This is a genomic window from Ferrovibrio sp., assembly GCF_017994015.1.
Lineage (GTDB): Bacteria > Pseudomonadota > Alphaproteobacteria > Ferrovibrionales > Ferrovibrionaceae > Ferrovibrio.
Map to the genome: position 1 here is coordinate 221,750 of NZ_JAGOLP010000001.1, position 51,972 is coordinate 273,721.

Annotated in this window: 67 protein-coding genes and 1 tRNA gene (2 of these 68 only partly in view); 40 read left to right on the top strand and 28 right to left on the bottom strand. The window is 64.9% G+C overall.

All coding sequences use genetic code 11. The features are described 5' to 3' along the window. From obgE to rplU, 3 genes are all read right to left on the bottom strand, one after another. Positions 1–76, bottom strand: the 5' end (the start) of a protein-coding gene (obgE, locus tag KBB36_RS01150; protein WP_290975679.1) for a GTPase ObgE. It extends 965 nt beyond the left edge of the window; the window shows 76 of its 1,041 coding nt (coding positions 1–76); it begins with the start codon at positions 74–76; the stop codon falls past the left edge of the window. Between the two features lie 86 nt (positions 77–162). Beyond that, positions 163–435 carry a 50S ribosomal protein L27 gene (gene rpmA, locus KBB36_RS01155; protein ID WP_290975681.1) on the bottom strand — a complete coding sequence of 91 codons (273 nt, stop codon included), beginning with the start codon at positions 433–435 and terminating at the stop codon, positions 163–165. Between the two features lie 26 nt (positions 436–461). Further along, positions 462–773: a 50S ribosomal protein L21 gene (gene rplU / locus KBB36_RS01160; RefSeq protein WP_290975683.1), complete on the bottom strand. Its 312-nt coding sequence runs from the start codon at positions 771–773 to the stop codon at positions 462–464. A 204-nt stretch (positions 774–977) separates the two neighbouring features. Between rplU and KBB36_RS01165 the strand changes: the two genes are divergently transcribed. Then, positions 978–1,886 carry a diacylglycerol kinase family protein gene (locus KBB36_RS01165; RefSeq protein WP_290975686.1) on the top strand — a complete coding sequence of 303 codons (909 nt, stop codon included), beginning with the start codon at positions 978–980 and terminating at the stop codon, positions 1,884–1,886. A 5-nt stretch (positions 1,887–1,891) separates the two neighbouring features. Here KBB36_RS01165 and KBB36_RS01170 read toward each other — a convergent pair whose 3' ends face one another. Beyond that, complete coding sequence (locus KBB36_RS01170; RefSeq protein ID WP_290975689.1) at positions 1,892–2,320, bottom strand: tellurite resistance TerB family protein; 429 nt, start codon at positions 2,318–2,320, stop codon at positions 1,892–1,894. 149 nt (positions 2,321–2,469) lie between these two features. On the opposite strand from KBB36_RS01170, the gene KBB36_RS01175 reads away from it, so the two are divergent. Beyond that, entirely contained in the window at positions 2,470–3,477 is a 1,008-nt protein-coding gene (locus tag KBB36_RS01175) for an alpha/beta fold hydrolase (protein WP_290975692.1), read from the top strand. Here KBB36_RS01175 and KBB36_RS01180 read toward each other — a convergent pair. Then, positions 3,449–6,235, bottom strand: coding sequence for an ATP-dependent DNA helicase (locus KBB36_RS01180; RefSeq protein WP_290975695.1), 2,787 nt, complete (start codon positions 6,233–6,235; stop codon positions 3,449–3,451). The two genes, KBB36_RS01175 and KBB36_RS01180, sit on opposite strands and share 29 nt — an antisense overlap. A gap of 25 nt (positions 6,236–6,260) precedes the next feature. Further along, positions 6,261–6,899 (bottom strand): helix-turn-helix transcriptional regulator, encoded by a 639-nt coding sequence (locus KBB36_RS01185; RefSeq protein WP_290975697.1) that lies wholly within the window; start codon positions 6,897–6,899, stop codon positions 6,261–6,263. Positions 6,900–7,060: 161 nt separating this feature from the next. Here KBB36_RS01185 and KBB36_RS01190 point away from each other — a divergent pair, with 161 nt between their 5' ends. From KBB36_RS01190 to KBB36_RS01270, 17 genes are all read left to right on the top strand, one after another. Then, the gene (locus tag KBB36_RS01190) at positions 7,061–7,882 is read left to right on the top strand and encodes a hypothetical protein (RefSeq protein ID WP_290975700.1); all 822 of its coding nucleotides are present in this window, start codon (positions 7,061–7,063) and stop codon (positions 7,880–7,882) included. 2 nt (positions 7,883–7,884) lie between these two features. Beyond that, the gene (locus KBB36_RS01195; RefSeq protein WP_290975703.1) at positions 7,885–9,423 is read left to right on the top strand and encodes a portal protein; all 1,539 of its coding nucleotides are present in this window, start codon (positions 7,885–7,887) and stop codon (positions 9,421–9,423) included. A 26-nt stretch (positions 9,424–9,449) separates the two neighbouring features. Further along, a complete protein-coding gene (locus KBB36_RS01200) occupies positions 9,450–10,184 on the top strand; it encodes a hypothetical protein (RefSeq protein WP_290975705.1) in 735 nt (244 codons plus the stop codon). Positions 10,185–10,370: 186 nt separating this feature from the next. Continuing rightward, a complete protein-coding gene (locus KBB36_RS01205) occupies positions 10,371–11,189 on the top strand; it encodes a phage capsid protein (RefSeq protein WP_290975707.1) in 819 nt (272 codons plus the stop codon). Positions 11,190–11,222: 33 nt separating this feature from the next. Then, on the top strand, positions 11,223–11,492 hold the full coding sequence (locus KBB36_RS01210; RefSeq protein ID WP_290975710.1) for a hypothetical protein: 270 nt from the start codon (positions 11,223–11,225) through the stop codon (positions 11,490–11,492). Between the two features lie 145 nt (positions 11,493–11,637). Then, positions 11,638–12,207, top strand: a complete 570-nt coding sequence (locus tag KBB36_RS01215; RefSeq protein ID WP_290975713.1) for a hypothetical protein — start codon at positions 11,638–11,640, stop codon at positions 12,205–12,207. Continuing rightward, complete coding sequence (locus KBB36_RS01220; protein ID WP_290975716.1) at positions 12,207–14,120, top strand: hypothetical protein; 1,914 nt, start codon at positions 12,207–12,209, stop codon at positions 14,118–14,120. The genes KBB36_RS01215 and KBB36_RS01220 overlap by 1 nt, the downstream gene beginning before the upstream one ends. After that, positions 14,120–14,533 (top strand): hypothetical protein, encoded by a 414-nt coding sequence (locus KBB36_RS01225; protein ID WP_290975720.1) that lies wholly within the window; start codon positions 14,120–14,122, stop codon positions 14,531–14,533. Before KBB36_RS01220 ends, KBB36_RS01225 begins: the two co-directional genes overlap by 1 nt. A gap of 8 nt (positions 14,534–14,541) precedes the next feature. After that, on the top strand, positions 14,542–15,252 hold the full coding sequence (locus KBB36_RS01230; protein ID WP_290975721.1) for a hypothetical protein: 711 nt from the start codon (positions 14,542–14,544) through the stop codon (positions 15,250–15,252). Between the two features lie 10 nt (positions 15,253–15,262). Continuing rightward, entirely contained in the window at positions 15,263–16,474 is a 1,212-nt protein-coding gene (locus KBB36_RS01235; protein ID WP_290975724.1) for a LamG-like jellyroll fold domain-containing protein, read from the top strand. 11 nt (positions 16,475–16,485) lie between these two features. Next, on the top strand, positions 16,486–16,782 hold the full coding sequence (locus tag KBB36_RS01240; protein ID WP_290975727.1) for a hypothetical protein: 297 nt from the start codon (positions 16,486–16,488) through the stop codon (positions 16,780–16,782). A 5-nt stretch (positions 16,783–16,787) separates the two neighbouring features. Then, positions 16,788–17,150 carry a hypothetical protein gene (locus KBB36_RS01245; RefSeq protein ID WP_290975730.1) on the top strand — a complete coding sequence of 121 codons (363 nt, stop codon included), beginning with the start codon at positions 16,788–16,790 and terminating at the stop codon, positions 17,148–17,150. Continuing rightward, a complete protein-coding gene (terL, locus tag KBB36_RS01250; protein ID WP_290975733.1) occupies positions 17,137–18,681 on the top strand; it encodes a phage terminase large subunit in 1,545 nt (514 codons plus the stop codon). Before KBB36_RS01245 ends, terL begins: the two co-directional genes overlap by 14 nt. Positions 18,682–18,696: 15 nt before the next feature. Continuing rightward, positions 18,697–19,008 (top strand): hypothetical protein, encoded by a 312-nt coding sequence (locus tag KBB36_RS01255; RefSeq protein WP_290975735.1) that lies wholly within the window; start codon positions 18,697–18,699, stop codon positions 19,006–19,008. Positions 19,009–19,037: 29 nt separating this feature from the next. Then, the gene (locus KBB36_RS01260; RefSeq protein ID WP_290975738.1) at positions 19,038–19,379 is read left to right on the top strand and encodes a DUF952 domain-containing protein; all 342 of its coding nucleotides are present in this window, start codon (positions 19,038–19,040) and stop codon (positions 19,377–19,379) included. Between the two features lie 7 nt (positions 19,380–19,386). Continuing rightward, positions 19,387–19,998 (top strand): 2'-5' RNA ligase family protein, encoded by a 612-nt coding sequence (locus KBB36_RS01265; protein WP_290975741.1) that lies wholly within the window; start codon positions 19,387–19,389, stop codon positions 19,996–19,998. Beyond that, positions 19,995–21,056: a quinone-dependent dihydroorotate dehydrogenase gene (locus tag KBB36_RS01270; RefSeq protein WP_290975743.1), complete on the top strand. Its 1,062-nt coding sequence runs from the start codon at positions 19,995–19,997 to the stop codon at positions 21,054–21,056. The genes KBB36_RS01265 and KBB36_RS01270 overlap by 4 nt, the downstream gene beginning before the upstream one ends. Here KBB36_RS01270 and KBB36_RS01275 read toward each other — a convergent pair. The 3 genes from KBB36_RS01275 to KBB36_RS01285 are packed head-to-tail and all read right to left on the bottom strand — an operon-like array spanning position 21,025 to position 22,609. Beyond that, entirely contained in the window at positions 21,025–21,480 is a 456-nt protein-coding gene (locus KBB36_RS01275) for a toxin-antitoxin system HicB family antitoxin (protein ID WP_290975745.1), read from the bottom strand. The genes KBB36_RS01270 and KBB36_RS01275 overlap by 32 nt on opposite strands. Further along, positions 21,449–21,697: a hypothetical protein gene (locus KBB36_RS01280; RefSeq protein ID WP_290975747.1), complete on the bottom strand. Its 249-nt coding sequence runs from the start codon at positions 21,695–21,697 to the stop codon at positions 21,449–21,451. The genes KBB36_RS01275 and KBB36_RS01280 overlap by 32 nt, the downstream gene beginning before the upstream one ends. A 60-nt stretch (positions 21,698–21,757) precedes the next feature. Beyond that, complete coding sequence (locus KBB36_RS01285; RefSeq protein ID WP_290975749.1) at positions 21,758–22,609, bottom strand: fumarylacetoacetate hydrolase family protein; 852 nt, start codon at positions 22,607–22,609, stop codon at positions 21,758–21,760. A gap of 117 nt (positions 22,610–22,726) precedes the next feature. Here KBB36_RS01285 and KBB36_RS01290 point away from each other — a divergent pair, with 117 nt between their 5' ends. From KBB36_RS01290 to KBB36_RS01300, 3 genes are all read left to right on the top strand, one after another. Beyond that, positions 22,727–24,571: an ABC transporter ATP-binding protein/permease gene (locus KBB36_RS01290; RefSeq protein ID WP_290975750.1), complete on the top strand. Its 1,845-nt coding sequence runs from the start codon at positions 22,727–22,729 to the stop codon at positions 24,569–24,571. Between the two features lie 86 nt (positions 24,572–24,657). Further along, the gene (locus KBB36_RS01295) at positions 24,658–25,377 is read left to right on the top strand and encodes a phosphatidylserine decarboxylase (protein ID WP_290975751.1); all 720 of its coding nucleotides are present in this window, start codon (positions 24,658–24,660) and stop codon (positions 25,375–25,377) included. A gap of 58 nt (positions 25,378–25,435) precedes the next feature. After that, a complete protein-coding gene (locus KBB36_RS01300; RefSeq protein ID WP_290975753.1) occupies positions 25,436–26,302 on the top strand; it encodes a phosphatidylcholine/phosphatidylserine synthase in 867 nt (288 codons plus the stop codon). Between the two features lie 296 nt (positions 26,303–26,598). Here the strand turns inward: KBB36_RS01300 and KBB36_RS01305 are convergent, their stop codons facing one another. Next, the gene (locus KBB36_RS01305) at positions 26,599–26,973 is read right to left on the bottom strand and encodes a hypothetical protein (RefSeq protein WP_290975756.1); all 375 of its coding nucleotides are present in this window, start codon (positions 26,971–26,973) and stop codon (positions 26,599–26,601) included. Positions 26,974–27,069: 96 nt separating this feature from the next. On the opposite strand from KBB36_RS01305, the gene KBB36_RS01310 reads away from it, so the two are divergent. The 4 genes from KBB36_RS01310 (at position 27,070) to KBB36_RS01325 (ending at position 28,230) form a co-directional block, all read left to right on the top strand. Next, positions 27,070–27,372, top strand: coding sequence for a hypothetical protein (locus tag KBB36_RS01310; protein WP_290975758.1), 303 nt, complete (start codon positions 27,070–27,072; stop codon positions 27,370–27,372). Positions 27,373–27,484: 112 nt separating this feature from the next. Beyond that, positions 27,485–27,637, top strand: coding sequence for a hypothetical protein (locus KBB36_RS01315; protein ID WP_290975760.1), 153 nt, complete (start codon positions 27,485–27,487; stop codon positions 27,635–27,637). 60 nt (positions 27,638–27,697) lie between these two features. Further along, positions 27,698–27,961: a type II toxin-antitoxin system Phd/YefM family antitoxin gene (locus KBB36_RS01320; protein WP_290975762.1), complete on the top strand. Its 264-nt coding sequence runs from the start codon at positions 27,698–27,700 to the stop codon at positions 27,959–27,961. Next, complete coding sequence (locus KBB36_RS01325) at positions 27,961–28,230, top strand: Txe/YoeB family addiction module toxin (protein WP_290975764.1); 270 nt, start codon at positions 27,961–27,963, stop codon at positions 28,228–28,230. Before KBB36_RS01320 ends, KBB36_RS01325 begins: the two co-directional genes overlap by 1 nt. A gap of 3 nt (positions 28,231–28,233) precedes the next feature. On the opposite strand, the gene KBB36_RS01330 is transcribed toward KBB36_RS01325, so the two are convergent. The 3 genes from KBB36_RS01330 to fabA are packed head-to-tail and all read right to left on the bottom strand — an operon-like array spanning position 28,234 to position 30,846. Further along, on the bottom strand, positions 28,234–29,049 hold the full coding sequence (locus KBB36_RS01330) for an SDR family oxidoreductase (protein ID WP_290975766.1): 816 nt from the start codon (positions 29,047–29,049) through the stop codon (positions 28,234–28,236). Between the two features lie 34 nt (positions 29,050–29,083). Then, a complete protein-coding gene (fabB, locus tag KBB36_RS01335) occupies positions 29,084–30,316 on the bottom strand; it encodes a beta-ketoacyl-ACP synthase I (RefSeq protein WP_290975768.1) in 1,233 nt (410 codons plus the stop codon). 2 nt (positions 30,317–30,318) lie between these two features. After that, complete coding sequence (fabA, locus tag KBB36_RS01340; RefSeq protein ID WP_290975770.1) at positions 30,319–30,846, bottom strand: bifunctional 3-hydroxydecanoyl-ACP dehydratase/trans-2-decenoyl-ACP isomerase; 528 nt, start codon at positions 30,844–30,846, stop codon at positions 30,319–30,321. 244 nt (positions 30,847–31,090) lie between these two features. Between fabA and irrA the strand changes: the two genes are divergently transcribed. The 5 genes from irrA (at position 31,091) to KBB36_RS01365 (ending at position 34,900) form a co-directional block, all read left to right on the top strand. Next, on the top strand, positions 31,091–31,507 hold the full coding sequence (irrA, locus tag KBB36_RS01345; protein WP_290975772.1) for an iron response transcriptional regulator IrrA: 417 nt from the start codon (positions 31,091–31,093) through the stop codon (positions 31,505–31,507). A gap of 221 nt (positions 31,508–31,728) precedes the next feature. Further along, positions 31,729–32,148 carry a rubrerythrin family protein gene (locus KBB36_RS01350; RefSeq protein WP_290975774.1) on the top strand — a complete coding sequence of 140 codons (420 nt, stop codon included), beginning with the start codon at positions 31,729–31,731 and terminating at the stop codon, positions 32,146–32,148. A gap of 139 nt (positions 32,149–32,287) precedes the next feature. Next, on the top strand, positions 32,288–33,652 hold the full coding sequence (locus KBB36_RS01355) for a heterodisulfide reductase-related iron-sulfur binding cluster (RefSeq protein WP_290975776.1): 1,365 nt from the start codon (positions 32,288–32,290) through the stop codon (positions 33,650–33,652). A 15-nt stretch (positions 33,653–33,667) separates the two neighbouring features. Then, positions 33,668–34,258 (top strand): DUF3501 family protein, encoded by a 591-nt coding sequence (locus KBB36_RS01360; protein ID WP_290975779.1) that lies wholly within the window; start codon positions 33,668–33,670, stop codon positions 34,256–34,258. A gap of 51 nt (positions 34,259–34,309) precedes the next feature. Then, a complete protein-coding gene (locus tag KBB36_RS01365) occupies positions 34,310–34,900 on the top strand; it encodes a pyridoxamine 5'-phosphate oxidase family protein (protein ID WP_290975781.1) in 591 nt (196 codons plus the stop codon). Here KBB36_RS01365 and KBB36_RS01370 read toward each other — a convergent pair. The 3 genes from KBB36_RS01370 to KBB36_RS01380 all read right to left on the bottom strand — a co-directional run bounded on the left by KBB36_RS01370 (position 34,894) and on the right by KBB36_RS01380 (position 36,762). After that, positions 34,894–35,382: a group III truncated hemoglobin gene (locus KBB36_RS01370; RefSeq protein WP_290975784.1), complete on the bottom strand. Its 489-nt coding sequence runs from the start codon at positions 35,380–35,382 to the stop codon at positions 34,894–34,896. The genes KBB36_RS01365 and KBB36_RS01370 overlap by 7 nt on opposite strands. A 66-nt stretch (positions 35,383–35,448) precedes the next feature. Further along, positions 35,449–36,042, bottom strand: coding sequence for an SH3 domain-containing protein (locus KBB36_RS01375; RefSeq protein WP_290975787.1), 594 nt, complete (start codon positions 36,040–36,042; stop codon positions 35,449–35,451). Positions 36,043–36,111: 69 nt separating this feature from the next. Beyond that, positions 36,112–36,762, bottom strand: coding sequence for a precorrin-8X methylmutase (locus KBB36_RS01380; RefSeq protein ID WP_290975790.1), 651 nt, complete (start codon positions 36,760–36,762; stop codon positions 36,112–36,114). Positions 36,763–36,862: 100 nt separating this feature from the next. On the opposite strand from KBB36_RS01380, the gene KBB36_RS01385 reads away from it, so the two are divergent. Then, a complete protein-coding gene (locus tag KBB36_RS01385) occupies positions 36,863–37,459 on the top strand; it encodes a HupE/UreJ family protein (RefSeq protein ID WP_290975792.1) in 597 nt (198 codons plus the stop codon). 36 nt (positions 37,460–37,495) lie between these two features. Here the strand turns inward: KBB36_RS01385 and KBB36_RS01390 are convergent, their stop codons facing one another. The 3 genes from KBB36_RS01390 to KBB36_RS01400 form a co-directional block, all read right to left on the bottom strand. Then, positions 37,496–37,990 carry a hypothetical protein gene (locus tag KBB36_RS01390; RefSeq protein ID WP_290975796.1) on the bottom strand — a complete coding sequence of 165 codons (495 nt, stop codon included), beginning with the start codon at positions 37,988–37,990 and terminating at the stop codon, positions 37,496–37,498. Further along, the gene (locus tag KBB36_RS01395; protein ID WP_290975799.1) at positions 37,990–38,502 is read right to left on the bottom strand and encodes a response regulator; all 513 of its coding nucleotides are present in this window, start codon (positions 38,500–38,502) and stop codon (positions 37,990–37,992) included. Before KBB36_RS01395 ends, KBB36_RS01390 begins: the two co-directional genes overlap by 1 nt. 217 nt (positions 38,503–38,719) lie before the next feature. Further along, a complete protein-coding gene (locus KBB36_RS01400) occupies positions 38,720–40,201 on the bottom strand; it encodes a penicillin-binding protein activator (RefSeq protein WP_290975802.1) in 1,482 nt (493 codons plus the stop codon). 38 nt (positions 40,202–40,239) lie between these two features. On the opposite strand from KBB36_RS01400, the gene rsmI reads away from it, so the two are divergent. The 6 genes from rsmI to KBB36_RS01430 all read left to right on the top strand — a co-directional run bounded on the left by rsmI (position 40,240) and on the right by KBB36_RS01430 (position 44,913). Continuing rightward, positions 40,240–41,187: a 16S rRNA (cytidine(1402)-2'-O)-methyltransferase gene (rsmI, locus tag KBB36_RS01405; RefSeq protein ID WP_290975805.1), complete on the top strand. Its 948-nt coding sequence runs from the start codon at positions 40,240–40,242 to the stop codon at positions 41,185–41,187. Then, positions 41,174–41,542, top strand: a complete 369-nt coding sequence (locus KBB36_RS01410; protein WP_290975809.1) for a YraN family protein — start codon at positions 41,174–41,176, stop codon at positions 41,540–41,542. Before rsmI ends, KBB36_RS01410 begins: the two co-directional genes overlap by 14 nt. A gap of 21 nt (positions 41,543–41,563) precedes the next feature. Beyond that, positions 41,564–42,196, top strand: coding sequence for a BON domain-containing protein (locus KBB36_RS01415; RefSeq protein ID WP_290975812.1), 633 nt, complete (start codon positions 41,564–41,566; stop codon positions 42,194–42,196). A 5-nt stretch (positions 42,197–42,201) separates the two neighbouring features. Next, positions 42,202–43,029 (top strand): SirB1 family protein, encoded by an 828-nt coding sequence (locus KBB36_RS01420; RefSeq protein ID WP_290975814.1) that lies wholly within the window; start codon positions 42,202–42,204, stop codon positions 43,027–43,029. 39 nt (positions 43,030–43,068) lie between these two features. Then, on the top strand, positions 43,069–44,025 hold the full coding sequence (gene gshB / locus KBB36_RS01425; RefSeq protein WP_290975817.1) for a glutathione synthase: 957 nt from the start codon (positions 43,069–43,071) through the stop codon (positions 44,023–44,025). Positions 44,026–44,121: 96 nt separating this feature from the next. Next, on the top strand, positions 44,122–44,913 hold the full coding sequence (locus KBB36_RS01430; RefSeq protein ID WP_290975818.1) for an aspartate/glutamate racemase family protein: 792 nt from the start codon (positions 44,122–44,124) through the stop codon (positions 44,911–44,913). Here the strand turns inward: KBB36_RS01430 and KBB36_RS01435 are convergent, their stop codons facing one another. The 9 genes from KBB36_RS01435 to KBB36_RS01475 all read right to left on the bottom strand — a co-directional run bounded on the left by KBB36_RS01435 (position 44,914) and on the right by KBB36_RS01475 (position 51,392). Beyond that, on the bottom strand, positions 44,914–45,801 hold the full coding sequence (locus KBB36_RS01435) for an RNA polymerase sigma-70 factor (protein WP_290975821.1): 888 nt from the start codon (positions 45,799–45,801) through the stop codon (positions 44,914–44,916). Then, positions 45,798–46,334 (bottom strand): hypothetical protein, encoded by a 537-nt coding sequence (locus KBB36_RS01440; RefSeq protein ID WP_290975824.1) that lies wholly within the window; start codon positions 46,332–46,334, stop codon positions 45,798–45,800. Before KBB36_RS01440 ends, KBB36_RS01435 begins: the two co-directional genes overlap by 4 nt. Before the next feature lie 188 nt (positions 46,335–46,522). Next, entirely contained in the window at positions 46,523–47,434 is a 912-nt protein-coding gene (locus tag KBB36_RS01445) for a DMT family transporter (RefSeq protein WP_290975827.1), read from the bottom strand. 43 nt (positions 47,435–47,477) lie between these two features. Further along, complete coding sequence (locus KBB36_RS01450; RefSeq protein WP_290975830.1) at positions 47,478–47,855, bottom strand: PaaI family thioesterase; 378 nt, start codon at positions 47,853–47,855, stop codon at positions 47,478–47,480. A 95-nt stretch (positions 47,856–47,950) separates the two neighbouring features. Further along, complete coding sequence (locus KBB36_RS01455; RefSeq protein ID WP_290975833.1) at positions 47,951–48,826, bottom strand: alpha/beta fold hydrolase; 876 nt, start codon at positions 48,824–48,826, stop codon at positions 47,951–47,953. Positions 48,827–48,866: 40 nt separating this feature from the next. Next, the gene (gcvA, locus tag KBB36_RS01460; RefSeq protein WP_290975836.1) at positions 48,867–49,805 is read right to left on the bottom strand and encodes a transcriptional regulator GcvA; all 939 of its coding nucleotides are present in this window, start codon (positions 49,803–49,805) and stop codon (positions 48,867–48,869) included. Positions 49,806–49,873: 68 nt separating this feature from the next. Beyond that, a complete protein-coding gene (folD, locus tag KBB36_RS01465; RefSeq protein WP_290975839.1) occupies positions 49,874–50,749 on the bottom strand; it encodes a bifunctional methylenetetrahydrofolate dehydrogenase/methenyltetrahydrofolate cyclohydrolase FolD in 876 nt (291 codons plus the stop codon). Further along, the gene (locus tag KBB36_RS01470; protein WP_290975841.1) at positions 50,746–51,096 is read right to left on the bottom strand and encodes a DUF167 family protein; all 351 of its coding nucleotides are present in this window, start codon (positions 51,094–51,096) and stop codon (positions 50,746–50,748) included. Before KBB36_RS01470 ends, folD begins: the two co-directional genes overlap by 4 nt. Before the next feature lie 5 nt (positions 51,097–51,101). Then, complete coding sequence (locus tag KBB36_RS01475; protein ID WP_290975843.1) at positions 51,102–51,392, bottom strand: YggT family protein; 291 nt, start codon at positions 51,390–51,392, stop codon at positions 51,102–51,104. 213 nt (positions 51,393–51,605) lie between these two features. On the opposite strand from KBB36_RS01475, the gene KBB36_RS01480 reads away from it, so the two are divergent. Further along, positions 51,606–51,681 (top strand) — tRNA-Ala (locus KBB36_RS01480). Positions 51,682–51,939: 258 nt separating this feature from the next. Beyond that, positions 51,940–51,972: the 5' portion of a hypothetical protein gene (locus KBB36_RS01485; RefSeq protein ID WP_290975846.1), read on the top strand. It continues 381 nt past the right edge of the window; 33 of the gene's 414 nt are visible here — the first part of the coding sequence; its start codon is at positions 51,940–51,942; the stop codon falls past the right edge of the window.

The window sequence follows — 51,972 nt, forward strand, 5'->3', positions numbered from 1 at the left end:
CACGCCGGAAGCTGACCGAGCCGGGACCGCCCTGGCCGCTCTCCACGTAGACTTTGGCTTGATCGAGAAACTTCATGTCGCTGGACTCGCTGGAAACGAAAAAGGGGAATGGCTTGCGCCATTCCCCTCAAATCGCTTCAATTTCGGGAAGGCGCGTTTCGATCACGCCTCCGCCGGGGCACCCTGGGGGAGTACCGAAACGTAGTCACGGCCCTTCTTGCCGTCATGGAACTTCACCTGGCCATCGGCCAGGGCAAAAATGGTGTGGTCCTTGCCAAGGCCAACATTCTTGCCCGGATGCACCTTGGTGCCGCGCTGGCGCAGGATGATGTTGCCGGCGAGCACAGCCTGGCCGCCAAACTTCTTGACGCCGAGACGCTTGCTCTGCGAGTCGCGACCGTTGCGGGAGGAACCGCCAGCTTTTTTGTGAGCCATAGTCTTCTCCTAAATCCTGAACCGCGTTAGGCCGCGATGTTGGTGATCTTGACCGACAGGTAATCCTGGCGGTGGCCATTCTTGCGGCGCGAATTCTGCCGGCGGCGCTTCTTGAAGATGATCAGCTTCTCGCCACGGGTGCGGCCGATCACCTCGGCGGTGACCTTGGCGCCTTCCACCAGCGGCTTGCCGATCTTGGTGGCGCCATCGCCGCCCACGGCCAGCACCTGGTCGAATTCGATGGTGGCACCGGCCTCACCGGCGACCAGCTCGACTTCGAGCACGTCGCCCGCCGCCACCTTATACTGTTTCCCGCCGGTCTTGATCACTGCGAACATCTTGCCAAATCCATGTGAAAAGGCGACGCGCTGAGCCCAGCCGCCACCTGAAATTCCAAGGTGGCGCACTATAGCCGCCGCAAACCCCCTGTCAACCCCGGATTCGGCACAGGCACAACTTAGTCTCCAACGCCATTCCGGGGCCGCAAATTGTAACCAAATTTTCGCTAAACCCTTGTGGTGCAATCTGCTAAGTCGGGCGGCATGACCCCATCCCGTCCCCGCCGCCGGCTGCTGATCATCTACAACCCCACGGCCGGGCGGCGTAAACGGGCGCGGCTGGAAGCCTATCTCGACCTGCTGGAAGAGGCCGGCTGCGCGGTGGAATACCGCCCGACCAGCAAACGCGGCGATGCCGAAGCCTTTGCCGCCGATGCGCTGGCCGAACGCTATGACGCCGTGGTTGCGGCGGGCGGCGACGGCACCATTGCCGAAGTGGCAAACGGCCTGCCGATTGAAGGCGCCGCACCCTTAGGCATCTTTCCGCTGGGCACCGCCAATGTGCTGGCGGCCGAGATCGGCCTGCCATTGCGGCCGGCCGCTGTGGTGCAGGCCGTGCTGCATGGTCCGGCCCGACCGATTTACCCCGGCTTTGTGAATGACCGGCTCTTCACCATCATGGCCGGCATCGGCTTTGATGCCCATGTGGTGGCCAGCCTGCCGCCCGGCCTGAAACGCGCCATGGGCAAGGGCGCCTATGTGCTGCAATCCTTGCGCCGGCTGCTGGATTGGCATGGGCCGCGCTACAGGCTCTGTATTGATGGTGTGTGGCATGAGGCCGCTTCGGCGGTGATCGCCAAGGGGCATTATTATGGCGGGCGTTTCATCTGCTGCCCCGATGCGCGGCTGGAGGCGGCGGATTTCCAGATTTGCCTGTTTCGGCTGGGCGGCCGCTGGGGCGTGGCGCGCGCCTTGCTGGCCTTGCCGCTTGGCCTGCTGCACAAATTGCCGGAAATCCAGTTGCTGCGCGGCCGCGAGGTGGTGATCGAGGCTACCGGGGGGCCGGAACCGGCCCAGGCCGAACCGGTGCAGGCTGATGGCGACATGGCCGGGCAATTGCCGGCGCGGTTATATGTTGCAACACGGCCGCTATCCCTGATCAGCCCGCGATAGCGGCCTCAGCGCGTAAGTGCGACTGGCAGAGGACGATAGCGCGCCCGCGCACCGCGCTCGATGGCAGCGGCGTGCAGGCGCTCAACACCCAGTTCATGACGCAGCATTTCCAGCCAGCGCAATTCGGTCTGCTCGGCATTGCCATCCACCGCCACAATATCGCAGGCCAGCGCATAGGCGGTTTCCACCAGATCCTTGGGCAAAGCTTCCTTGACCAGACCAAGCGCGGCGGCGATGCCATCCTCGTCATCCAGCAGGGCGACGCAATCGCCGGTTGCCACCCGCATTGCATCCTGGCCATACCCACGAAACACCGGCAGGCTGCGCACCGCAAAAGAAATGGTTTCCAGTTCGGAATCCTTGATCCGGCCATCGGCCACGGCGGCAATCACCATGGCGTAAATCATTGCGGCTTGGGGCGAAATCGTGGTCATTGGCTCTCCTTGCGAGGCCGGAACTATGCAAGCCATGCCGGCTGCGGGCAAGACCCAGGCCGCTACTGCAGCGCCAGACCACCTGCGCTTGCATGCCGGCGTGATGGCCGACACTTTCTTGTTAAACGCCAAGGATCAGAATGCCTGCCATGGAAAAACCAGCCACCAGCTCTTTCCGGGGCCTTTCGCCGCATCTGTTCGGGCGCGCCGCGCTGGCCGGCCTGGTGCTGTTTGCCACGATCAGCGCCTTGTTCGCCGCGCTGATCGCTTTTGGCACCAGCGCGCCGCCGCCGCCGCTGGCCAGCATTCTTGAGCCGGCGATTGCCCAGGCCCGCGCCCAGCAGGGTGCCTTGCCGCCGCTGTTGCAGTTCACCACCCGGGATGGCAGCAAACTGGCCTTTCGCCGCTATGCCGGCCGCGAGGATGCAGCGCTGATCCTGATCCACGGCTCCACCGGCAGCGCCGAAGGCATGCATGCCATGGCGCAGGTGCTGAACACCGGTGGCGGGCCAACCATCTATGCCCTGGATATGCGCGGCCATGGCCAGAGCGGCCGGCTGGGCGATATCGATTTCATCGGCCAGATGGAGCAGGATTTGGCCGACCTGCTGCAAATCCTGCCGCCCCAGGCCAAACTAGGCCTGATCGGCTTCTCGGCCGGCGGCGGCTTTGCCCTGCGCGTGGCCGGCAGCGAACTGGGCCAGCGTTTTGAGCGCATCCTGTTGCTGGCGCCAATGCTGCACCCGCAATCGCCAACCTATCGCCAGAATGGTGGCGGCTGGGCCACCGCGCATCTGCCGCGCCTGATCGCCCTGGCCGTGCTGGATAATGCCGGCCTGCCGTTTTTCCAGCATCTGCCGGTGCTGGCCTTTGCGCGTCAGGACAGCGCCGGCCGGCCCTACACCTATTCCTTCCGGCTCTGGGCCAATTTCAAGGCGCATGAGGATTATACCGCCGATTACCGGCGCCAGGCCCGTGCTCCGATTGTGCTGATTGGCGAAAAGGACGAATTGTTCAATGCCGCCGCCTATGAACCCGAATTGAAAACCATCCGACCAGATGCTCAAGTGCGCATCGTGCCGGGCGTGAACCATATCGGCCTCAGCCTCAGCCCGGCCGGCATTGCCGCTATCCAGGCTGAATTGCGGGATTTCTGACCGCACCCTGCATGGCTTGCAGGAAGGCGGCGGTTTCGCGCACGGCATCGGCGATGCCGAGCCGGCGCACTTCCACACTGCTCGGGAAGGCCGAGAGCAGTCGGCTGGGCAATTGCGCATCCAGCACCACAAACACGCCGTAATCATCGGCGCGGCGCAACAGCCGGCCAAAAGCCTGTTTCAACTTCAGCCGGGTGAGCAGGTCGTCATAGGCCTGGTTGCCGAAAGCCGCCCGACGCGCCTTGTGCAGCAGATCCGGGCGCGGCCAGGGCACGCGGTCGAACGCCACCAGCCGGAGCGCGGCGCCGGGCACATCGACGCCATCGCGCATCGCATCGGTGCCGAGCAGGCAGGAATGTTCCTCGGCGCGGAAAATATCGACCAGCGTGGCATTGTCCAGTGGATCAACATGCTGGGCATAAAGCGCCAGGCCGTGTTCGGCGAGTGGCTTGATGATGCGTTTCTGCACGGCGCGCAGGCGGAAGATGGCGGTGAACAGGCCCAGGCCACCGCCGCCTGAGGCGAGGAAAAGTTCACGATAAGCCGCCGCCACCTGGTTCATGTCGTCGCGCCGCACATCGGTGACAACAAAAACCCGCGTGCGGGCGGCATAATCAAACGGCGACGGAAAACTGGCGCGCCGCGCCGGCTGCGGCAGGTGGCGCGCGCCGGAGCGGATTTCGGCGCTGAGCCAGCTCTGCTCCGGCGCCGCATCGCTCAAACCGGGATTGAGATCGCGCAACGTGGCCGAGGTGATCGCCACACCATGCGCCGGTTTCAGCACCGCCTCGGCAAAGGGCCGCATCGGATCGAGCCAGTGGCGATAAAGCCCCAGATCAATATCGCGGCCATCCTCTCGGTCCAGCGCGAACCAGTCGACGAATTCCGGCCCGGTGCCGGTTTCCAGGCTTTTCAGCATCGCTGCCCAGGCTTCCAGGGTCAGCTTGCGGCGGCCGAGGCCGCGCAAGGCACCTTCCAGCCGGCCACGGGTGGCGCTATCCAGCTCGGCGGTTTCATCCTCCAACTTGGCCGCCAGCGCCTTGGTCAGCGCCGCCATCGGCTGGATCATGTGGCCGAGCGCGCCGGCATAGCTGGCGGCGGCTTCAAGCAAGGTCGGGGCTGGCTCACGGGTGGGGCATTCCAGGCCATAGGGGCTGTCCGGCACCGGGCTGCGCGCCAGGATCTGCAATCTGGCCTGCAACAGAAAACGCTCGCCGGCACCAAGCGGCGCGCCTTCCTGCAAACGCTGCACCCAGCCTTCGCCGGGCAGGGCGCGGGCGCCTTCGGTGAGCGCATCCAGTGCCGCGCGCGCTGCATCATCGCCATTGACCAGATCGCCGATGCGGTTGCCGATGCCGCGTGCGCGGCTGCGCCGGGCGCCTTCCGGGCCACGCAGCCAGCGGCGCAATTCCATGCCTTCCTGGCCGCTGAGATGCGCCGCAAAGGCGCCATCGGCGGCCTCAAACAGATGATGGCCTTCGTCGAACACATAACGCAGCGGCCGGGTGGCATCGTCATCCGAGCCGATGGCGGCCTGAATCATCACCAGCGCATGATTGGCAATCACCATATCGGCGCGGCGGGCGCGGCGCAGGCTGCGTTCGATGAAACATTTGCGATAATGCGGACAGGCGGCATGGATACATTCGCCACGCTGATCGGTCAGGCCCAGCGTGCGGCCGCGACCATGCAGGTCGATCAGCCAAGCGGGGAAATCGCCGCCGGCAATATCGCCGTCGCGCGTGGCCTGCACCCAGCGCGCCACCAGGCCGAGCGCGATGATATCCGCCGGCCTTGCCGCTGCCGACTGGCTCGCATCATCCAGATTGAGCAGGCAGAGATAATTTTCGCGGCCCTTGCGCAGCACCACCTTGGCCGCCTTGTCGCCGGCATTGGGATAGAGCCGGTCAAGTTCGCGGTCGAGCTGGCGTTGCAGGTTTTTGGTATAGGTGGAGAGCCATACCGTGCCGCCATTCTTCTCGGCCCAGACCGAGGCCGGGGCGATATAGCCCAACGTCTTGCCGATGCCGGTGCCGGCTTCGCTCAGCACCATCTCGGGCATGCCCAGTTCAGCGCGCGGCGCAAAGGCCTGGGCGGTGGTGGCGGCATAATCGGCCTGGGCCTCGCGCAATTCGGCCATCTCGCCGAGCAGCCGGCGCAGCCTTTCGCGCGCCTCAGCCGGCGAGACACTCTGGGTATCGGGCGGCGGCGGCGGGGCAAAATCCGACCATTCCGGCAATTCGCTCCATACATCCAGGCCGAGCCGCGTCGGCACCGGCTCGGGCGCCAGGGCTTCCATCACATAGCCGGCCCAGGGCCAGGCGGCGCGCTGCATGGTGGCGGCAATCCGCATGGCGCGGCGCTGCCGGTTGGGATCGAGCCGGCCCAGTTCGGCCAGCAGGCTTTGTGCCGCCAGGCGCAAGGCCGGGGCCAGCGCCATTGCATCGGCCGGCACAGCATGGCCCAGCGCGTCAAGCAGGCCGCGCGCGGTGGGCAGGCAGAAGCGCGCCGGCCGCACAAAGGCAAACAAATCCAGCAGATCAAGCGCCGGAAACGGATTGAGGCCAAGCCGCGCCGCCGTGGCGCGGCCATGGATCAGCAAAGGCGGCACGGCGCGGGCGCGGCGCCCGGCGGCTTCGGCATCCAGCCGCTCGGGCGGCGGCGGCGCCAGGGCGGCGGCGGCACCATCCTGCCAGATCGCCCCGGCGCCTTCGGCCACCAAAGCCGGCAACCGCGCCAGAGCCGGCGATAGGCTCATTGCGAGGCCCAGACGAGCAGCGCGGTCATTGCGAGGCCCAGACGATGCGGTGCATCCAGGCGATTTCGGTGGCATCCAGGCTACGTTCGCCCTGGGCCGGATCAAACGCCGCCAGTTCCACCCGGGTCAGGGTCTTGCGCAGCAATTGCCGGCACAGCATTTCGCCATTCAGCCGGCGCAGCACCACGCGGTCATTGCGCCGGGTTGGCGCGCGCGGCGACAGGATCAGCAATGTGCCATCGCGATAAACCGGCATCAGGCTGTCGCCGCCAACTTCCAGGGCATAGGCCTGATCGTCGTTGACATCAGGGAACGGCACCCGCTCCCAGCCGCTTCGAATCAGCGGCAGGCCGGCTTCGTCAAACAGCCCGCCCTGGCCGGCCTGGGCCAGATTGAGCATCGGAATGCGGAAAGCCGAGCCGCGCAGGCCGCTGGCATCCACCAGCACTTCCATGAAATCGCCGATCGAGGCACCGGTGGCCTCGATCACCTTGGCGATGCTTTCGGTGGACGGCCAGCGCTGGCGGCCATCGGCGGCTTCGCGCTTGCTGCGGTTGAAAGTGGTGGGATCAAGCCCGGCTTTGCGCGCCAGGCCGGAAGCAGTCAGACCGTAGCGGTCGGCCAAGCCATCAATGGCGGCCCAGATGGCTTTGTGGGTGAGCATGGGAAGATTGTCATACATTTCTCCGTTTCTGGCTAGCGCGATATGCGCCAAAAATGGGAATTGACAGCGTTATACTTACGAATACGATAATATGTATCCTTATTTAACGCAGTATGTTCCATTTTGTAGCAATTGACCCACTGTAGCTGGAGAACATTTCCATGCATCTACAATCGGCCCTGCAATTTGCGGTTTGCGAACAACAGCCACAATCCATTACTGGCAGTATTCCAGCAAAAGCCGGCGCCGTTACCGGCTGGGCCGTGATCGGCTTTGCTGAACAAACCCGGATTTGGTGGCTGCGCGGCCTGAAACCCGGTTTCCGGCATTGTTTCGCCTATCGCTGGCACCCGCAGGGCTGGCTGCTGCTTGATCCGCTGTCACATCATCTGTTGCTCGACCTGCTGCCCTGCCAGCATGGCGCGGCAGCACCGGAAGCGGCGCTGGAACTGGCGGCCGCTTTGCGCCTGGGCGGTTACATGGCCCTGGCCGTGCCGATCTGCCAGCCGCCGCCGCGCCTGGCGCCACCCTTGCCGCTTTCCTGTGTGGAAGTGGTGAAACGCCTGCTTGGCCTGCAAAGCTGGCAGATAAGTACACCATGGCAACTTTTCTGCGAGATGAGGAAAATTTCCCTTGACGATAGCATAATTCTGGCTTATTCCTTATTTCAACAGGAACAAAAGGCGTATATGTATCGCCACAAGCGAGCGCCCTGGGCCTGGTCCGCTGTTTTACGCCGGCTGGTTGCCGGTCTTATACCTCGGAGGCAGAGCATGGGTGGCATCTTCAGCAGTTCGGCGCCGGCACCGCTGGCCGTGCCGCCCAGCCCGACGGCAGACCCGACCGAGGCCGCCGCCCGCGAAGCGCGTGAACGCCGCCGCCGCGCCCAGGGCGAAACCATCGCCACCTCGTATCGCGGTGTTGAACTGGGCGCGGCGGCACCGGCCGGGCTGTTCACCCGCAAGACCCTGCTGGGTGAGTGACCATGCTGCCGAGCCATTCAACCGAGCCCACAATTGCTGAAAAAGTGCAGGCTTTGCGCCAGCGCCACGCCGCCGCCAAGGCCGCCCGCAGCCTGTGGGAAAGCCGCTGGCAGGAATGTTATGCCATGGCGCTGCCCCTGGCCGCCGGCAATTCAGGAACAAACCAGGTAAATAATGCCGAGGCATTGTATGACGGTACCGCCGCCGATGCGGTGGAGCAGTTTGCCGCCAGCCTGCTGGCGCAATTGACCCCGCCCTGGTCGCGCTGGTTTGCGTTTCAGCCCGGCAGCGACATGGCCCCGGCGCAGCACGGCCAGGCCGCCAGCCTGCTGGATGATGCCGCGCGCCGCGCCCAGGGCCATTTTGACCGCTCGAATTTCATTGTTGAGATTCACCAATGTTATCTCGACCTGATCACCGCCGGCACTGCCTGCCTGGCGGTGGAGGAAGCGGCTTTGGGCGAGCCAAGTGCGTTGCGCTTTGCCGCCGTGCCGCTGCTGGATGTGGTGCTGGAGGAAGGCGGCACCGGCCGGCTCGACAGTGTGTTCCGCCGCCGCCAGATGAAGCGGGCGCAGCTGCTGGAGCGCTTTCCGGCCGCCGCCAGCTTGCCGGCACTGCAACAGCGCAATACGGGCGATGCCGACACGCCGGCTTTCGCCGTGCTGGAAGCCGTGTTGCCACAGCCGGCACAGCAGGGCGGGGGCTATGCCTATACCGCCCTGCTGGATGATGACACAGCCATCGGCGCCGATGCGCTGCTGGCCGAGGGCCGTTTCGCGCGCTCGCCCTATATCGCTTTCCGCTGGCTCAAGGCGCCGGGCGAGGCTTATGGCCGCTCGCCGGTGATGAAGGCCTTGCCGGATATCAAAACCGCCAACAAGGTGGTGGAACTGGTGCTGAAGAATGCTTCCATCGCCGTTACCGGCATCTGGCAGGCGGATGACGATGGCGTGCTCAACCCGGCCAATATCAAGCTGCTGCCCGGCGCCATCATCCCCAAGGCGGTCGGCTCCTCGGGCCTGACCCCGCTGGCCGCGCCGGGCCGCTTCGACATCTCGCAACTGGTGCTGGACGATCTGCGCGCCCGCATCCGCCATGCCATGCTGGCCGACCGGCTGGATCAGGTGGCGGGGCCGAAAATGAGCGCCACCGAAGTGCTGGAACGCGCCGCCGAAATGGCCCGCCTGCTCGGCGCCAGCTTTGGCCGGCTGCAAGGCGAATTGCTGACACCCTTGCTGGATCGGGTGGTTGATATCCTGCAACGGCGTGGCGAATTGCCCGGCTTTGCCCTGGATGGCCGCGACGTGGCGCTGGCCTATCAATCGCCGCTGGCCCGCTTGCAGGCCCAGGCCGATGTGCAAAGCACGCTGTTATGGCTGGAACAAGTCAAGGCGCTGGGGCCGGCAGCGGCCGGTGTGCTGGATGCCCCGGCGGTGGCGCGCTGGCTGGGCCGCTGCCTGGGTGTGCCGGGGGAATTCCTGCTCGAAGCCGGCGAGCTGCCGGTGGATGTTCCGCTTGTCTCTCAACAGAACATTTCATGATCAATCAGGAAGGAAAGCCAAGAGCCATGACCACCAATCTGCTTAATGCCGCCCCGGAATCCGGGGCCGAAACCGCCGCCGCGCTGGAAATCCCGGCCAAGTTCCGCGATCCGGAAACCGGCGCGCTGCAAGCCGACAAGCTGCTGAAATCCTATCTGGCGCTGGAAAAGCGCATGGCCCGCATGGTGGCCCTGCCAGGCGACGATGCCGACGAGCCGGCGCGGCGCAGCTTTTTTCGCGCCCTCGGCGTGCCGGAAACGCCCGATGCCTACCAGATCGAATTGCGCCATCCGCAGGTGCAGCTTGACCCCGCCGTGAATGCCCGGCTGCATCAGGCCGGCTTCACCCCGGCCCAGGCCCAGCTGGTCTATGACCTGGCCTGCGACCATGTCATGCCGCAACTGGAGCAATTTGCCGGCGACGTGGCGGCGAGCCGCGAGCGCGAACAGCTGGAGGCGCATTTCGGCGGCCCGGCACGGTTCCGCGAAACCGCCCGGGCGCTGGATGCCTGGGGCCGCGCCAATCTGCCGCCCAAGCTGTTCGATGCCCTGGCCGGCACCGCCCAGGGCGTGCTTGCTTTGCACGCCATGATGCAGAACCGCGAACCCGGCCTGGGCGGCAATGGCGGCGGCGGCAAGGCCGGCCTGCCGAGCGAAGCCGAACTGGCGAAACTGATGCGCGACCCGCGCTACTGGAAGCATCGCGACCCCGAAATCCTCGCACAAGTGACCGAAGGGTTCCGGAGGCTTTATCCGGGTTGATCGCGTGCTGCCCGGCGCGGTGTGGCCCGTTCATGCCGCGCCGGGTTCTGCTCTTTCAGGCGACAACCCGCACCGGGCCGCCAAGCCTCAAGCCATCCCGACCGTTGCGATGCCCGGGCCGCCCTGTGGCTGCCTGGATAACGCCGCCCGGTTCCTCGCATCCCCCTATTTTGAGGAACAGCCACCATGGCCCCCACCATTGAACCGAGTTTTGTGCGTCAATTCGAACAGGATGTGCATGCCGCCTATCAGCGGCTCGGCTCCAAGCTGCGCCCCACCGTGCGCTCCAAATCCGACATCAAGGGCAGTTCCACCACCTTCCAGAAGGTCGGCAAGGGCAGCGCCAGCACCAAGGCGCGGCACGGCAAGGTGCCGGTGATGAATGTGGACCATGCCAGCGTGGAATGCCTGTTGCAGGATTATTATGCCGGCGAATGGCTCGATGCGCTGGACGAGCTGAAGGTTGGCCATAACGAGCGCCAGGTGATCGTGAATGCCGGCGCCTATGCGCTGGGCCGCAAGACCGACGAACTGATCATCAAGGCGCTGGATGCCTCGGGCAATTTTGCCGGCGGCACCGGCGACGGCCTGACCAAGGCCAAGATCCTCACCGCCTTCGAATTGCTCGGCAGCGCCGATGTGCCCGATGACGGCCAGCGCACCGCGGTGATCGGCTGGCGGCAATGGAGCCAGTTGCTCGACATCCCGGAATTCGCCGATGCGGATTATGTCGGCGATGAAGACCTGCCGTGGAAGGGCGCTCAGGCCAAACACTGGCTCGGCACGTTGTGGATCGCCCATAGCGGCCTCACGCTGTCGGGCAACCTGCGGCTCTGCCACTGGTTCCACAAGACCGCCATCGGCCATGCCTCGGGCAAGGATGTGGCCGCCGACATCACCTGGCATGGCGACCGTGCCGCCTTGTTCATCAACAACATGATGAGCCAGGGCGCCGTGCTGATCGACGGCAGCGGCGTGGTGACGCTGCGCTGCCTCGAAAGCTGATCCCGCACCTCATCCAAAACAGGAGACGCAAGCATGGCTTATCAGGCCAAGAATCTCAGTGTCATCGGTTATGCCAATGGCTTCACGCTGTGGCATTACACCACGCCCGACGCGGCGGCCGCCGTGGATAGTGGCGGCTATTTCAATGCCGCCGCCGACATGCTGCGGGTGGGCGACTTCATCTTCGCCAACTGCGCCACCGCCGGCAGCCCGGCGCATGGCATCTTTGTAGTGGCATCGAATGCCGGCGGCGCGGTTGACCTTGCCGACCTGACGCCGTTTGGCGGCACCGACACCGACTGACCCGCGATACGCCGGCCGGCTCCGCGCCTTCTGGGCGGCGTGGGGCCGGTGCGGCGCGGCCGCGCGCGGCCCGGGGTGTTCCGGCCCTCCCCTCCTGCCACCGGAACACCCCGTTTCGCTGCCTTATCCCACAGAGGAGACAATCATGGCGCTCAACGCCGTTCAGCTTTGCAGCCGCGCCCTGGTGGGCCTGGGCGCCCGTGCCATTCCGGGCTTTGACGATGGCAGTGTGGAAGCCGAGGTGGCGCGCCATGTCTACGGCCCGGCCCGCGATGCGCTGCTTTCCGCGCATCCCTGGCGTTTCGCCACCGGCCAGGCCGCCCTGCCGCGCCTGCTGGCGGCGCCGCGCGCCGATTTTGCCCATGCCTTCCAGTTGCCGGCGGATTTTCTGCGCGCGCTTTCGGCCGGCAGCGACAGCCGTGGCCGCGGCGTCAGCTACCGCATCGTGGCCGGCACCTTGCAAGCTGATGCCGAGGCTTTGACCCTGACCTACATCTTCCGGCCCGACGAAGCCGGCTTCCCGCCGTTTTTTGACCAGGCTTTGGCTTCCCGGCTGGCAGCGGAATTCTGCCTGCCGCTGACCGAAAGCAGCAGCCGCGCCGACCTGCTGTTCAAACGCGCCGACGAGGAATTCCGCCGTGCCAAGGCGATCGACAGCCAGCAGGGCGAACCCGGCCGGATCGAGGATTTCACCCTTACCCAGGCGCGCCGCTGATGCCCCGCCTGCGCAGCACCAAAAACAACTTCACCGCCGGCGAGATCGCGCCGGAATTGCTAGGCCGCGCCGACCTGACCGCTTATGCCAATGGCGCGGCCAAATTGCGCAATGTGCTGATCCGCCCGACCGGCGGGGTGACGCGGCGCCCCGGCCTGCGCCATATCACGCTGCTGCATGGCGTGGCGCCGGATGCCGTGCGGCTGATCGGCTTCAGTTTCAATGTGGAGCAGAGCTATCTGCTGGTGCTGGGCGATGGCCTGCTGCGGGTCTTCCGCAACGGCGCCGAGACCACCAGCCTGGCGACGCCCTGGAACGCGGCGCAACTGGCACAACTGAGCTGGGTGCAGAGCGCCGACACACTGTTTTTCTGCCACCCGGATTTGCCGCCGCAGCGGCTGACCCGCACATCGCATAGCGACTGGCAGTTGACCAGCTTCAGCTTCAAGGCCGATCCGGCCAGCGGCGTGCAGCATATTCCCGGTTTCAAATTCGCCGCCGGCAATGTCACCCTGCAAGCCTCGGGCACCAGCGGCACAGTGACGCTGACCGCCTCGGCGCCGGTGTTTGATGCGGCGCATCTCGGCAGCCGCTTCCGGCTCAAACGCAAGCAGGTGGAGATCACCGCCATCACTTCGGCGGTTTCCGCCACCGCGCTGGTGAAGCAGACGCTGACTGACACCGCCGCGACCGAGGATTGGGAGGAGCCGGCCTTTTCCAGCCGGCGTGGCTGGCCGGTGGCGGTGACGCTGTTTCAGGAACGCCTGATCTTTGCCGGCGCGCGCGACCTGCCCAACCGGGTCTGGATGTCGAAGACCAGCGACCTGACCAATTTCGACCTCGGCACGGCCCTAGACGATGAAAGCATCGAATTCTCGCTGCTGGCCGACCAGGTGGATGCGATCCGCGCCGTGGTGGCCGGGCGCCATCTGCAAATCTTCACCGCCGGCGCCGAATGGATGGTGAGCGGCGAGCCGCTGACCCCGACCCGGCTGCGCGCCGAACGCCAGACCCGCATCGGCAGCCTGCTGGAACGCAGCATCGCGCCGCGCGTGGTGGATGGCGCCACGCTGTTTCTGGCGCGTGACGGCACGGGCCTGCGGCAATTCCTCTATGCCGATACCGAGCAGGCTTATAGCGCCGATGATGTGACGCTGGTGGCGCCGCATCTGTTCAACGGCCCGCGCGGCCTGGATTACGATCCGCGCCGCCGCCTGATCCTGATCCCGATGCAGGATGGCAGCCTGACGGTGCAGACCAGTTTCCGCGCCCAGCAGATCCTGGCCTGGACCCGGCTGGAAACCGAGGGCGCCTTCCGCGCCGTGGCGGTGGTGGAAGATGTGGTTTATGCCGCCATCCAGCGCGGTGAAAGCCTGGCATTGGAATGTTTAGACGATGCCTGCCACAGCGATGCCTGCCTGCTGGGCGAAGCCGAGACACCGCGCCGTAACTGGAGCGGCCTGGCGCATCTGGAAGGCCGCATGGTGCGGGTGCGCGGCGATGGCATGGATTATGGCCTGTATCCAGTGCAGGACGGCGCCCTCACCCTGGCCCAGACGGCAAGCCAGGTCGAGATCGGGCTGCCATTCAGCCACAATATCGAACCGCTGCCGGCTGAATTCGGCGGTGATAGCGGCGCCCAGGCCGGGCCGCTGCGGCTGATCCGCGCCGTGTTCCGGCTGCAACAGACCGGCGCGCTGGTGGTGGATTGTGGCCAGGGTTTGCGGCCGCAGAGTTTCAGCCGCTTTGGTGCCGCGCTGGATGCGGCGCCGCCGCTATTCAGCGGCGACCGCGAATTGCGCGGCCTGGGCTGGGTGCGTGGCCTGGATCGGCCACTCTGGCGCATCGAGCAGGATGCGCCGCAGCCCTTCACCCTGCTTTCCGTGACCACCGACCTGAAAGGAGCCGATTGATGGCCGCCTATATCCCGCTGGCGATTGCCGCCGCTTCTGCCGCCAGCAGCATGGCGCAGCAGAATGCCCAGGCCAAGGCGCAGAACGGCGCCCTGGCGCAGAACCAGGCCGATGCCGCGCGCGACTACCAGGCCGCCGAGCGCGAGCGCCAGCAGCGCCTGGCGCGCAGCCAGGCGGCGCAGCGCGCCGGCTTTGCCGCCTCAGGCGTCAGTGCCGATGGTTCAGGCGCGGCGGCCCTGACCAACCTGCTGGCGGAGAGCGAAGCCGAGCGCGACCAGCTGCTGCAAGCCTATCAGAGCCAGGTCAGCAGCCTGGCCGCTGCCGGCCGGGTGAATCTGCTGCGCCAGCGCCAGCAATGGCTGAATGGCGGCCGGTCGCTGGCCGGCAGCGCGTTTTCCGCATTCAGCCAATAGGGGGCGGCATGACCGACCTGATCGTCAGCGCGGCGACACCGCGCCAGCAATATCTGGCCGATGGCGTGGAACGCGCCTATGGCTTTCCGTTTCCGCTGCTCGATGCCAACGACCTTGTGGTCTGGCTCGATGACCAGCCGAGCCCGCTGGCCTACAGCGTCAGCGGCCTCAATCAATCGGCCGGCGGCAGCATCCTGTTTGCCAGCCCGCCGCAAGCCGGCTGCCGCATCACCCTGGCGCGGCGCATGGCGATCAAGCGCGAGACGGATTTTGTTGAAGGCGGCGCCTTCCACGCCCGGGCGCTGAACGAGGAACTGGATCGCCTGACCCTGCTGATCCAGCAGGTGGACGAAGCCAGCCAGCGCGCCTTGCAGGCCATACCCAGCGATGCGCCGGCCGGCCTGAATTTGCCCCGGCGGGACGACCGCGCCGGCAAGTTTCTGGGCTTTGATGCCGATGGCGCGCCGCAAGCCAGCTTGCTCAATCCGGACGGCATAACGCTGAGTTTGCAGCAGATGACCGAACTGCTGGCGCAGGCCGAGGCAGCGGCGGCGGCGGCGCAGCAGCAGGTTTTGCTGTTCACCAGCCTGGCGCTGGATCTGGAAGGCAAGCTGCAAGCGCTGGCCTGGCAGCAGCAGGTTTTGCAGCGCCAGCACCAGGCCAGCCCCGGCCTAGCCGCCAACCAGCACACACCCAACTGGGCCAATCTCAAGAGCTGAAGGACATGCCATGATCTATCCATCGCTGAATTACGACGCGCGGCTTTATCTGAATGACGCCAATGGCAAACCGATGCCGGCCAGTTTCAGCCGTGCCGGCAATGCCAGCCTGTGCAATGCCATCGGCCTGCTGGCAACGGCCGCCGCAGGCGCCATGCGCCATGATTACGCTGCCGATGGCCGCTATCTCGGCTGGCTGATCGAAGAACAGCGCAGCAATCTGGCACTGCACGCGGCGGCAGCCGACAATGCGGCCTGGACCAAGATCAATACGACGATCACGGCCAACGCCACGGCAGCACCTGATGGCACGCTGGCCGCTGACAAGATCGTCGAGGCCAGCGACGTGGCGCAGAGCCATAATCTGACCCAGGCCATCGTTTTCACGGCGGCGACCTATTGCTTCTCGGTTTACCTCAAGGCGGCGGGACGTAATGCGGCGATGGTGCAACTGGATAGCACCACACCAAGCAACGCCTTTTTCGATCTCTCGGCCGGCACGGTCGGCTATATCGGCAGCGCGTTGGCTTCGGCATCGATCACGGCCTGTGGCAATGCCTGGTATCGCTGCGCCGTGGTGGGCGCCACGGCTGCCGCAACGCGCAGTGTGCGTATCGCGCCAGCGAGCGGCACCGCGCATGGCAGCGAAATATACAACGGCGACGGCAGCAGCGGCATCCATGCCTGGGGCGCGCAGGTTGAACTCGGCAGCTTCCCGAGCAGCTATATCGCCACTGCCGGCGCGATGGTGACGCGGGCGGGCGACCTGTTCAGCCTGGCCACCGCAGCTTTTCCGTTCAATCCGACTGAGGGCAGCCTGCTGGTGCATTTCGACGTGGCCGCGCTGGGCCTGCTGAGCGGCATTGCCCGGCTGCATAATGCAAGTTTCGGCGGCATCGCGCTCTATCGCGGCACCGGCAACTTGATCGCGCTGGATATCAACGACGGCACGCCGCGCGGCAATGTGGCCGGCAGCCTGCCGCTGGCGGCGGGCGAAATGGTGCGGGTGGCTGTAGCCTGGAAACAGGGCGATGGCGCGCTGTGCATCAATGGCGGCCCGGTGGCAACTTTTGCCCCCAGCGCCATCCCGGCCGGGCTCGACACGCTGGAACTGGGCGGCGGCAATTGGGGCACCGCGCCGATGGGCGGCCATCTGCGCCATGCCGCGTATTTTCCGCGCCGCCTCGGCAATGCCGAGCTGCAAGACCTCACCCGCCTGTAAAGGAGCGCCCGATGCAAGACCTCTATATCCGTGCCGCCAGTGAAGCCGAAGCCAAGGCGGCGCTGCCGGATTTTGTCGATGCCGCCGGCAACTGGCGGCTGACCACGACACAATGGGCGTTTGATCCGCTGGGCGCCCTGGTTGATCAGCCCGCGGTGTTCGAGGGCATGCTTGTGGTGAGCGAGGCCACCTGGCTGCCGGGCTGGCATGCCAATCTGCGTTTGCTGGACGATGCCCTGCTGCCGCTGTTGCAGGCCAGCACTTTGCTGATCGACACGCCGGCCAGCCCAAGCCGTCTCTGGGCCTGAAGCCGATGCGACCAGGCCAGGCAGCCCATCTTGAAGCAACCCGGCAGGCCTTGCGCCTGGCCGCCATCGCACAGCAGCGCGCCAGCCAGTTGCTGGATGTCTATCAGCAATTGGCCTGCCCGGCGGCAGAGCCATCCGATGATCGCGCCATCACCCAGCGCCAGGCGGCGGCCAAGGCGGTGCTGAGCCATTACCTGATGCTGCAACGGCTGCTGCCGGTGCCGCCGCCATCCGGTGAATCGGAAGCTGCCGCGCCGCAGATCGATGCCGCCACGCTGGCAAGCATGCTGCACGATGCCCGGCGCCATGCCGAATCCGGGGCCGATGACGATACCAAGGAAAAGGAGAGCTGTGATGCCGCCGGATAACGCGATCCTGCCCGACACGCTGGCGCAAGACATCCGCCTGGTGGATTTTGTGCTGCTGTGGAACCAGCGCCAGAATCTGCCCTGCCCGGTGCTGCATCTCAGCATCCTGGACTGGCTGGAACAGAGCTGGCATGCCGGCGACAGCGAATTGCTGCTGCTGGTGTTTCGCGATGCCGGCAAGAGCACATTGGTGGGGCTGTTCTGCGCCTGGCTTTTGCTGCGCCAGCCGCATCTGCGCATCCTGGTGCTGGCCGCAGAGCAGGCCCTGGCACGCAAGCTGGTGCGTAACGTGAAGCGCATCATCGAACGCCACCCGCTCACCGCCGGGCTGAAGCCGAAGCGGCGCGAGCAATGGGCTGCCGACCTGTTCACCGTGAACCGTAATATCGAATTGCGCGATCCCTCCATGCTGGCGCGCGGCCTGGGCGGCAATATCACCGGCAGCCGCGCCGATGTGGTGATCTGCGACGATGTGGAAGTGCCGGCCAATGCCGGCAGCGCCACCGGGCGCGAGGAATTGCGCCAGCGCCTGCTGGAAATCGACTATGTGCTGGTGCCCACCGGCATGCAGCTTTATATCGGCACACCGCATAGTTATTACAGCATCTATGCCACCCAGCCGCGCCAGGAGGTTGGCGAGCAAGCGGCGTTTCTGGATGGCTTCAAGCGGCTGGAATTGCCGATCCTGGATGAACAGGGCCAGAGCCGCTGGCCGGAACGGTTTCCGCTGGCGCGGATCGAGCGGATCCGGCGCCGCAGCGGCCCGGCCAAATTCGCCAGCCAGATGCTGCTGCAACCCACCAGCAGCCAGGATGGCCGGCTCGATCCCGGCCTGCTGCGCAGCTATGGCGATGAGCTGGAAATCCGCGAGGCCGGCGGCCGGCTGGTGCTGAGCCTGGCCGGGCGGCGGCTGGTTTCCGCCAGCGCCTTCTGGGACCCGGCCTATGGCACCCCCAGGGTTAAGCATGCCGGCAATGGCGATGGCAGCGTGGTGGCGGCCTTGTTCAGCGATGCCGAGAGCCGGTTCTATCTGCATCGCATCGCCTATCTGACCCACGATCCGGCGCGGCTGGCCGAGCAGGATGCGGCGGGCCAGCTCTGCGACCAGGTGGCGGGTTTCCTGCGCGATCTGCATCTGCCCGGCATCCGGGTGGAGACAAACGGGCTGGGCAAATTCCTGCCCGGCCTGCTGCGCCACGCCCTGGCCCGTATCGGCCATGGCGCCGCCGTGGTGGAGCAGGTTTCGCGCCAGGCCAAGCAGGCGCGTATCCTGGCCGCCTTTGATGCCCCGCTGGCAGCCGGCATGCTGCATGCGCATGATACTGTGCTGGACTCGCCACTGATCACCGAGATGCGCGAATGGCGCCCAGGCAGCAGCAGCGCCCGCGATGACGGGCTGGATGCAGTGGCCGGCTGCCTGCTGGCCGAGCCGGTGCGGCTGACCCAGGCGCCACCGGCGGCGCGGCGCGACTGGCGCCCAGGTGCCGGGCAGAGCAAGGCACGCGCCGATTTTGATCCGTTCAAAGCCTGAGCGATGGAGAGAACCATGAGCATGCCGCTTCCCGTGGATATGGCCTGGTGGCTGACGGCGGTGGAACTACCCGCCCTGGCCGGCCTGTTCTGGCTGCAACAGCGCCAGCGCGACCAGACCGAGCGTGCCCTGGAAAGCCTGAGCCGCGATAGTCACAGCGCGATCCAGGCGGCCCGCTCGGCTTTGGCCGATTACAAGCTGGAAGTGGCGCAGACCTATGCCTCGCTGAGTGCGCTGAAGGATGTGGAAATCCGCCTGACCGAACATCTGCTGCGCATCGAGGCCAAGCTGGATCAGGCATCGAAACAAGTGGTTTCGCGCTATTAACCGCCCGGCAAATCGGCTAAACAGGCGCCATGACCACGATCTATCATATGGCCGCCAGCGCCGACTGGCAGGGTGCCGAGCAGAGCGGCGAGTATGCCGGTTCGGCCGACGACCTGCGCGACGGTTTCATTCACTTTTCCACTGCCGCACAAGTGGTGGAATCCGCCGCCAAACACCGCCAGGGCCGCAGCGACCTGCTGCTGCTTTATGTTGCCGCTGATGCCCTGGGGGACGCCCTGCGCTGGGAAGCGGCGCGCGGCGGGCAGTTGTTTCCGCATCTGTATGGCCGGCTGCGGCCGGAGCAGGTCTACCGCATCGAGAAACTGCCGCTCGGCGCCGATGGCCGGCATGTTTTCCCGCCGCTTGACTGAAGCCGGCTTGAGCGCACCTTTCATCCGCGACCCGCATTGGGATACGACGCGGCTTTCCTACACTGTGCAGGCGCCGGCACCAGCAGAAGCCCAGGCCGCCTTCGAAGCCTTCCGCGACCGGATTGAGGCCATGGCGCCGCCTGACAGTTTCTGGCGCGCACCAGCCGAACGGCTGCATGTTTCGGTGCATATCCTGGCCAATGCGCGGCATGAGTATGACAAGGATGCCTATTGGGCTGTGGCCGAGGCTGCCGCGCTGGCCGAGCTTGAGCAGATCGAGCGCCGGGCTTTCACCTGGCATTTTGACCGCCTGATCGCCGCCCCCTTGGGCGTGATTGCCGCCGCCAGCCCCGATCCGCGTCTCGCCGCCTTGCGCCACCGCCTGATCGCACGCCTGCCGCCGCCGCCTTTGCCGCATGAGCCGCCCTATCCGCTGGTGCATTGCACGCTGCTGCGCTATGCCGAACCGGCGGCCCTGCCGGCCGATTTCGCCGCCCGCGTGGCCACTTTGCCCTGTAGCGTGGATTGGCGGGCGGAACGGCTGGATTTGCTGCGCAACGAGCGCTATCCCTCGCTGCATCCCCGCCTTGTGCAAACCTTCACGCTGGAGCAGGCATGAGCCTCTACAAAACCCTGGCCTGGCCTTTGCTGCGCCACATGGATGCCGAGCGCGCCCATCGCCTGAGCCTCGACCTGCTGCAACACCTGCCGCTGCCGCCCGCCCCACAGCCGGACCCGATCCTGCGCTGCCATGTGGCCGGCATCGAGCTGCCCAGCCCGGTGGGCCTGGCCGCCGGCTTTGACAAGAATGCCGAAGTGCCCGATGCCATGCTGCGGCTCGGCTTCGGCTTTGTTGAGATCGGCGGGGTGACACCGCGCGCCCAGCCCGGCAATCCGAAGCCGCGCGTCTTCCGCCTGGAAGCCGACCGCGCCGTGATCAACCGCATGGGCTTCAACAATGCCGGCCTGGATGCCGCCGTGGCGCGGCTGGCGGCACGGCCGCGCCGGGCGGATGGCAAGACCAACGGCATCATCGGCGCCAATCTCGGCGCCAACAAGGACAGCGCCGACCGCCCCGGCGATTATGCCCTGGGCTATGCCGCGCTGGCGCCGCTGGTGGATTTCTGCGTTGTCAACGTCTCCTCGCCCAACACGCCGGGCCTGCGCAACCTGCAAGGCCGCGAGGAATTATCGAGCCTGCTCGACCGCCTGGCGCCGTTGCGCGCCGCCCGGCCGAAGCCGCTTTTTGTGAAGATCGCGCCCGATCTGGCGGAAGCCGATCTCGACGACATCGCCGAACTGGCGCTGGCGCATAAGCTGGATGGCCTGATCGCCACCAACACCACCATCGCCAGGCCCAGCAGCCTGCAAAGCCCGCACAAGGCCGAAACCGGCGGGCTTTCCGGCGCGCCGCTATTTGAGCCATCAACCGCCGTTTTGCGCCAGCTTTATGCCCGGCTTGGTGGCCGCATCGCCCTGATCGGGGTGGGCGGCATCGCCAGTGGCGCCCAGGCCTATGCCAAGATCCGCGCCGGCGCCAATGCCGTGCAGCTTTATTCCGCCCTGGTCTATGAAGGTCCCGGCCTGGCCCGCCGCATCGCCACCGAGCTGGCCGCGCTGCTGAAACAAGACGGCTTCAAATCGGTCAGCGACGCGGTTGGCGTGGCGGCGCGCTGAGCGGGAGCACGCCGGGCCGCTTGCCGGGCCGGGCCGCCGTTGCGCCCATGCCCTCGGCCAACAATGTGGCGGTCAGCGTATTCAGGCTGACGCCCTCACGCTCGGCGCGCTGCGCCAGCCTGCGGTGCAGCGAGCGCGGCACGCGCACGCGCCACTGCCCGGAATAGGCTGTATCGTTGCTGGGATCGGGGATGCTATCGCCGAATTCTCGCGCCGTGGCCAGCCATGCCTTGATTGCATCGCGGGCATCGCGCAGGGCGGCTTCCGGGCTGGCACCATCGCCGTGGCACCCCGGCAAATCCGGCACGCTTGCCAGCCAGCCGCCACCATCGGCACCGCTCAGCCGTTCCAGCCGGATCGGATAATCTGGTGCGGGCAAAGCCGAATCAGCCTCAGCGAGCGGGGTCTTGCGCTTCAATGCCATCGATCAGCCGTACAAAAAGTTTCACATAGATCGGCTTGATCGGGCGTTTCGCCGGAACAGTCAGCATCGCGCCACCAGGATGACGAAACGTGACATGACTGCTGCCCGGCTGGCGCCAGACCAGACCATGTGCCTCGGCCACTGATTGCAGTTGTTCGATGCGCCAATCCTGAGGATTGCGGCGCATCGCTTCGAGCAGCTTGGCGGCCTTGGCCATAGCTTAGTATGGTACCGTATCCGGTACCATACAAGAGGCTTTCAGCCGCCCCCCTGCACCTCAGGCGTTCTTCACCGGGTGGCGCAGCAGGCCAACGCCGCTGATTTCCACTTCGGCCACGTCGCCATCCTTCATCCACAGCGGCGGGGTGCGCTTGGCGCCGACACCGCCCGGGGTGCCCGTGGCGATCACATCGCCCGGCTTCAGCGGCAGCCAGGTGGTGACATACTTGATGATCTTGCGGATGTTGAAGGTCATCAGATCGGTGCCGGATTTCTGCACGCTCACGCCGTTGAGCCGGGTTTCCAGGCTGAGCGCCTGCGGATCAGGGATTTCATCGGCGGTGACCATCCAGGGGCCGAAGCCGCCGGTGGCGGGGAAATTCTTGCCCGGGGTGAACTGGCTGGTGTGGTTCTGCCAGTCGCGGATCGAGCCATCCATGTAGCAGCTATAGCCGGCGATCAGCGACCAGGCATCGTCTTCCGACACCTTGAAGCCTTCCTTGCCGATGATGATGGCCAATTCGCCTTCATAATCAAAGCGTTCGGATTCCTGCGGGCGCAGCAAAGGCTTGCCATGCGCCACCTGGCTTTCCGGGAAACGCACGAAGCAGGTGGGGTGGCCCGGCGGCTCGCGGCCCATTTCGCGGCGATGTTCGTCGTAATTCACGCCGATGCATAGAATCTTGCCCGGATTGGGCACCACCGGCAGCAGATCAAGGCTTTCCACCGCGCCGAGCTTGGGCGCCGCCGCGGCGGCTTCACCCAGCTTGGCCAGGGCGCCGCCCTTCAGCACCGCCACCAGATCGGGATAGGTGGCGCCGAGCACGGCGCCGACATCGGCCACCTTGCCATCCGCGCCGACCACGCCATACGAGGCCTTGCCATTCGCCGTAAAACTAACCACCTTCATCGCGCTGCTCCCGAGGTAACGGTCTGGTTCTTTCACCAAAACCAATACGCCCGCCCCCGGAGCCGCGCAAGTCCCGCCCTGCCGCCCATCCAGCCAGTTTTTCAGGCCATTATCACCATGCCGCTATTGTTTCCGCCGCCGCAGCGCCAACCCGGCCAGCCGCGCCGTTTTGCCGCCGAACTTCTGGCCCGGCTATGGCCGCAAAGCCGCCCCGACCTGCGCGCCCGCGTGGTGCTGGCGCTGCTGTTCCTGCTCTGCGCCAAGCTGGTCAATGTGACGGTGCCCTACCTGTTCAAACGCTCGGTGGATGAACTGGACATCGCCAAGAATGACGGCCAGGTGGCGCTGGTGGCGGTGCTGGGCCTGGTGCTGGCCTATGGCCTGGCGCGGGTTGGCGCCCAGGCCTTTGGCGAGGCGCGCGATGCGATCTTCGCCAAGGTGGCGCAATCGGCAATCCGCAGCCTGGCGCTGGATGTGTTCAACCATATCCATGCCCTCAGCCTGCGGTTCCACCTGGAACGCCAGACCGGCGGCCTGAGCCGGGTGATCGAGCGCGGCACCAAGGGCATTCAGTTTGTGCTCCAGTTCATGACCTTCAACATCGTGCCGACCATTGTGGAAATCGCCCTGGTGGGCGGCATCCTGTGGGCTTTGTATGGCTGGCAATTCACCGCCGTCACGGTAGGCGCCATCGCCGCCTATATCGTGTTCACCCTGCTCTTCACCGAATGGCGCACCAAATACCGGCGCCAGATGAATGACGAGGACCAGCGCGCCAATACCCGCGCGGTGGACAGCCTGCTGAATTACGAGACGGTGAAATATTTCACCAACGAGGCGCATGAAGCGCGCCGCTTTGACGAAGCCCTGAGCCGCTACGAGCGCGCCGCGGTGAAAAGCCAGGTATCGCTGGCGGCGCTTAATCTGGGCCAGGGCGCGATCATTGCCGTGGGCCTGATCGGCGTGATGGCGCTGGCCGCCCATGGTGTACGCGATGGCAGTATGACCTTGGGCGATTTTGTCATGGTCAATGCCTATCTGATCCAGCTTTACATGCCGCTGAATTTCCTCGGTTTCGCCTATCGCGAGATCAAGCAGGGGCTGGTGGATATGGAAGCCATGTTCACCTTGCTGGATGTGCCGGCCGAAGTGGTGGACCGGCCCGATGCCCAGCCGCTGACGCCCCGGGACGGTGCCGGCGAGGTGGTGTTCGAGGCGGTGGATTTTGCTTATGATCCGCGTCGGCCGATTTTGCAGGGGGTGAGCTTTCGCATCGCGCCGGGCCGCAAGCTGGCGGTGGTGGGCGCTTCGGGCGCCGGCAAGAGCACACTCTCGCGCCTGTTATTCCGCTTTTATGACGTGAGCGGCGGCCGCATCCTGATCGATGGCCAGGATATCCGCGCGGTGACCCAGCTCAGCGTGCGCCAGACCATCGGCATCGTGCCGCAGGATACCGTGCTGTTCAACGACAGCATCGCCTACAATATCGGCTATGGCCGGCCCAGCGCCAGCGAGGCGGAAATCCGCGAAGCGGCGCGCCAGGCGCAGCTTGAACCGCTGATCGAGCGGCTGCCCGATGGTTATCAGACCATGGTGGGCGAACGCGGCCTGAAACTGTCCGGCGGCGAGAAACAACGCGTTGCCATCGCCCGTGCGCTACTGAAACAGCCGCGCGTGATGGTGTTCGACGAAGCCACTTCGGCACTGGATACCCATACCGAACGGGAAATCCAGCAGGCGCTGGGCAATGCCGCCGAGGGCCTCACCACCCTGGTGATCGCGCATCGCCTGTCCACCGTGGTGGATGCCGACGAGATCATCGTGCTGGAACAGGGCCGCGTGGCGGAACGTGGCCGGCATGAGCAATTGCTCAAGGCCGCTGGCCTTTATGCCAAACTATGGCACCGCCAGCAGGAAGCCGCCGAGGCGGAAAACCGCCTCAAGGCCGCCGCCATCGTGTGAATCCTGACCCGGCATTAAGGCTTTCAGCCGAGGCTTAATGCCGGTACAATGCCGCACTGCATTCAAGACAGTGAGGCTTGCTCAGTATGGACACGATCCGTTCGGTTCTGGTGCCGATCCACCGCGAGGGCTGGAAGTTCATCGCGCTGTTCGCCCTGGTGACCCTGATCCTGTTCGCCATTGCCGTGCCGCTGGGCTGGCTCGGCGTGGTGCTGACTGCCTGGTGCGCCTATTTCTTCCGCGACCCGCCGCGTGTGACGCCGATCCGCCAGCCCGGCCCGGATGGCAAGGCGCCGGCCACGTTGCTGATCGCGCCAGCCGATGGTGTGGTGCAGATGATCGAACGCGCCGTGCCGCCCGAGGAATTGGGCATGGGCAATGATGCGCGGCTGCGCATCTCGATCTTCATGAACGTGTTCAATGTGCATGTGAACCGCTCGCCGGTGGATGCCACGGTGGCCGCCCTGGCCTATCGCCCGGGCAAGTTCCTCAATGCCGCACTCGACAAGGCTTCGACCGACAATGAGCGCCAGTCGATGAAGCTGGCGCTGGCCGGCGGCAAGGAAGTGGCCGTGGTGCAGATTGCCGGCCTGGTGGCGCGCCGCATCCTGTGCGAAGCCCGCGAAGGCCAGCAGCTCAAGGCCGGCGAACGCTTCGGCCTGATCCGCTTCGGCAGCCGGGTGGACGTGTATCTGGATGACGGCATGGTGCCGCTGGTGGTGGTGGGGCAGAATACCATCGCCGGCGAAACCGTGATTGCCGAGGATGACAGCGCAGAGGCGGCGCGCGGCGGCGAAATCCGCTGAACGCCATCTGAACCAAGCCGCAGCCCCGGATTCATTCACCAGCCAGGGAGCTTTCGCCATGCTGATCAAGCCGCCGCAGCGCCTGCGCAAGCTGCCGCTCAATATGCTGGCGCCGAATATCCTGACCATCTGCGCGCTGTGTTCGGGGCTGACCTCAATCCGCTTCGCCATTGCCGGGCAGTGGAAATTCGCCGTGGCGGCGATTGCCGTGGCGGCCCTGTTCGACATGCTGGATGGCCGCGTGGCGCGGCTGCTCAAGGGCGCCAGCCGGTTCGGCGCCGAACTCGATTCACTCTCCGATTTCCTCTGCTTCGGCGTGGCACCGGTGATGGTGCTGTATTTCTGGACCCTGCACGATCTCGGCAATGGCAATCCGGGCTGGCTGGTGGTGCTGGCCTTCGCCACCTGCACCGCTTTGCGCCTGGCGCGCTTCAACACCGCGCTGGAAGATACCAGCAAGCCGGTCTGGACCGGCAGTTTTTTCACCGGCATCCCGTCGCCGGCCGGCGCCGGCCTGGCCTTGCTGTTCATGATCCTGAGCCTGGAAATCGATTCGGCGCTGTTCCGCTCGCCGCTGCTGAATGCAGTCTGGGCGCTGGGCATCGGCTTCCTGATGATCAGCAAAGTGCCGACCTATTCCTTCAAGCGGGTGCGGGTGAAGCGCGAGGCGGTGCTGCCGGTGCTGCTCGGCGTCGGCCTGCTGGCGGCTTTGCTGATGAACGAGCCCTGGTATAGCCTGGCGCTGCTGGAAATCGCCTATATCATTTCGATCCCGTTCAGCGCCCGGGCGCATGCCCGGCTCAAACGCGGCGAGCCGGCGCCGAGCGAAGCTGCCAGCACAGAAGCCGCCGCAGCGGATGAAGCAGTTGTTCCGCCGGCTGCAACAGCGGGCGAAACCGAGCCGCCGCCGCGCCAGATTCACTAGGGTGCGGACCCATTATTAGCGGGTCCGGGATTGGCCCAGGCAGGCCGCCGGCTAGGAGCAAATCGAAGCGCGTAGCGGGACTACGGGCAAGATTTGCAACAACGTCCGGCGGCCTGCCTGGACCAACCCCTGCGGGGCGGTGTGCTTTTCTTGCCTGGCGGCGTCGCCAAGCCTCACCGATGCACCACATCGCTTTCGGCTTGCCCTCCTGGCCAGGCAAGAAAATCACGCCGTCACGGACCCGCTAATAATGGGTCCGCACCCTAGCTGCTAAAGCCGGTTTAATGCCGCCCGGCTTAATGCCGGGTGGGTCCGCCGCGCTGTTTTTCCTGTTCCAGCTTTTCGCGCAGCTTGGCGGCAAAGGCGCCGCCATCATTGCGCTGCGCCAGGAACAGTTCCACACTGAGCATGGCGCGCTCGTTATCCGTGGTGGGTGGCCCCTTGCGGGCGATTTTTTCCGCCAGCTTCAATAATTTGGGATCCAGCCGGGCGCGGATGCTGCGGATCAGCCGGGCCAGTTCGGCGCGCGGGTCTTCCGCCCGCCGGGCTGGCCGTGCCACCGCCGGACCTGGATTTTTTGCCTTGTTTTCCGGCACAAACAGCTTGTTCATCAGGCGCTGCAAGGCGCCCGGCGCGGCTGGTGGAGCGGGTTTTTTCGGCGGTGCGGCCATGGCGGCAGCCTCTCGCTTTCCGCGCCCGGGCGCAACCATCTTGTTGCGCTGTCATCTTTTCTTGCCCTAGCGTCAAATAGGGATACAATCTTCCGTATGAGCCTGATCGTGCAAGCAGCAGGATTGCTTCCTACGGTGGCGCAATCGCCCAACCAGGTGCAATCCAACCAGGGACCGGCCGCCTTGCAGGCGGCAACCGGGGTGGCGGCGCTTGGCGTGCGCACAGATACCCGCATGGCAGCGGCTGCTTCAGGCAATTCCGGCGGCTCGGCCGGCACGCGCGGCGACAAGGGCCGCAATGCCGATAACAATGCCAATGCCACCGAATCGCGCACCGATGCGCAGCGCACCGGCCCGCGTCCACGCGGCATGGGGCGCCACGCCGACGTTACGGTCTGAATTCGCACCAGATTGATCTGCAATCTGGGCGATAATTCGGCTGTGGATAAACTTTGTTAACCACGAATCAGCCAAGCTCGCGCCCATGAACGACCTTGTGGGGGATCAGAGTATGTCGGTGCGTATCAGGCACTTGCGGGCGATTCTTGCGTCCATCAATGAACAATTGCAGCAGGACAACCTGCGCCCGGAAGCGCGTGACTACCTGCGCCAGACCGCCGATTCCTGCCGCGCCACCATCCGCGAACTGGCGCTGAAACTCTGATTCCGGTTTGACGCTTGGCCCCTCCTGTACAATTTATTGTACAGGAAAAAGGAGCAGGCCATGGGTGTGATCAGCTATACTCAGGCGCGGCAGAATCTTGCCGAACTGATGCAGAAGGTTTGCGACGAGCGGGCGCCAACCATCATCACGCGGCGCAACGGCGCCCCGGTGGTGATGCTGTCGCTGGAGGAATATGAAGGGCTGGAAGCCACACTGCATCTGCTTTCCAGCCCGAAGAATGCCGAACGCCTGCGGGAATCGATTGCACAGCTTGAAGCCGGTCAGTTTGTGACTTACACGCTGCCGGACCCAAAGCCAGAGTAATGCTGGTAATCTTCTCGCCGCATGCCTGGGCAGAGTTTCGCCAATTGCAGACCGAAGCGCCAGAACTGGCGCTCAAACTTGGCCTATTGATTGACGATATTCGCCGCCATCCCTTTCAGGGCCTGGGCAAGCCGGAACCTTTGCGCCATGACCTGAAAGGCTATTGGTCGCGCCGCATCATTGTCGAACACCGGCTGGTTTATCGCGTGGTTGGCAGCGGCAGCGAGCAGCGCGTTGAAATTGCGCAATGCCGCTACCATTACGGCTGAGATTCAGCCCTCGCCGCCATTCAGATCGGCCGGGTTGGGCATGCCGAGCGCGTGGAAGCCACTATCCACATGCACAATCTCGCCGGTGACGCCGGCGCCGAGATCGGAGAGCAGGAACAAGGCCGAGCCGCCGACTTCCTCCAGCGAGGCGTTGCGGCGCAGCGGGCTATGCTGGGCAGTGAATTTGAACGTGGCGCGGGCCGAGCCGATGGCCGAGCCGGCAAGGGTGCGCATCGGGCCCGGCGAGACGGCATTGACGCGAATATTCTGCGGGCCGAGATCCACCGCCAGATAACGCACGCTGGCTTCCAGCGCCGCCTTGGCCACGCCCATCACATTGTAATTCGGCATCACGCGGGTGGAGCCTTCATAGGTCAGCGTGATCAGCGCGCCGCCCTGGCTCATATGCGGCACGGCCAGCCGCGCCACTTCGGTGAAGGAATAGCAGGAGATCAGCATCGAACGGCTGAAATTGCTGCGCGTGGTGTTGAGATAGCGGCCTTTCAGTTCTTCCTTGTCGGAATAGGCGATGGCATGCACGACAAAATCAAGCTGACCGCCCAGTGCCGCCGCAGCGCCATCAATCGCCGCCTTCAGGCTGGCTTCGTCTTCAACATCGCACGGCACCACCGCCTTGGCCTGCGCACTATCGGCCAGCGGCCGCACGCGGCGTTCAAAAGCTTCGCCCTGATAGGTGAAGGCCAGTTCGGCGCCATGCGCCGCCAGCATCTTGGCGATGCCCCAGGCAATCGAATGATCGTTGGCGACGCCCATGATCAGGCCGCGCTTGCCGGCCATCAGGCCGCGTGTTTCCGTCATGGCGTTATTTTCTTCAATGATATGGTTTGAGCGATCAGGCGTCGTAGCGCTGGAACAATAACGTGGCGTTGGTGCCGCCGAAGCCGAAGGAATTCGACATCACGCGGTTCAGCGTCACATTATCGCGCCGCTCGCGCACAATGGGGAAACCTTCTGCGCCGGGGTCGAGATTTTCGATATTGGCCGAGGCGGCGATGAAATCATGCTGCATCATCAGCAGCGCGTAGATGGCTTCCTGCACGCCGGCAGCACCGAGCGAATGCCCGGTCAGCGACTTGGTGGAGGAAATCGGCGGCACCATATCGCCAAACACTTCGCGGATCGCGTTCAGTTCGGTGATATCGCCGGCCGGCGTGGAGGTGCCATGGGTGTTGATATAATCCACCGGGGCATTATGGCCACGATTGGCTTCATTCAGCGCCAGCTGCATGCAGCGCACCGCGCCTTCGCCCGAGGGCGCCACCATGTCGGCGCCGTCCGAAGTGGCGCCATAGCCAACAAGTTCGGCATAGATTTTGGCGCCGCGTGCCTTGGCATGTTCCAGTTCTTCCAGCACCACCAAGCCGCCGCCGCCGGCAATGACAAAGCCGTCGCGGTCCTTGTCATAGGCGCGCGAAGCCCGTTCCGGGGTAGCATTGTAGCTCGACGACATCGCCGGCATGGCATCAAACAGGTTGGACAGGGCCCAATCCAGTTCCTCGCCGCCGCCGGCAAACATCACATCCTGCTTGCCGAACTGGATCAGTTCGGCGGCATTGCCGATGCAATGCGCCGAGGTGGAGCAGGCCGAGGAGATCGAATAGCTCAGGCCCTTGATCTTGAACGCGGTGGACAGCACCGCCGAGCAGGTGCTGGACATGGCGCGCGGCACCATGAACGGGCCGATCCGCTTCGGGCCGCCCTTCTCGCGGGTGATATCGGCGGCCTGGATCAGATTGCGGGTGGAGGGGCCGCCGGAACCGACGATCAGGCCGGTGCGCTGATTGACGATATCGGCCTCTTCCAGACCGCTATCGGCCAGCGCCTGCTCCATGGCGAGATAAGCATAGGCGGCGCCATCGCCCATGAAGCGCTTCTGGCGCCGGTCGATGGCGGCTTCCAGGTCGATCTTCACCGGGGCGTAAACCTGGCTGCGGAAGCCGAGCTTGGCATATTCCTCCGAAAACTGGATGCCGGAACGGCCCAGTTTGAGGCTTTCCGTCACCTCGGCGACATTATTGCCGATCGAGGAGGCGATACCGATTCCGGTGACGACGACACGGCGCATGTTCAGGCTCCCGCGCTGGCGGCCATGCCGGCCGGAAACACGCCGACCCGCATGTCCTTGCATTCATAGGCAAGTTTGCCGTCGATATACATGCAGCCATCGGCCACGGCGATGCCGAATTTGCGCATCAGCAGTTTCTTGATATCGATCTGGAACGAAATCTTCTGCGATTCCGGCGTCACTTCACCGGAAAACTTGACCTCGCCGACGCTGAGCGCGCGGCCCTTGCCGGGCGCCTTGCTCCAGCCGAGGAAAAACCCGACCAGCTGCCACATCGCATCCAGGCCGAGGCAGCCCGGCATCACCGGATCGCTCTCAAAATGGCAGGGGAAGAACCACAGATTGGGCTTGATATCGAGTTCGGCATGGATTTCACCCTTGCCGTATTTACCGCCGTCGGAGGCAATCTTGAGAATGCGGTCGAGCATCAGCATCGGCGGCAGCGGCAGGCGGGCATTGCCCTCGCCAAACAGCTTGCCGTGAGCGCAATCCAGCAGATCCTCGTAAGTATAGCTACTCTTCCGTTCCACGGGCGGAAATCCTCGATTTGCAACGATTACGACCGCCAAAAGGCGGTTGGGGCCGACCCCCATAACCACTAGACCAGGCCACTCAAATCCGGCTCACTTTAGCCATTGCCCGGCCCGGGGCAACTGTTTCGTTTCTTTTTGTAACAGCTGTGTTATATCTGGGGACATGACGACTTTACGCAAGCCCTCCCCGGCACAGACGGCGGAAATCGCGTCTGGCATAGCAGAACCGACGGCTGAAGCCATGGAATCGAATGCCGGCCAGCGCCTGCGCCGGGCCGGCTTGCGCACCACCCGGCAGCGCCTGGCGCTGGCTGAGATTTTGTTTGCCGACGGCCTGGATCGCCATGTGACGGCGGAAAGCCTGTATGCCAGCGCCGCCGAGCAGGGCGTCAAGCTGTCGCTGGCCACGGTATATAACTGCTTGCACCAATTCACCAATGCCGGCCTGTTGCGGATCGTGACGGTGGATTCCGGCCGCGCCTATTTCGACACCAACCTGTCGCAGCATCATCACTTCTATTATGAGAAATCCGGCGACCTGCGCGACATTCCGGCCAGCCATGTGCAGCTTGCCAATCTGCCGCAGGCCCCGGCCGGCCAGCGTATCAGCCGGGTGGATGTGATCCTGCGCCTGGATGATGCAGCCCCGGCAAGCTGAGCCGGCATTATTCGCTGTGGCGAATACTTGCGAATGATTTGCGCTTGCTTTCGGTTTTCACTGAGAGTCATTCGCATCATTTAGAATTATTCTAAAAACAATTGACACGAATCGGTTCGGCTCCATAATTCCTGCCGTTCCTCGCGATTTAGTTTCCGAGCGAGCCCCCGCCGCCCTGGAAATCCTTCCGGGCGGCTGCCTACCAGCCAGGAGGAATAACCATGCCCGCACTCAGTGGCACCAAGACCCACGGCAACCTCAAGGAAGCCTTTGCCGGCGAGAGCCAGGCCAATCGCCGCTATCTGTATTTCGCCCAGAAGGCCGATGTTGAAGGCTATAACGACGTCGCCACCGTGTTCCGCTCCACCGCCGAAGGCGAGACCGGCCATGCCCATGGCCATCTCGAATTCCTGGCCGAAGTGGGCGATCCGGCCACCGGCGAACCGATCGGCGGCACCGACCTGAACCTGAAGGCCGCCATTGCCGGCGAGACGCACGAATATACCGACATGTATCCGGGCATGGCGAAGACCGCCCGCGAGGAAGGCTTCGACGAAATCGCCGAGTGGTTTGAAACCCTGGCGAAGGCCGAGAAGAGCCATGCCGGCCGCTTCCAGAAGGCGCTGGACAGCCTGGCCTGAGCCAGTTTCCGTGACGTGACCGTTCCCCGGCCCGGGCCGCCTGACAACAGGCATCCGGGCCGGGGTTTGGCCCCAGCTATGCTGCCCCGGACACTATCGATCCGGCGGCGGCAAACGATCAGACGCACCGGAGCAGATCATGCGTGAAGGCAGCCTGGAGGCACCAACCCGGCATCCGCTGGATTGGAACAACCCCGATTTCTACGACCTGGAGAAGATCGACGCCGAAATGCGGCGCATCTTCGATATCTGCCATGGTTGCCGGCGCTGCTTCAATCTGTGCGATTCCTTCCCGCGCCTGTTTGATCTGGTCGATGCGGCGCCGAGCGAAGAACTCGATACGGTAGACAGCAAGGATTTCAAGCCGGTCGTGGATGCCTGCACGCTCTGCGACCTGTGCTACATGACCAAATGCCCCTATGTGCCGCCGCATGAATTCAACCTGGATTTCCCGCATCTGATGCTGCGCTATCGCGCCGCCGAGCGGAAGCAGGGCCATGTTGATGCCATCGGCGACCAGTTGAGCCAGACCGATCGCAACGGCAAGCTGGCCGGGCTGGTGGCGCCGATTGCCAATTGGGCTTCCGACCGCAGCAACAGCCTGACCCGCCCGATCATGGAAAAGGTGGCGGATATCCATCGCGATGCCGAATTGCCGAAATTCACTGGCAAGACCCTGGTGGCGCGGGCCAAAAGCGAGCCGGCCGTCCTCAACACTGCCGCGCCGGCCCATGGCAAGCGCAAGGCGGCGATCTATGCCACCTGCTTCGGCAATTACAACAACCCCGATATCGGCGTGGCGGCGCAGAAAATCCTGGCCCATAACGGCGTGGCTCTGCGCGTGGATTATCCCGGCTGCTGCGGCATGCCGCGGCTGGAACAGGGCGATATCGAGGATGTGGCGCAGAAAGCCCGCGTGGTGGCCGCCTTCTACGCGCCGCTGATCGACCAGGGCTACGATATCGTGGCGCTGGTGCCATCCTGCGCGCTGATGCTGAAATTTGAATGGCCGCTGATCCTGCCGGATGACCCACTGGTGAAAAAGCTGGCCCAGGCCACATTCGACATCTCCGAATATATTGTCGACATCGCCAAGAAGGATGGCCTGGCGCCGGGATTGAAGCCGCTGGAAGGCGGCGTCACGCTGCATCTGGCCTGCCATGCCCGCGCCCAGAATATGGGTAACAAGGCGGTGGACATGCTGAAGCTGATCCCCGAGATGAAGCAGGGCAAGGACCTGGCGGTGATCGAACGCTGCGCCGGCCATGGCGGCTCGTGGGGCGTGCGCACCGATTTCTTCGAGATCGGCATGAAGGTGGGCAAGCCGGTGATGCGCAGCGCGGTGAAGGAAAACAAGGCGCATATCGCTTCCGAATGCCCGCTGGCTGCGATCCATATCCGCCAGGGCATGGAAACCGAAGGCAAGGACAAGGACGGCTTCAAGCTGCCGGAAAAGGCTGAGCATCCGGTGGAATTGTTTGCCAAGGCTTATGGTTTGATCTGAGAGGCAGGAATGTACATGGCGCCGAAAACCACCCTGAGCCGCGACGACATCATTTCGATGGATGCGTTTGTCGCCATCCGCCGCGACAAGCGCAGCGAAGTGGTGGCGATGAAAAAACATCGCCGCGTGGCGCTGGGCCCGCATGCCACGTTCTATTTTGAGAATTTCCTCACCATGTGGTGGCAGATTCAGGAAATGCTCTACATCGAGAAGGGCGGCGAGGAGCAGATGGCCGATGAACTGGCGGCCTATGCGCCGCTGGTGCCGAAGGGCAGCGAACTGGTGGCCACCTTCATGCTGGAAATCGACGAGCCGGTGCGCCGTGCCCGCGTGCTCGGCAGCCTGGGCGGCATCGACAGCCATCTGTTTGTTGAGATCAACGGCGAAAAAATCTATGCCGTACCCGAAGATGATGCCGAACGTAACCGCGAGGATGGCAAAACCTCGGCGGTGCATTTCCTGCGTTTTCCGTTGAACCCGAGCCAGATCGCCGCCTTCCGCCAGGCGGAGAGCCGCATCCTGCTTGGCTGCGACCACCCGAATTACGGCCATCTCGCCATTGTTTCGGACAGCACGCGCCAGGCGCTGGCGCAGGATTTTATCTGAAGCACAAATCAGGGCATAATCGGGCCATCTGTTCTTTCAGGATGGCCCGCCATGACCGACCTCAGCCAGCTTTATGATCCGCCCAGCGATCTGGCACGCAACAAGCAGCTTGCGCATCTGGACGATCACGCCCGCAACTTCATCGCACTATCGCCGTTTCTGGTGATTGCCTCGGGCGGCGTGGATGGTGCTGATTGCTCGCCGCGCGGCGATGCCCCGGGCTTTGTGCAGGTGCTGGACGCGCAGACCCTGCTGATCCCGGATCGGCGCGGCAATAACCGGCTTGATACCTTGCAGAATGTGCAGGCAAGGCCGGAAATCGGCCTGCTGTTTTTTGTGCCCGGCATCAACGAAACCCTGCGCATCAATGGCCGTGCCGAGATTGTCAGCGATGCCGCCCTGCTGGCACCGCTGGCCGCGCAGGGCAAAATCCCCGGCACCGCTTTGCGCGTGATCGTGACGCAAATGTATTTCCATTGCGGCAAGGCGCTGTTGCGCTCAAAGCTGTGGCAGCCGGAAAGCCAGGTGCCGCGCAGCGCCTTCCCCAGCCTGGGCCGTGTCATCGCCGACCAGGTGCAGGGCGTGGATGGCGCGCAGGCCGATATATATCTGGAAGAAAGCTACAAGAACCGGCTTTATTGAACCGAACGCACCGGCCCGAGCCAATCCGGGGTCTGGCCGCGATGGAACTGGATGCCCATACGGAAACTTTCGGCGATGCGGCGGGCGCGGTCCATGAACAGGGCTTCCGCCGGGCCGGGGCAGAGTTCGCGCAAGGTGGCCTCGAACAGCGCCAGCCAATGCTGGAAATCGCCGGCATCCAGCCCCTTGCCATCGCCCTTGCTGCCATCCAGCCGGATATGCACCGGCATCGGCCGGCCGGAATAACGCCCGGTCATCAGCAGCACCGAGGACCAGAAATCGATCATCTTGCGCAGATGTGGTTCCCAATCATGGCCAATCTCGGCGGCGAAGATCGGCCCGAGCCGGGCATCCTGGCGGATATGGCCGTAAAAGCCACGCACCACACGCTCGATCAGCGCCTCGTCTACCCCGGCATGGCTGCCGGGGGCGATCTGGCGCCGCCGCTCGGCGCGGGCTTCGATGCTGTCTTCGTGTTCCATGATTGCGAGAATAGGGCAGTGGCGGCGCCGGGATAGAGGGCGAAATGCCGCAGCTAGGCTTCGCTTCTAATCGAAGCTCTCATCCGAATAGAGGCCCCAGAGATGCTGGCGCGGCATCCAGCCCTTGCTGCCGGCGATTTCCACCTGGCACCAGGCTTCCTGGCATTTGCGCAGCCGCACCTGCACACCGGGCTCTGCCTGCAACAGCACATCGGCAGCCGCATCGGGCTTCTTGAACAGGTCGCGCACCATGCCATCCACCAGGGCATAGCGCCGGCCGGAGGTGAGATTCTTGTGCACCCAGGTTTCGGTGCCATCACGATCACGGATGCGGCGCCAGTATTCGTATTCCGCCACCACTTCCACCGGCAGGCCGCGGCGCTGGTATTGCCAGGCAATCGGATAACGCGATCCGGGACCGGTGCGGGCATTCACCTTGTCGGCCGCCAGGCTGACAAAACGCGGCAGCGGCAGGCCGGAATCCGGGCCTTTCTGCGCCTCTACCGGCCGGCTGAGATCAGACTGCTGCGGCACCGCCAGCATTGGGCTGGACAGGGCGGCATGCTGCACCGGCTTGTCGGCAGCCAGCAGCACAGCCGGAGCCGGCACCACAAGCAGCAAGGCGGCGAGAAGGGGGATACTGAAACGACAAAACGGCATGAGGCGGATTTACGCTCGCAAGACTAACGAATCGTTAAACCCAGTTTAGCGCCTGGGGCCGGGCGTGGTCTATCCGCCCTCCGAACGAGGCGCTGGCCCAAGCCCGGTCAGGGCATCCAGCGCCGCCGTGGCCAGACTGCCACCGCCGCGTGTGCCATGCAGCAGCAGGTAGGGTAGCCGGCGCGTATCACGCGCCAGTTCCTGCTTGGCTTCAGTGGCATCAACAAAGCCGACCGGGAAGGCCAGGATCGCCGCCGGGCGCGGCGCACCCTCATCCAGCAATTCCAGCAAGCGGAACAAGGCGCTGGGTGAGGCGCCGATCACCACCAATGCGCCAGCCAGATGCGGCGGCCATAATTCCACGGCGGCGGCGGCGCGGGTGATATTCTGGCTGCGGCCTATGCGACGCGCGGTGACGTGGTTGAGATAGCAGTGAACCGGGTTGGCGGCGGGCAGCCGGGCGCGGATCAGGCCATGCGCCACCAGATCGGAATCGGTCAGGATGGCGGCGCCTCGCGCCAAGGCCGCCTGGCAGGCCGGCACCAGATCGGCCGACCAGGCCAGGTCCGGCAGCAGGCCGGTATCACCACTGGCCTGGATCAGGCGCAAAGCCACTTCGGCGATGCCGGGCGGCAGGCCACCCATATCAACCCGGGCGCGGATACGGGCCAGGGTCTCGCGATGGGCGCGATCCGGGTCGCGGATATAATCGAGGGCCATGACGGTTGTTGTACTGCATCATCCCGGCTTGTCAAAGCGGCGCCAAGCAGGCACAAAGATAGCAGGTGGGTCGCGCAGCATATTGTTAGAGGGGATTTCGATGTTTCCTGCCACACAGCGTACCTGCACGCGGCTTGCGATCGCCGTGGGCGCGGCGGCTTTTCTGTTTTCCGGCGCAGCCTCTGCCCATCCCGGCCATGCTGCTGAAGGCTTCAGCAGCGGCCTGACGCATCCTTTCGGCGGCCTGGATCACCTGCTGGCCATGGTGGCGGTGGGGCTGTGGGCGATGCAGCAGGGTGGCCGCGCCATCTATGCCGTGCCGGGCGCCTTTGTAACCGCCATGGCGGCCGGCTTCGGCCTTGGCCTGGCCGGCATCACTTTGCCCTTTGCCGAAACCGGCATCCTGCTCTCGCTGCTGGCTTTGGGCCTGGCCGTGGCGCTGTCTTTGCGCCCGCCGCTGGCCCTGGCGATGCTGGCCAGCGCCGGCTTTGCGCTGTGCCATGGTTATGCCCATGCGCTGGAAAGCGGCGGCGCCGCACTGGCACCCTATGCTGCCGGCATGCTGCTCGGCACCGCCCTGCTGCATGGCCTGGGCCTATTTGCCGCCCGGCTGGCAAACCAGGGCAACCTGGCATTGCTGACCCGCGGCGCCGGGGCCGCCACCGCCGCCATCGGCCTGTTTCTGCTGGTTTTGTGATAATTTGATTGCCGGCGCCGCCAAAGGGCGGCGCCGTCAGCCATCCTTGTATTTCTGCACGGCCACTTGCAGCACTTGCAGCAATTCGCGCTCGGTGGCGCCGCCGCCGCCCTGGATGCGATTGGCCATCACCACATAAAGCGCATCAATCTGCGCCGCGATGATATCGAGCTGGATGTCGCTCGGATCGTTCATGCCCTGCACAAAATCATTCAGTGTTTTGGCAAAGGCGGTGAGCAGGGGATATTTGAACATCCCGCCCATGCCCTTGATATCCAGCGACACATTGCGGATTTCCCGCATCTGCTGCACACCACGGGCGCCGCCCTGCGCCACATCATCAAGCGCCAGGCGCAACTGCTTCAGCTTCTCGGCCACTTCGATGGTGAAGTTGTCGGTGGCCTTTTCCACCACCTGCTCCAGCTTCTTGACCGCTTCGGGTTCAAGCTTGAGCGAAAAGCCGCGTTTGAAATTGACCGCCTTGCGCTTCAATTCCTGAGGGGCGGCAATAAAGGTGGGGCGCTTTGGCATCAGCGGCGGCCATCGGTTTCGATGCGGCGTTCCGGCCCGCCATAGGCTTCATCACGTTTGCGGCGGCGATCCGGGCCGAAATAACCATCCACGCGCACAAACTGGCGCGGCCGCGCAATGGCGGCAGCCAGCCGGGTGTAGAAACTCTGCACCGTATAGGGCTTGGCGACAAATTCATTCACCCCGGCATCGCGGGCGCGCACCACATATTCGATTTCCGAATTGGCCGTCATCATGATCACCGGCATCAGCCGGTTGGGCGAGGCCGGGTCGTTGCGCAGCCAGCTCACCAGATCCATGCCATTCTGTTCGGCCTGCAAATCCCATTCGGTGATCAGCACGTCAATGCGGCCCTGACGCAGGATCGTCACCGCGCCCTCAAAATTGCGCGCGCGGTCGATATGATGCGCATCCAGCGTCACCAACACGTCGCGAATCATCGTGCCCATCAGCCGGTTGGGGTCCACAATCAGAAAATTAATTTTGGAAAAGTCGATCTTTTCCATGCTCATGTAAAACGACCTTCTTCAATCCCCCAGCCACCGATCTCATCATTCTTGGTTTAAGCGACTGAAACCCATCACACAAGCATACTCTGCCACCCAAACAGCACTCGCAGCAGTTGTCTATTGCCTCTTTTTCGACCGAAAGGCCGCCGCAAGCAAGAGGCAACACAGCATCACACAACAAACGTGATCGCTGATTTGGCCTATTCAACTCCAGTAATTGTTAATTTGTCGTGACCTGGAAATTGGCCGGCGCGGGGTCTACCACCCGAGCGCCGCGCCGCTGCACCTCCAGCACCGCCAGGCCACGTTCCACCACGCCATCGGCACGAAAGCGGAACACGCCGTCATAACCGGCAAAACCATCCGGGTTATTCAGCAGCATATCGGCAAAAAGCGGCTGACTGGCCTGGATCGCATTGCGCGCCAGCACCCCGGCCAGCGCCGTGGCGTCATAAGCCAGGCTGGCCAGGCGGGCCGGGCGGCGGCCATAAACCTGCTCGAAGCGTTTGCGGAATTCCTCAAACCCTTCCGGCGCCGGGCCGGCAAACCAGCCGCCGATCAGCGCCGGTTCGTTACCCAAGCTTGGATCATCCCACAAGCCGGTGCCCATGAAGCGCACGGCGCGCGGATCGATATCAAAATACGGCAGCAAAGGCGCCAGGGCGCGCAGCCGGGCACCGCCTTCCGGCAGCAGCAGGCCATCAATCGGCGCCGGCGCCACCACATTGCCGGGCTGACCCGGGCCGGCACTGCCGCCCAAAGCGCCGCTGGCACCCGGCAGCACGGCACCGTCGGCCAGCGGCTCGGCCGGCGACAGGCCACGCAAAGCGGCGGCAAAGCGGCGCACGCTGGGGGTCAGGTCCGGCGCATCGGCGGGATAACGATCCTGGCGCAGCAGCCGCACGTCCTGATTACCCGGCATGGCCGCGCCATTGCTCAGCGCGGCTTCCATCGCCTGGGCCACGGCATTGCCATAGGCCGAATCCGGCGCCAGCAGGGCAAAGCGGTTCAGCCCCTTGGCGCGGGCATAGGCCAGCACACGCGCCACCTGCTGATCCGGCGTGAAACCCAGGATGTAAACCCCGCCGCCGGCGACGGCGCGATCGGTGGAAAAGCTCAGCACCTTGACGCCGCGTTCCCGCGCCAGCGGCGCCACAGCCGCAGCCGAAGCCGAAAAAAGCGGCCCCAGGATAATATCCACGCCTTCGGCCAGCAGCGCCTGCGCCGCGCTGGCGGCGGCTTCCGGCCGGCCTTCGGTATCACGCGGCAGCAGCACCAGGCGATCATCGCCCAGATCAAACAAGGCCATCTGCGCCGCATCCAGCAGGGCGCGGCCCAGTGGCGCGCTGGGGCCGGATAGGGGCACCAGGAAGCCGATCCGCACGCCTTCAGCACTGCTGGGCGCCACCAGAGCCGGCGGTGTCATGCCGGATGGGGCGGGCGGCGCTTCCAGCGGCCGGGCTTCCACCTGAATCTGGGGGGCAGGCTGGGGCGTGGCCTGGGGCGCCGGGGCGGGCGGCGGCGCAGCAGCCTGGGGTGGAGCGGCTGGGCGCTGCGGTTGCGGCGCCGGGCGCACCAGCGAGGTGGGCGGGCCATTCACAATGGTATCAAGCAGTTCGGGCAGCGATTTCGGCGCATGTTCGCAAGCCGCCAGGGCCACCATTGCCAGCATGCAGAACCCGGCCTTAAGGTAACGTCTCATCACTTGCTCGCTTTCCGCTGCGTATTACGGAACCGCCCATGTCATCCGCCGAGACCGGCGCCCCACCCGTGCCAGGATCGGCCAGCGATCTGCTGGCTGCCGCCCTGGCCGGCCTGGGTCGCCAGGACAGTTTCACCCCAGGCTTATATCTGGTGGCGACACCCATCGGCAACGCCGCCGATATCACGGTGCGCGCCCTGGCGCTGCTCGGCCGCGCTGATGTGATTGCCTGCGAGGATACCCGCACCAGCGGCGCTTTGCTGCAACGCTATGGCATCCGGGCCAAATTGCTGCCCTATCATGAGCATAACGCCACCGAGATGCGGCCGGAATTGCTGCGCCGGCTGCGCGCCGGCGCGGTTTTGGCGCTGATCTCGGATGCCGGCACGCCGCTGATTTCCGATCCCGGCTACAAGCTGGTGCGTGAGGCGGTGGCCGAGGGCCTGCCGGTCACCGCCCTGCCCGGCCCGTCCTCGGTGCTGGCCGGGTTATGCCTGGCCGGCCTCCCCACGGATCGTTTCCTGTTTGCCGGTTTTCCGCCCGCCAAGGCGCAGGCCGCCGAGGCCTGGGCCGCCGAACTGGCGCCGATCCAGGCCAGCCTGGTGCTGCTGGAAAGTGCACAACGGCTGCCGGAAAGCCTGGCCCGGCTGGCCCAGATGCTGGGCGGCAGCCGCGAAGCCGCCGTGGCGCGCGAACTGACCAAAAAATTTGAGGAAGTGCGCCGCGGCACCTTGGCCGAACTGGCGGCGCATTATGCCGAGGCCGGCGCACCGCGCGGTGAAGTGACCCTGGTGATCGGCCCGCCCGCCGCCGCCGACCTGGCCGCCCAGGTGGCCGACCTGGATACGCAATTGCGCGCCGCCCTTTTGCATCTCAGTGTCAGCCAGGCTGCCGCCACGGTGGCTGCCGCCACCGGCCAGCGCAAACGGGCGGTTTATGCCCGCGCCCTGGAACTGGCCGCCGAGCTGGCAAATGGATCGCCATAAGCGCCAGCGCCATCAGCGCAGCGGACGCCAGGCCGAGGCTATGGCCGCGCTTTGGTTGCGCCTCAAGGGCTACACCATCCTGGCGCGCAATTTCCGCCATGGCAGCGGCGAGGTGGACCTGCTGGCGCGGCGCGGCCAGGTGCTGGCGGCAGTGGAGGTGAAATGGCGCCCCGACCACGATCAGGCCGCCGCAGCGGTATCACCCCGGCAAAAATATCGCATCCAGCGCGCCGCTTCGGTATTCTGGGCGCAATTGCCCGACCATGACCGGGTGGCCTTGCGTTTTGACGCCTTGCTGCTTGCACCCTGGCGGCTGCCACACCATATCCGGGATGCCTGGCGCCCGGAACTTTGATCGACCCGAGGAGAGTAGCGCGTGACCCGTATTGCCGCCCCCCAGATCACCCATTCCAGGCTGCATTATGTGCTGCCGCTGCTGCTGCTCGGCACCCTGCCGCTGCTGCAAGGCTGTGTCGGCATTGCCGTGGGGGCCGGGGCCGCCGCCGGCGTGGCCGCCGCCGAGGAACGCGGCGCCAAGAATGCCGCCAATGACAAGGGCATCCAGCTCGCCATCAACGAACGCCTGTTCCAGAAAGACCTGAGCCTGTTCGGCAAGGTCAGCGTCACCGTGTATGAAGGCCGCGTGCTGCTGACCGGCGTGGTGCAGAAACAGGCCGACCGCGACGAGGCCGAACGTATCGCCTGGGAACAGGGCCGCGCCGTGGAAGTGATCAACGAATTGGTGATCGCACCGAGCGGCAACCTGATTGATTCGGCCAACGATACCTGGATCACCAGCCAGTTGCGTTTCAAGCTGACCGGCGATTCCTCGGTGGTGGATATCAACTATTCCATCGATACCGTGAACGGGACCATCTACCTGCTCGGCCTGGCGCAGAGCGAGGCGGAATTGCTGCGCGTTACCGATCATGCCCGCACCATCCAGGGTGTGCGCCGCGTCGTCAGCCATGTGCTGCTGAAGACCGATTCGCGCCGGCGCCCGGTCTAGCGGCGATGGCGACCGGCAGCGCGGCGATTGAAACTGCTTTGCGCGCGCTGGGCGCCATGCCCGACGACCAGCTTGATATCGCCGAAGCCGCTTTGCTGATGGCGGCGCTGGACCGGCCGGAAATCGACCTGGCGCCCTATCGGCGCCATCTCTCCGATCTGGTGGGCCAGGTGGCAGGCGAAGATGCCGGCGCCGAGGCCGGGCCGCGCGCCCTGGCGCTGGCGGCGGTGATTGCCGGCGAAAACGACTATCGCGGCGATAACGAGAGTTATGACGACCCGGCCAATGCCGACCTGATGCGGGTGATCGACCGCCGCCTCGGCCTGCCGGTGGCTTTGGGCATTCTTTATATCCATGCCGGCCGCGCCCAGGGCTGGGCGGTGGACGGGCTGGATTTCCCCGGCCATTTTCTGATCCGCGTGCAGGGCGAGGATGGCAGCCTGGTGCTCGACCCGTTTCATCGCGGCCGCATCGCCGATCCGCCGCTGATGCAGGATTTGCTGCGCCGGATCAGCGGTGAGCAGGAATTGCGCCCCGACCATGTGCGGCCGATGCGCAGCCGCGACGTGCTGTTGCGACTGGCCAACAATATCAAGGCACGGGCCTGGAAGAATGGCGATGTGGACCGCACCGCCACCATGCTGGAACGGATGCTGCTGGTGGCGCCGGATTTTGCCCCGGCCTGGCGCGAACTCGGCCTGGTGGAAGAAAAACGCGGCCGCATCCGGCAATCGATCAGCGCCACCGAGCGCTTCCTGGTGCTTTCCGCCGATGAGGGCGCAGGGCTTGAGGCGCAGGCCTTTCTGCACCACATTCGGCGCCAGCTTAACTGACCAGCAGCACCAGCAATTCAGCAATAGAAGGAACCGGCCATGGCGTTGAAGGTGGCGATCCAGATGGACCCCATCGAATCGATCGATTTCGATGGCGACAGCACCTTTGTGCTTGGCCTGGAAGCCGAAGCACGCGGTTATGCCTTGTGGCATTATCTGCCGAAAGACCTCAGTTTCCATGACCGCCGCGTGCTGGCCCGCGCCCGGCCGATGCGGCTGCGCGCCGAACGCGGCAACCATTTCAGCCTCGGCGCGCCGGAACTGATCGATCTGACGGATATGGACGTGGTGCTGATGCGCCAGGACCCGCCGTTTGACATGGCCTATATCACCGCCACGCATCTGCTGGAGCATATCCATCCGCGCACCCTGGTGGTGAACAATCCGGTGGCGGTGCGCAACGCACCGGAAAAACTTTATGTGACGCATTTTGACGGCCTGTTGCCGCCAACCCTGATCTCGTCGGATTTTGAAGCGATCAAGGCGTTTCGCGCCGAGCATCAGGACATCATCCTGAAGCCGCTATTCGGCAATGGCGGCGCCGGGGTGTTCCATCTGCGGCCGGATGACGAAAATCTCGGCTCGCTCTACGAGATGTTCACCAAGCTGAGCCGCGAGCCGGTGATTGTGCAGAAATACCTGCCCGAAGTGCGGCTCGGCGACAAGCGCATCATCCTGGTGGATGGCCGCCCGGTCGGCGCCGTGAACCGCGTGCCGGCAGCCGGCGAGGCGCGCTCCAACATGCATGTTGGCGGCCAGCCGAAAAAGGTCGGCCTGACTCGGCGCGAGGAAGAAATCTGCGAAATGATCGGGCCGTTCCTGAAACGCGACGGGCTGATCTTTGTCGGTATCGACGTGATCGGCGATTACCTCACCGAGATCAATGTCACCTCGCCCACCGGCATCCAGCAGATCAACCGCTTCGACGGCAAAAAACTGGAAGCCGAAATCTGGAACGCCATCGAAGACGCCCTGAGCCGCCGCTCGCTGGCCTGAGGCCGTCCGCTACTAATTGAACAGTTAGTCAAAAACGGTTTCACCCCGGCGCTGGCTGTGGCAGGCTGCGGCTTGCCTCAAGCCCGGAGCCTGCCGATGACCGCCGTTGCCGACCTCACCATCGACCTGCGCCAGTTGCCCTATGAAATGGATGCCGGGCTGGGGCCGCGCGGGCGGATCGGGCTGATTGCGCTATCCGGCGATCAGACCATCGAGCATGAATGCCGGCAGATCTGGCAGCAGCCGGATGTGGCACATTATGTCACCCGCATCCTGCATCATGCCGGCAATGTGAATCTGGAAACCCTGCGCCGCATGGAAGGTGGCCTGGCCGACGCCGCTGCTTTGCTGCTGCCCGGCTTGCGGCTGGAGGTGATGGCCTTTGGCTGCACCTCCGGCTCGCTTTCCATCGGCATCGCCCGGGTGCATGAATTGCTGCGCCAGCAAAGGCCCGAGCTGCGCTGCACCACGCCGATGGAAGCCGGCTGCCTGGCCTTGCAACGGCTCGGCGCCAGGCGCATCGCCTTCCTGTCGCCGTATCAACATGAGGTGAACCAGGCGATGCGGCAGTATCTGATCGAGCAGGGCTTCAGCGTGCCGGCCATGGCTTCCTGGAACATCGCCAACGGTGCCATGGTGAACCGGGTGAGCCAGGCCAGCGCCGCCGAGGCGGTGCGCCAGATCGGCCGCGCCCCGGATACCGATGCGGTATTTGTATCCTGCACCGCGCTGCGCCTGGTGGAGCGGATCGAGGCGCTGGAGCAGGAAATCGGCAAACCGATTGTCACCAGCAACCAGGCCCTGGCCTGGCATTGCCTGCGGCTGGCCGGCATCGACGATGCGGTGCCAGGCTTTGGCCGCCTGCTGATGCTGCCCCTGGATGAGTGATTAGTGGATAAGGTCGAGCCGGGCCAGCTTGTCCGGGTTGCGCACCACGAAGATGGCGCGGATGCGGCCCTGCTCGATGCCGAAGGTGAATACCGAGACCGGCACCCCGGCATGAAACACCACAAAACCCGGCTGACCGTTGACGCGGCAGAATTGCCGGCTGAAGCCCGGGCCATTCTTGCGTGCCAGACCGGCGAAAAACCGCGCACAACGATCCGCACCATGGATCACATTCAGCGCTGCGCGCGCCTTGCCGCCGCCATCGGACCAGATCATCGCATCATCGGCCAGCAAACCGGCGAAGGCCGCCACATCGCCGCTTTCGGCAGCCTGGGCGAAACGCCGCGCCAGATCACGGGCGCGATCCCGGGCTTCCGCCTGGTGCTGATTATCGGCGGCGCCGAAACGCGGCCGGTCCGCCTGCACATGTTTCTGCGCCCGGCTGACCAATTGCCGGCAGGCGGCTTCGCTCTTGCCAAGAATGGCGGCGATTGCCGGGTAATCATAGTCAAAGGCCTGGCGCAGCAGATAGGCGGCGCGTTCGGCCGGCGATAGCCGCTCCAGCACCAGCAGGAAAGCAAGCGACAGGCTTTCCGCCAGTTCCACCTCAAAATCCGCCTCTGCCGCCAGCACGGGTTCCGGCAGCCAGGGTCCGGTATAGGCGGCGCGCTCCACCTTGGCGGCGCGCAGCCGGTCAATACACAGCCGGGTGCAGGCGGTGACCAGCCAGGCTTCCGGGTTGCGCAAATCGGCTAGGCTCTGGCCATGCCAGCGCAAATACGTGTCCTGCACCGCATCCTCGGCCTCGCCAACACTGCCGAGCATACGATAGGCCAGGCCGTGCAGGCGGCGGCGATGGCGTTCAAACAGCGCGGCGTGATCGCTCATGCCGCCACCTGCACCAAAGCGCAGGTCTGTGCATAACCCAAAGCCCGCTTCACACTGGGATAGAAACGCGCCACGGCGATATGGAAGCTCAGTTCGATCATCGCGGCGCGGCCACAATGCTGCTCAAGTTCCTGCCGCAAGGCTTCAAGCTCGGGCGTGTTGGCCGCCACCGCCTGGCCGAAACGCCAGGCCAGGCCAAGCGGTGCCGGCAGGTCTTCCGGCCGTCCGGCCAGCGCGGCACGCAGCAGCGCCGGATCGGCGCCCTCGGCGCGGTCGAGATTGACATGGATCTGCACACATTCGCCGCAATCATCCTGCTGCACCGCGCCTAATGTGGCGAATTGCCGGATCGCCGCCGGCAGGGCGGCATCGGCGGCGGCGCGGTTCATCGCCGTGATGGCCTGGATATGGCCCAGCACCGGGCTGCCCAGCGTGGCCATTTCGCGCTGATAATCCAGCCGCACGCCCAGCACGGCTTCAGCGGCGGCGATGCGTTCCAGGGCGGTGACAACAGCATGCGGATTCTGGCTCATGGCGGCGCTCCTTCAGATGTAAGCTACACCCAAGACGGCGCCGGCCGGCATATTGTGACAGGGCCGCGGCTTTTTCTGCGCCGCCAGCTCTATTGCGCCGGCCGTGCCGGGCGCAGCTTACTCTATTGCGCCGGCCGTGCCGGGCGCAGCTTACTCTATTGCGCCGGCTGTGCCGGGCGCAGCTTGCTCTATTGCGCCGGCTGTGCCGGGCGCAGGGCGCGCACACCCCACAGCACGCCGCCCAGCACCAGCAGGATCGAGGCCGCCTCCAGCGCATTTGGCCCGCGACCTTCATAGAGAAAGCTGAACAGCAGCACGAACAGGGTTTCCGACACCATGAGCTGACCGGCCAAAGCCATCGGCAGGCGCGAGGAAGCCAGATTCCAGGCCCAGTTGGCGCCCCAGGCCGAGCCGAGGCCGGTGAGCAGGGCGCAAACCAGCAGCCAGAGCCAGGCTTGCGGCGCGCTGGGCAAGGCCGGCTCAAACGGCAGCAGCAGCGCCAGACTGGGCAGCAAAGCCAGGCAGCCCAGGCCAACCAGCGAGGCCCAGTCGCGCAATGGCAGATCGGGATGCTGTGCCAGATAGCGCGCATTGATCAGGGCATAGAGATTCCAGCTCAGCAAGGCGCCGAAGGCGGCAGCCAAACCCCAGAGATCGGGATGCAGGCCTCTTTGCAGCGCCGGCCATTGCAGCAGCAGCAAGCCGCCGAGAATCGCCAGCAGGGCCGGCGCCAGCCGGCGCAGCAGCCGCGCGCGGCCAAGCTTGTGGCCAAACAGCACGGCGGAAAGCGGCACCGTCACCGGCAGGCAGCCCAGCACCAGGGCGGTAAGCGCCGCGCCGGTGCGCTGCACCGCCACCACCATCAGCAGGGCGCAGAACAGATTGCCGAACCAGGCCATCAGCAGCAGGCCGCGCCAATGCTGCGCCAGCAAGGCACGCCAGGGCCGGCCCACCAGCAGCAAGGCCGAGAGCAGGCCATAAACCAGATAGCGGCTGGCGGTGATTGCCGCCGCGCCAAAATCCGGCAGCAGCACCGGCGTGATGAAGGTGAGCGCCCAAAGCGCGCCAGCCGCCAGGCTGGCCAGAAGTCCGATTCCCATCGCGCCGGTATAAAGCTTTTGCGGCTGCCAAAATACCGTCGGCTCAGCCCAGCCGGCTGGTGACAGTGCCATCAGCCACAATGTTGCCGGCGATGTCGCGCACCGTGATGCGGCTTACCACCAGCGCCTTGCCGCGTTTCAGCACCTGGGCCTCGGCGCGGATTTCCACCCCCTTGGCGGGGCCGAGATAATTCACCACCAGCGAAGCCGTGGCGGCGCGGTTCTGGCTTTCCGCCGGCGCATTGGATATCGCCGCGCTCATGCCAGCCACATCGATCAGCGTGGCAATGGCGCCGCCATGCACCATGTCGCCCACCGTGACATTGCCGGGCTGGAACGGCAGGCCCAGCACCACCCGATCCGGCGCCAGTTCCACCAGCGTGAGGCCGAGGCGGTCGCCCAGCGGCGAATGGATCAGCAATTGTTCGATGCGGGCGGCAATCTCGGGCGCGACGGGTATTGTTCACTCCGGCATGATTATCTGCCCAGTCTGCCGGCTTGGGCGCCGCAAGTCGATTACCTGGCGGGTAAGGCGGCGCTGGCGAGCCAATCCAGCAAGGCATCCCAATGCTGTACCGGCATGGCGCGGTGAAACAGGCCGAAATGCCCCAGTTTCGGCAGGCCCCAATCGGCCGGGGCAATATGGCGGCGTTCGATCCGCGCTGCCGGGTAATAGCCGAGCAGCGCATCCACGGCGGCTTTCGGGGCAATCGGATCATCGCTGAAGCTGAGCGACAGAAGCGGCGCTTTGAGCAAGGGATTATACGGCCTGAGCGGCGCGCCGGCGGCATCTGAAATATAATGCCGCGAGCGGCCCCAGCGCGCCCATTGCAGCGCCACGCCCGGCGGCAGCGGCTCGCCGCCAAACAGCGCGCCGGGCATCCGGCCATAAAGCCGGGTGAGCAGCGGGATCAGCAGATGCCATAGCAGAAACATGCGCAGCCGCGGCCAGCCCGCCGGCCAGTGGCGCCAATGGCCGCTCTGGCTGGCCACCAGCAACGCTGCGGCATAATCCGCCGCCTGCGGCGTGAGGCCGAGAATCTGGCCGCCGAAGGAATGCCCGATCACGCAGAGCCGGCAGCCTGGATGGTTTTGCTGGAGCCAAGCGCCCGCGGCGGCGGCATCCCGTTCGGCCCAATCCAGCATGGTGTATTGCGCAGCCCGGCCGCTGTTTGACTGGCCGATGCCGCGATAATCATAACTCAGCACGGCAAAGCCGCGCCCGGCGGCGTGGCGCGCAAAGGCATCATAAAAGCGGCGCGGCACGGCGGTGGCCGAATTGATCTGCAAGGCCAGGCCAAGCGGCGGCGCCATTGCCGCCGGGGCATAATGGCTGGCGGCCAGCAACTGGCCATCGGCGGCGGTGAGGGTGATGCTTTCAGGATCGCTCATGCGCCACAGACTGGCGAAAAAACCGGCTGCCCGGCAAACGCTAATTGCCGCCCTTCGCCTGAAGCTGCTTCATCTGGCTATCGGCCTGGCCGAGCAGATTGACCAGCCAGTCGCGCAATGCTTTCAGGCGCGGCCGATCGGCTTCGGCGCGGCGGCAGACAAACCAATAGGCATAATTCTCCGACAGCGCCAGGCCAAACGGCATCACCAGGCGCTTCTCGGCCAGGCGCGGCGCCAGCAGCGGCACCACGCCAAGCGTGACACCGATGCCACGTTCGGCGGCATCAATCGCCTGCTGCATGTTATCCACCCAGATTTCGCGCTTCGGCTTCAATCCGGCCACGCCGGCCGCCGCCAGCCAGCGGTTCCAGGCTTCCGGCAGATAGCTGAGATGAATCAGCGTCTGATCGCGCAGATCACGCGGCCGCGCCAAAGGCCGCACAGCGCCACGCGCCTGCAACAAGCGCGGCGCCGCTACCGGCGTTACCGAGATGCCGGTGAGCCGGGTGGCGCTGAGGCCGGCCCAGCGGCCATGGCCCCAGCGGATCGCCGCATCCACCGGGTCGCGGGCAAAATCGGCATTCCGCTGGGTCGATTCAACATAGAGCCGCAGCCCGGGCTGGGTGTCGAGGAAACTTTCCAGATTGGGGATCAGCCAGCTGGCGGCAATGAACGGCACGGCGGAAACGCGCAATTCATCGCCCTGGCTCGGCGCCCGGATCCGTGCCGAGGCGCGCGACACCTCGTCGAAGGCACGTCGCACGCTGCCAAAATAATCCTGGCCGGCTTCGGTGAAGCGGATTTCACGATTGAGGCGGCGGAACAGCGGCTGGCCGAGATGGCGCTCCAGCGCCTTGACGCGATGGCTGATCGCCGAGGGCGTCAGGTTCAGTTCCTGCGCCGCCGCCTTGAAGCTCATATGGCGGGCGGCGGCATCGAAGGCTTCCAGGGCAAGCAGGGGCGGCAGGCGCTTCATCATCGCACCAGCTTAGCCGGGTTCACCCGAAACGGAAGCCTGTCGTGGCGTCAGCTACCGTGGCGGCAGGGCTATAATGTGATGCCGAGGCGGCGGCAGGCGGCGGTGAGCGTGTTGCCGAGCAGGCAGGCGGTGGTCATCAGGCCGACACCGCCCGGCACCGGGGTGATAGCCGAGGCGACTTCAACGGCGGAAGCAAAATGCACATCGCCGACCAGCCGGGTTTTGCCATCTTCCCGGGGGATGCGGTTGATGCCGACATCGATCACCACGGCGCCGCGCTTGAGCCATTCGCCGCGTACCATCTCGGGCCGGCCCACGGCAGCCACCACGATATCGGCGGCACCGCATAGCCCGGGCAGGTCGCGGCTGCGCGAATGCGCCACCGTCACCGTGGCCGAGGCGCCGATCAGCAAAGCCGCCATCGGCCGGCCGACCAGGATCGAGCGCCCGATTACCAGCGCATTGGCGCCGGCCAGCGCCACGCCGACCTTTTCCAGCATGATCATGCAGCCTTTGGGCGTGCACGGCACCAGGGCTTCCATACCCTGGGCCAGCATGCCGGCATTGACCGGATGCAGGCCATCCACATCCTTGGCCGGATCAATCGCCTCGATGATGCGCTGGGTGTCGATATGGCCGGGCAACGGCATCTGCACCAGAATGCCATCCACCAGTGGATCGGCATTGAGCCGCGCCACCACGCCGAGCAGATCGGCCTGGCTGGTTTCAGCCGGCAACTTGATTTCGGTTGAGACCATGCCGGCTTCGCGAGTCAGCACACCCTTGTTGCGGACATAGACCTGACTGGCCGGGTCGTCGCCCACCAGCACCACGGTGAGGCCCGGCACGCGGCCGGTGCGGGCCTGGAACAGCGGCACTTTCGCTGCCACTTCGGCGCGGATTTCGGCGGCAATCGGTTTGCCTTCGATCAGGGTGGCTGTCATGTCACGCTTCCTTCATCATGGATTATCGCCTCGGCGGCGAGCCAGCTATCCAGCCGCTGGCGCCATTCGGCCGCAGCGCCGGCCAGCGCCACCTGCTTGTGGCGGTCGGTCTCGCCGGCAGCCAGCCGCAACAACCCCGCCGCCACGCCCAGCCGCTTGGCCAGCAGCTTGAGCAAGGCTGTGTTGGCCTTGCCCTTTTCCGGCACGGCGGTGACGCTGACCGCCAGTTCCATACCGCCGCTGGCGGTCGGCTTGAGGCCCAGCACGGCGTCGCGCCGCGCCTTCGGCGTCAGCCGCACCAGCAGGCGCAATTCGCCGCCGATTTCGGCATAGGGCTTGGCGTTCAAATCACTCAGAGCAAGGCCCGCGCCAGATCCTGCACCAGCAGCCTTTGCACAAACATCAGCAGCAGGATCAGCAGCACCGGCGAGATATCCAGGCCACCCAGATTGGGCATCACGCGGCGGATCGGCCGCAAGGCCGGCTCGGTCACCCGGTAGAGGAAATCGCCGAGCAGATAGACAAAGCGGTTGCGGGTGTTGATCACGTTGAAGGCGACCAGCCAGCTCAGAATCGCAGAGGCGATCAGCAACCAGATATAGAGGCTGATCAGGGTGTCGATCAGCCAGATAAAGGCATACATCGAAGCTCCTTCGCGCTGCGGGCGCCGTGGTGGCGCCAGTGATTTCAGGCCAGAGTGATACCGGCTGGCGCCAGCCCTGGCAACCATATGCCGCGCCCGGCGCCGGGCCGGACCTGCATTTTCCGCAAACCGGCGGTGGACAAAGCCGCCAAGCTTGGCTACAAGCATGCCGCCCGGTTGGCTGCAAGGCCGCCGTGCGCAGACTATCGCGCTGGGGCCGTAGCTCAGATGGGAGAGCGCCTCGTTCGCAATGAGGAGGTCAGGGGTTCGATTCCCCTCGGCTCCACCAATTCCAGCGCGATTGCTCATCACAACCAAAGCTGAAATCCAGCCACATCTAAAAGCCGGCCGGCAGCCGAGTCTTCACGCCTCGTTCCAACTGGCGTCTGCCTTTGCGCGCCTTGGCCTGCATGCCGGCCAGCACGGCGCTGCGCCCGAATATGCCGATAACCAGCTTTTTCGCGGCAGAGCCGAGCCTCTTGCGCAGCCATCTTCAGGCGAGCTATTTATCCGGCCATCAACCTTTGACATAGATGGAAGCTGCGCGATGCTGACCCGCCTTTTCGCCGCCCTGCCGCGT

Excerpts from the sequence above, each read along its gene's own strand:
- KBB36_RS01225 (WP_290975720.1), top strand. The coding sequence starts at position 14,120 with ATGGCCGCCTATATCCCGCTGGCGATTGCCGCCGCTTCTGCCGCCAGC.
- KBB36_RS01420 (WP_290975814.1), top strand. The coding sequence starts at position 42,202 with ATGGCGACCGGCAGCGCGGCGATTGAAACTGCTTTGCGCGCGCTGGGC.
- KBB36_RS01360 (WP_290975779.1), top strand. The coding sequence starts at position 33,668 with ATGGCGCCGAAAACCACCCTGAGCCGCGACGACATCATTTCGATGGAT.
- KBB36_RS01245 (WP_290975730.1), top strand. The coding sequence starts at position 16,788 with ATGCGACCAGGCCAGGCAGCCCATCTTGAAGCAACCCGGCAGGCCTTG.
- KBB36_RS01210 (WP_290975710.1), top strand. The coding sequence starts at position 11,223 with ATGGCTTATCAGGCCAAGAATCTCAGTGTCATCGGTTATGCCAATGGC.
- KBB36_RS01350 (WP_290975774.1), top strand. The coding sequence starts at position 31,729 with ATGCCCGCACTCAGTGGCACCAAGACCCACGGCAACCTCAAGGAAGCC.
- KBB36_RS01290 (WP_290975750.1), top strand. The coding sequence starts at position 22,727 with ATGCCGCTATTGTTTCCGCCGCCGCAGCGCCAACCCGGCCAGCCGCGC.
- KBB36_RS01170 (WP_290975689.1), bottom strand. The coding sequence starts at position 2,320 with ATGACCACGATTTCGCCCCAAGCCGCAATGATTTACGCCATGGTGATT.
- KBB36_RS01385 (WP_290975792.1), top strand. The coding sequence starts at position 36,863 with ATGTTTCCTGCCACACAGCGTACCTGCACGCGGCTTGCGATCGCCGTG.
- KBB36_RS01185 (WP_290975697.1), bottom strand. The coding sequence starts at position 6,899 with ATGCTCACCCACAAAGCCATCTGGGCCGCCATTGATGGCTTGGCCGAC.
- KBB36_RS01310 (WP_290975758.1), top strand. The coding sequence starts at position 27,070 with ATGAGCCTGATCGTGCAAGCAGCAGGATTGCTTCCTACGGTGGCGCAA.
- KBB36_RS01355 (WP_290975776.1), top strand. The coding sequence starts at position 32,288 with ATGCGTGAAGGCAGCCTGGAGGCACCAACCCGGCATCCGCTGGATTGG.
- KBB36_RS01260 (WP_290975738.1), top strand. The coding sequence starts at position 19,038 with ATGACCACGATCTATCATATGGCCGCCAGCGCCGACTGGCAGGGTGCC.
- KBB36_RS01190 (WP_290975700.1), top strand. The coding sequence starts at position 7,061 with ATGCATCTACAATCGGCCCTGCAATTTGCGGTTTGCGAACAACAGCCA.
- KBB36_RS01395 (WP_290975799.1), bottom strand. The coding sequence starts at position 38,502 with ATGAGCATGGAAAAGATCGACTTTTCCAAAATTAATTTTCTGATTGTG.
- KBB36_RS01325 (WP_290975764.1), top strand. The coding sequence starts at position 27,961 with ATGCTGGTAATCTTCTCGCCGCATGCCTGGGCAGAGTTTCGCCAATTG.
- KBB36_RS01275 (WP_290975745.1), bottom strand. The coding sequence starts at position 21,480 with ATGGCATTGAAGCGCAAGACCCCGCTCGCTGAGGCTGATTCGGCTTTG.
- KBB36_RS01200 (WP_290975705.1), top strand. The coding sequence starts at position 9,450 with ATGACCACCAATCTGCTTAATGCCGCCCCGGAATCCGGGGCCGAAACC.
- KBB36_RS01390 (WP_290975796.1), bottom strand. The coding sequence starts at position 37,990 with ATGCCAAAGCGCCCCACCTTTATTGCCGCCCCTCAGGAATTGAAGCGC.
- KBB36_RS01230 (WP_290975721.1), top strand. The coding sequence starts at position 14,542 with ATGACCGACCTGATCGTCAGCGCGGCGACACCGCGCCAGCAATATCTG.
- KBB36_RS01455 (WP_290975833.1), bottom strand. The coding sequence starts at position 48,826 with ATGAGCGATCCTGAAAGCATCACCCTCACCGCCGCCGATGGCCAGTTG.
- KBB36_RS01220 (WP_290975716.1), top strand. The coding sequence starts at position 12,207 with ATGCCCCGCCTGCGCAGCACCAAAAACAACTTCACCGCCGGCGAGATC.
- KBB36_RS01165 (WP_290975686.1), top strand. The coding sequence starts at position 978 with ATGACCCCATCCCGTCCCCGCCGCCGGCTGCTGATCATCTACAACCCC.
- KBB36_RS01215 (WP_290975713.1), top strand. The coding sequence starts at position 11,638 with ATGGCGCTCAACGCCGTTCAGCTTTGCAGCCGCGCCCTGGTGGGCCTG.
- KBB36_RS01280 (WP_290975747.1), bottom strand. The coding sequence starts at position 21,697 with ATGGCCAAGGCCGCCAAGCTGCTCGAAGCGATGCGCCGCAATCCTCAG.
- KBB36_RS01240 (WP_290975727.1), top strand. The coding sequence starts at position 16,486 with ATGCAAGACCTCTATATCCGTGCCGCCAGTGAAGCCGAAGCCAAGGCG.
- KBB36_RS01475 (WP_290975843.1), bottom strand. The coding sequence starts at position 51,392 with ATGTATGCCTTTATCTGGCTGATCGACACCCTGATCAGCCTCTATATC.
- KBB36_RS01320 (WP_290975762.1), top strand. The coding sequence starts at position 27,698 with ATGGGTGTGATCAGCTATACTCAGGCGCGGCAGAATCTTGCCGAACTG.
- KBB36_RS01235 (WP_290975724.1), top strand. The coding sequence starts at position 15,263 with ATGATCTATCCATCGCTGAATTACGACGCGCGGCTTTATCTGAATGAC.
- gcvA (WP_290975836.1), bottom strand. The coding sequence starts at position 49,805 with ATGATGAAGCGCCTGCCGCCCCTGCTTGCCCTGGAAGCCTTCGATGCC.
- KBB36_RS01315 (WP_290975760.1), top strand. The coding sequence starts at position 27,485 with ATGTCGGTGCGTATCAGGCACTTGCGGGCGATTCTTGCGTCCATCAAT.
- KBB36_RS01435 (WP_290975821.1), bottom strand. The coding sequence starts at position 45,801 with ATGAGCGATCACGCCGCGCTGTTTGAACGCCATCGCCGCCGCCTGCAC.
- KBB36_RS01285 (WP_290975749.1), bottom strand. The coding sequence starts at position 22,609 with ATGAAGGTGGTTAGTTTTACGGCGAATGGCAAGGCCTCGTATGGCGTG.
- rplU (WP_290975683.1), bottom strand. The coding sequence starts at position 773 with ATGTTCGCAGTGATCAAGACCGGCGGGAAACAGTATAAGGTGGCGGCG.
- KBB36_RS01400 (WP_290975802.1), bottom strand. The coding sequence starts at position 40,201 with ATGAGACGTTACCTTAAGGCCGGGTTCTGCATGCTGGCAATGGTGGCC.
- irrA (WP_290975772.1), top strand. The coding sequence starts at position 31,091 with ATGGAATCGAATGCCGGCCAGCGCCTGCGCCGGGCCGGCTTGCGCACC.
- KBB36_RS01255 (WP_290975735.1), top strand. The coding sequence starts at position 18,697 with ATGAGCATGCCGCTTCCCGTGGATATGGCCTGGTGGCTGACGGCGGTG.
- KBB36_RS01305 (WP_290975756.1), bottom strand. The coding sequence starts at position 26,973 with ATGGCCGCACCGCCGAAAAAACCCGCTCCACCAGCCGCGCCGGGCGCC.
- KBB36_RS01295 (WP_290975751.1), top strand. The coding sequence starts at position 24,658 with ATGGACACGATCCGTTCGGTTCTGGTGCCGATCCACCGCGAGGGCTGG.
- KBB36_RS01370 (WP_290975784.1), bottom strand. The coding sequence starts at position 35,382 with ATGGAACACGAAGACAGCATCGAAGCCCGCGCCGAGCGGCGGCGCCAG.
- KBB36_RS01365 (WP_290975781.1), top strand. The coding sequence starts at position 34,310 with ATGACCGACCTCAGCCAGCTTTATGATCCGCCCAGCGATCTGGCACGC.
- KBB36_RS01430 (WP_290975818.1), top strand. The coding sequence starts at position 44,122 with ATGACCGCCGTTGCCGACCTCACCATCGACCTGCGCCAGTTGCCCTAT.
- gshB (WP_290975817.1), top strand. The coding sequence starts at position 43,069 with ATGGCGTTGAAGGTGGCGATCCAGATGGACCCCATCGAATCGATCGAT.
- KBB36_RS01175 (WP_290975692.1), top strand. The coding sequence starts at position 2,470 with ATGGAAAAACCAGCCACCAGCTCTTTCCGGGGCCTTTCGCCGCATCTG.
- rpmA (WP_290975681.1), bottom strand. The coding sequence starts at position 435 with ATGGCTCACAAAAAAGCTGGCGGTTCCTCCCGCAACGGTCGCGACTCG.
- KBB36_RS01195 (WP_290975703.1), top strand. The coding sequence starts at position 7,885 with ATGCTGCCGAGCCATTCAACCGAGCCCACAATTGCTGAAAAAGTGCAG.
- KBB36_RS01445 (WP_290975827.1), bottom strand. The coding sequence starts at position 47,434 with ATGGGAATCGGACTTCTGGCCAGCCTGGCGGCTGGCGCGCTTTGGGCG.
- KBB36_RS01380 (WP_290975790.1), bottom strand. The coding sequence starts at position 36,762 with ATGGCCCTCGATTATATCCGCGACCCGGATCGCGCCCATCGCGAGACC.
- KBB36_RS01330 (WP_290975766.1), bottom strand. The coding sequence starts at position 29,049 with ATGACGGAAACACGCGGCCTGATGGCCGGCAAGCGCGGCCTGATCATG.
- terL (WP_290975733.1), top strand. The coding sequence starts at position 17,137 with ATGCCGCCGGATAACGCGATCCTGCCCGACACGCTGGCGCAAGACATC.
- KBB36_RS01270 (WP_290975743.1), top strand. The coding sequence starts at position 19,995 with ATGAGCCTCTACAAAACCCTGGCCTGGCCTTTGCTGCGCCACATGGAT.
- KBB36_RS01205 (WP_290975707.1), top strand. The coding sequence starts at position 10,371 with ATGGCCCCCACCATTGAACCGAGTTTTGTGCGTCAATTCGAACAGGAT.
- rsmI (WP_290975805.1), top strand. The coding sequence starts at position 40,240 with ATGTCATCCGCCGAGACCGGCGCCCCACCCGTGCCAGGATCGGCCAGC.
- KBB36_RS01180 (WP_290975695.1), bottom strand. The coding sequence starts at position 6,235 with ATGAGCCTATCGCCGGCTCTGGCGCGGTTGCCGGCTTTGGTGGCCGAA.
- KBB36_RS01375 (WP_290975787.1), bottom strand. The coding sequence starts at position 36,042 with ATGCCGTTTTGTCGTTTCAGTATCCCCCTTCTCGCCGCCTTGCTGCTT.
- KBB36_RS01410 (WP_290975809.1), top strand. The coding sequence starts at position 41,174 with ATGGATCGCCATAAGCGCCAGCGCCATCAGCGCAGCGGACGCCAGGCC.
- folD (WP_290975839.1), bottom strand. The coding sequence starts at position 50,749 with ATGACAGCCACCCTGATCGAAGGCAAACCGATTGCCGCCGAAATCCGC.
- KBB36_RS01300 (WP_290975753.1), top strand. The coding sequence starts at position 25,436 with ATGCTGATCAAGCCGCCGCAGCGCCTGCGCAAGCTGCCGCTCAATATG.
- fabB (WP_290975768.1), bottom strand. The coding sequence starts at position 30,316 with ATGCGCCGTGTCGTCGTCACCGGAATCGGTATCGCCTCCTCGATCGGC.
- KBB36_RS01440 (WP_290975824.1), bottom strand. The coding sequence starts at position 46,334 with ATGAGCCAGAATCCGCATGCTGTTGTCACCGCCCTGGAACGCATCGCC.